Origin of the sequence: Lacibacter sp. (assembly GCF_035299325.1) — a bacterium.
Classification (GTDB): domain Bacteria; phylum Bacteroidota; class Bacteroidia; order Chitinophagales; family Chitinophagaceae; genus Lacibacter.
Genome location: NZ_DATGWT010000010.1, coordinates 1 through 54,879, shown reverse-complemented (window position 1 = coordinate 54,879; position 54,879 = coordinate 1). Strand labels below are relative to the sequence as shown.

Annotated in this window: 52 protein-coding genes and 2 rRNA genes; 22 read left to right on the top strand and 32 right to left on the bottom strand. The window is 40.1% G+C overall.

The features are described from left to right. Positions 1 to 680, bottom strand: a 680-nt coding sequence (locus VK159_RS07365; RefSeq protein WP_324229485.1) for a PKD domain-containing protein, incomplete at its 3' end; no start/stop codon positions are given. 170 nt (positions 681 to 850) lie between these two features. Here VK159_RS07365 and VK159_RS07360 point away from each other — a divergent pair. Together VK159_RS07360 and VK159_RS07355 are read left to right on the top strand one after the other, a co-directional pair. Then, positions 851 to 1,297 (top strand): DUF1569 domain-containing protein, encoded by a 447-nt coding sequence (locus tag VK159_RS07360; RefSeq protein ID WP_324229484.1) that lies wholly within the window; start codon positions 851 to 853, stop codon positions 1,295 to 1,297. 23 nt (positions 1,298 to 1,320) lie between these two features. After that, entirely contained in the window at positions 1,321 to 1,860 is a 540-nt protein-coding gene (locus VK159_RS07355) for a GrpB family protein (RefSeq protein ID WP_324229483.1), read from the top strand. Between the two features lie 16 nt (positions 1,861 to 1,876). Here the strand turns inward: VK159_RS07355 and VK159_RS07350 are convergent, their stop codons facing one another. Next, positions 1,877 to 2,371: a DinB family protein gene (locus VK159_RS07350; RefSeq protein ID WP_324229482.1), complete on the bottom strand. Its 495-nt coding sequence runs from the start codon at positions 2,369 to 2,371 to the stop codon at positions 1,877 to 1,879. A 105-nt stretch (positions 2,372 to 2,476) separates the two neighbouring features. Between VK159_RS07350 and VK159_RS07345 the strand changes: the two genes are divergently transcribed. Genes VK159_RS07345 through VK159_RS07335 form a run of 3 tightly spaced genes read left to right on the top strand, consistent with a single transcriptional unit; the run spans position 2,477 to position 5,949 of the window. Then, complete coding sequence (locus tag VK159_RS07345) at positions 2,477 to 3,604, top strand: PLP-dependent aspartate aminotransferase family protein (protein ID WP_324229481.1); 1,128 nt, start codon at positions 2,477 to 2,479, stop codon at positions 3,602 to 3,604. 51 nt (positions 3,605 to 3,655) lie between these two features. Then, the gene (locus VK159_RS07340; RefSeq protein WP_324229480.1) at positions 3,656 to 5,458 is read left to right on the top strand and encodes a serine hydrolase; all 1,803 of its coding nucleotides are present in this window, start codon (positions 3,656 to 3,658) and stop codon (positions 5,456 to 5,458) included. A 47-nt stretch (positions 5,459 to 5,505) separates the two neighbouring features. After that, entirely contained in the window at positions 5,506 to 5,949 is a 444-nt protein-coding gene (locus tag VK159_RS07335; RefSeq protein WP_324229479.1) for a GNAT family N-acetyltransferase, read from the top strand. Positions 5,950 to 6,017: 68 nt separating this feature from the next. On the opposite strand, the gene fabD is transcribed toward VK159_RS07335, so the two are convergent. From fabD to VK159_RS07315, 4 genes are all read right to left on the bottom strand, one after another. After that, positions 6,018 to 6,908 (bottom strand): ACP S-malonyltransferase, encoded by an 891-nt coding sequence (gene fabD, locus VK159_RS07330; RefSeq protein WP_324229478.1) that lies wholly within the window; start codon positions 6,906 to 6,908, stop codon positions 6,018 to 6,020. Positions 6,909 to 6,986: 78 nt separating this feature from the next. Then, entirely contained in the window at positions 6,987 to 7,583 is a 597-nt protein-coding gene (gene folE, locus VK159_RS07325; protein WP_324229477.1) for a GTP cyclohydrolase I FolE, read from the bottom strand. An 84-nt stretch (positions 7,584 to 7,667) separates the two neighbouring features. Beyond that, positions 7,668 to 8,081: a 6-pyruvoyl trahydropterin synthase family protein gene (locus VK159_RS07320; RefSeq protein WP_324229476.1), complete on the bottom strand. Its 414-nt coding sequence runs from the start codon at positions 8,079 to 8,081 to the stop codon at positions 7,668 to 7,670. Positions 8,082 to 8,177: 96 nt separating this feature from the next. After that, entirely contained in the window at positions 8,178 to 8,588 is a 411-nt protein-coding gene (locus VK159_RS07315; protein ID WP_324229475.1) for a 6-pyruvoyl trahydropterin synthase family protein, read from the bottom strand. A 97-nt stretch (positions 8,589 to 8,685) separates the two neighbouring features. Between VK159_RS07315 and mqnB the strand changes: the two genes are divergently transcribed. Next, positions 8,686 to 9,342, top strand: coding sequence for a futalosine hydrolase (gene mqnB, locus VK159_RS07310; protein WP_324229474.1), 657 nt, complete (start codon positions 8,686 to 8,688; stop codon positions 9,340 to 9,342). A gap of 10 nt (positions 9,343 to 9,352) precedes the next feature. Continuing rightward, positions 9,353 to 10,171, top strand: a complete 819-nt coding sequence (locus VK159_RS07305; RefSeq protein ID WP_324229473.1) for a 1,4-dihydroxy-6-naphthoate synthase — start codon at positions 9,353 to 9,355, stop codon at positions 10,169 to 10,171. 1 nt (position 10,172) lies between these two features. Here VK159_RS07305 and VK159_RS07300 read toward each other — a convergent pair whose 3' ends face one another. The 4 genes from VK159_RS07300 to VK159_RS07285 form a co-directional block, all read right to left on the bottom strand. Further along, positions 10,173 to 11,483 carry a deoxyribodipyrimidine photo-lyase gene (locus tag VK159_RS07300; protein WP_324229472.1) on the bottom strand — a complete coding sequence of 437 codons (1,311 nt, stop codon included), beginning with the start codon at positions 11,481 to 11,483 and terminating at the stop codon, positions 10,173 to 10,175. Between the two features lie 30 nt (positions 11,484 to 11,513). Further along, complete coding sequence (locus VK159_RS07295; protein WP_324229471.1) at positions 11,514 to 12,359, bottom strand: aminotransferase class IV; 846 nt, start codon at positions 12,357 to 12,359, stop codon at positions 11,514 to 11,516. A 77-nt stretch (positions 12,360 to 12,436) separates the two neighbouring features. Further along, positions 12,437 to 13,120, bottom strand: a complete 684-nt coding sequence (locus VK159_RS07290; protein ID WP_182806566.1) for a response regulator transcription factor — start codon at positions 13,118 to 13,120, stop codon at positions 12,437 to 12,439. A gap of 121 nt (positions 13,121 to 13,241) precedes the next feature. Then, positions 13,242 to 13,901, bottom strand: coding sequence for a response regulator transcription factor (locus VK159_RS07285; RefSeq protein ID WP_324229470.1), 660 nt, complete (start codon positions 13,899 to 13,901; stop codon positions 13,242 to 13,244). 597 nt (positions 13,902 to 14,498) lie between these two features. On the opposite strand from VK159_RS07285, the gene VK159_RS07280 reads away from it, so the two are divergent. Genes VK159_RS07280 through VK159_RS07265 form a run of 4 tightly spaced genes read left to right on the top strand, consistent with a single transcriptional unit; the run spans position 14,499 to position 17,114 of the window. After that, positions 14,499 to 14,846 carry a hypothetical protein gene (locus tag VK159_RS07280; protein WP_324229469.1) on the top strand — a complete coding sequence of 116 codons (348 nt, stop codon included), beginning with the start codon at positions 14,499 to 14,501 and terminating at the stop codon, positions 14,844 to 14,846. A 59-nt stretch (positions 14,847 to 14,905) separates the two neighbouring features. Next, complete coding sequence (locus tag VK159_RS07275) at positions 14,906 to 15,571, top strand: hypothetical protein (protein ID WP_324229468.1); 666 nt, start codon at positions 14,906 to 14,908, stop codon at positions 15,569 to 15,571. A gap of 32 nt (positions 15,572 to 15,603) precedes the next feature. After that, entirely contained in the window at positions 15,604 to 16,428 is an 825-nt protein-coding gene (locus VK159_RS07270; RefSeq protein ID WP_324229467.1) for a sensor histidine kinase, read from the top strand. A gap of 35 nt (positions 16,429 to 16,463) precedes the next feature. Further along, positions 16,464 to 17,114, top strand: a complete 651-nt coding sequence (locus VK159_RS07265; protein WP_324229466.1) for a response regulator transcription factor — start codon at positions 16,464 to 16,466, stop codon at positions 17,112 to 17,114. Here VK159_RS07265 and VK159_RS07260 read toward each other — a convergent pair. From VK159_RS07260 to VK159_RS07230, 7 genes are all read right to left on the bottom strand, one after another. Further along, a complete protein-coding gene (locus VK159_RS07260; RefSeq protein WP_324229465.1) occupies positions 17,111 to 17,824 on the bottom strand; it encodes a hypothetical protein in 714 nt (237 codons plus the stop codon). The genes VK159_RS07265 and VK159_RS07260 overlap by 4 nt on opposite strands. After that, positions 17,811 to 18,221 carry a DUF4296 domain-containing protein gene (locus VK159_RS07255; protein WP_324229464.1) on the bottom strand — a complete coding sequence of 137 codons (411 nt, stop codon included), beginning with the start codon at positions 18,219 to 18,221 and terminating at the stop codon, positions 17,811 to 17,813. The genes VK159_RS07260 and VK159_RS07255 overlap by 14 nt, the downstream gene beginning before the upstream one ends. After that, positions 18,218 to 19,138: a DUF4835 family protein gene (locus VK159_RS07250; protein WP_324229463.1), complete on the bottom strand. Its 921-nt coding sequence runs from the start codon at positions 19,136 to 19,138 to the stop codon at positions 18,218 to 18,220. The genes VK159_RS07255 and VK159_RS07250 overlap by 4 nt, the downstream gene beginning before the upstream one ends. Then, the gene (coaBC, locus tag VK159_RS07245) at positions 19,131 to 20,384 is read right to left on the bottom strand and encodes a bifunctional phosphopantothenoylcysteine decarboxylase/phosphopantothenate--cysteine ligase CoaBC (protein ID WP_324229462.1); all 1,254 of its coding nucleotides are present in this window, start codon (positions 20,382 to 20,384) and stop codon (positions 19,131 to 19,133) included. The genes VK159_RS07250 and coaBC overlap by 8 nt, the downstream gene beginning before the upstream one ends. A gap of 38 nt (positions 20,385 to 20,422) precedes the next feature. Further along, complete coding sequence (locus VK159_RS07240) at positions 20,423 to 20,764, bottom strand: DNA-directed RNA polymerase subunit omega (RefSeq protein ID WP_129130186.1); 342 nt, start codon at positions 20,762 to 20,764, stop codon at positions 20,423 to 20,425. Then, on the bottom strand, positions 20,739 to 21,569 hold the full coding sequence (locus VK159_RS07235) for an outer membrane protein assembly factor BamD (protein ID WP_324229461.1): 831 nt from the start codon (positions 21,567 to 21,569) through the stop codon (positions 20,739 to 20,741). Before VK159_RS07235 ends, VK159_RS07240 begins: the two co-directional genes overlap by 26 nt. Positions 21,570 to 21,706: 137 nt before the next feature. After that, positions 21,707 to 23,386: an OmpA family protein gene (locus tag VK159_RS07230; protein WP_324229460.1), complete on the bottom strand. Its 1,680-nt coding sequence runs from the start codon at positions 23,384 to 23,386 to the stop codon at positions 21,707 to 21,709. A 186-nt stretch (positions 23,387 to 23,572) separates the two neighbouring features. Here VK159_RS07230 and VK159_RS07225 point away from each other — a divergent pair, with 186 nt between their 5' ends. From VK159_RS07225 to VK159_RS07185, 9 genes are all read left to right on the top strand, one after another. Then, complete coding sequence (locus VK159_RS07225) at positions 23,573 to 24,544, top strand: polyprenyl synthetase family protein (protein ID WP_324229459.1); 972 nt, start codon at positions 23,573 to 23,575, stop codon at positions 24,542 to 24,544. Between the two features lie 2 nt (positions 24,545 to 24,546). Then, complete coding sequence (recJ, locus tag VK159_RS07220; RefSeq protein WP_324229458.1) at positions 24,547 to 26,250, top strand: single-stranded-DNA-specific exonuclease RecJ; 1,704 nt, start codon at positions 24,547 to 24,549, stop codon at positions 26,248 to 26,250. Next, a complete protein-coding gene (locus VK159_RS07215; protein ID WP_324229457.1) occupies positions 26,247 to 26,930 on the top strand; it encodes a class I SAM-dependent methyltransferase in 684 nt (227 codons plus the stop codon). Before recJ ends, VK159_RS07215 begins: the two co-directional genes overlap by 4 nt. A gap of 147 nt (positions 26,931 to 27,077) precedes the next feature. Beyond that, complete coding sequence (locus VK159_RS07210; RefSeq protein WP_324229456.1) at positions 27,078 to 31,730, top strand: choice-of-anchor J domain-containing protein; 4,653 nt, start codon at positions 27,078 to 27,080, stop codon at positions 31,728 to 31,730. A gap of 268 nt (positions 31,731 to 31,998) precedes the next feature. Continuing rightward, complete coding sequence (gene rpsF, locus VK159_RS07205; RefSeq protein ID WP_324229455.1) at positions 31,999 to 32,352, top strand: 30S ribosomal protein S6; 354 nt, start codon at positions 31,999 to 32,001, stop codon at positions 32,350 to 32,352. A gap of 3 nt (positions 32,353 to 32,355) precedes the next feature. Further along, the gene (gene rpsR / locus VK159_RS07200) at positions 32,356 to 32,619 is read left to right on the top strand and encodes a 30S ribosomal protein S18 (protein WP_182804347.1); all 264 of its coding nucleotides are present in this window, start codon (positions 32,356 to 32,358) and stop codon (positions 32,617 to 32,619) included. A gap of 91 nt (positions 32,620 to 32,710) precedes the next feature. Continuing rightward, complete coding sequence (rplI, locus tag VK159_RS07195) at positions 32,711 to 33,160, top strand: 50S ribosomal protein L9 (protein ID WP_324229454.1); 450 nt, start codon at positions 32,711 to 32,713, stop codon at positions 33,158 to 33,160. Positions 33,161 to 33,235: 75 nt separating this feature from the next. Next, positions 33,236 to 34,870: a L,D-transpeptidase family protein gene (locus VK159_RS07190; RefSeq protein ID WP_324229453.1), complete on the top strand. Its 1,635-nt coding sequence runs from the start codon at positions 33,236 to 33,238 to the stop codon at positions 34,868 to 34,870. Next, positions 34,867 to 35,745, top strand: a complete 879-nt coding sequence (locus VK159_RS07185; protein WP_324229452.1) for an aldo/keto reductase — start codon at positions 34,867 to 34,869, stop codon at positions 35,743 to 35,745. Before VK159_RS07190 ends, VK159_RS07185 begins: the two co-directional genes overlap by 4 nt. On the opposite strand, the gene VK159_RS07180 is transcribed toward VK159_RS07185, so the two are convergent. Continuing rightward, positions 35,746 to 36,471 (bottom strand): class I SAM-dependent methyltransferase, encoded by a 726-nt coding sequence (locus VK159_RS07180; protein WP_324229451.1) that lies wholly within the window; start codon positions 36,469 to 36,471, stop codon positions 35,746 to 35,748. A gap of 47 nt (positions 36,472 to 36,518) precedes the next feature. Between VK159_RS07180 and VK159_RS07175 the strand changes: the two genes are divergently transcribed. Then, a complete protein-coding gene (locus tag VK159_RS07175; RefSeq protein ID WP_324229450.1) occupies positions 36,519 to 38,174 on the top strand; it encodes a glycosyltransferase family 39 protein in 1,656 nt (551 codons plus the stop codon). Between the two features lie 2 nt (positions 38,175 to 38,176). Here the strand turns inward: VK159_RS07175 and VK159_RS07170 are convergent, their stop codons facing one another. Next, on the bottom strand, positions 38,177 to 38,899 hold the full coding sequence (locus VK159_RS07170; protein WP_324229449.1) for a glycosyltransferase family 2 protein: 723 nt from the start codon (positions 38,897 to 38,899) through the stop codon (positions 38,177 to 38,179). Positions 38,900 to 38,961: 62 nt separating this feature from the next. Next, entirely contained in the window at positions 38,962 to 40,380 is a 1,419-nt protein-coding gene (locus tag VK159_RS07165; protein ID WP_324229448.1) for an MFS transporter, read from the bottom strand. Positions 40,381 to 40,436: 56 nt separating this feature from the next. On the opposite strand from VK159_RS07165, the gene VK159_RS07160 reads away from it, so the two are divergent. Continuing rightward, positions 40,437 to 41,849: a Gfo/Idh/MocA family oxidoreductase gene (locus VK159_RS07160; RefSeq protein ID WP_324229447.1), complete on the top strand. Its 1,413-nt coding sequence runs from the start codon at positions 40,437 to 40,439 to the stop codon at positions 41,847 to 41,849. A 127-nt stretch (positions 41,850 to 41,976) separates the two neighbouring features. Here VK159_RS07160 and VK159_RS07155 read toward each other — a convergent pair whose 3' ends face one another. The 12 genes from VK159_RS07155 to VK159_RS07105 all read right to left on the bottom strand — a co-directional run. Continuing rightward, positions 41,977 to 43,347: a DUF1080 domain-containing protein gene (locus tag VK159_RS07155; protein ID WP_324229446.1), complete on the bottom strand. Its 1,371-nt coding sequence runs from the start codon at positions 43,345 to 43,347 to the stop codon at positions 41,977 to 41,979. 9 nt (positions 43,348 to 43,356) lie between these two features. Then, positions 43,357 to 44,565, bottom strand: coding sequence for a Gfo/Idh/MocA family oxidoreductase (locus VK159_RS07150; RefSeq protein WP_324229445.1), 1,209 nt, complete (start codon positions 44,563 to 44,565; stop codon positions 43,357 to 43,359). A 12-nt stretch (positions 44,566 to 44,577) separates the two neighbouring features. Beyond that, positions 44,578 to 45,576: an FAD:protein FMN transferase gene (locus tag VK159_RS07145; protein WP_324229444.1), complete on the bottom strand. Its 999-nt coding sequence runs from the start codon at positions 45,574 to 45,576 to the stop codon at positions 44,578 to 44,580. A gap of 195 nt (positions 45,577 to 45,771) precedes the next feature. Further along, positions 45,772 to 47,706, bottom strand: a complete 1,935-nt coding sequence (locus VK159_RS07140; protein ID WP_324229443.1) for an alpha/beta fold hydrolase — start codon at positions 47,704 to 47,706, stop codon at positions 45,772 to 45,774. Between the two features lie 47 nt (positions 47,707 to 47,753). Further along, on the bottom strand, positions 47,754 to 48,584 hold the full coding sequence (locus VK159_RS07135; protein WP_324229442.1) for a hypothetical protein: 831 nt from the start codon (positions 48,582 to 48,584) through the stop codon (positions 47,754 to 47,756). Between the two features lie 10 nt (positions 48,585 to 48,594). Then, on the bottom strand, positions 48,595 to 49,833 hold the full coding sequence (locus VK159_RS07130; RefSeq protein WP_324229441.1) for a DUF418 domain-containing protein: 1,239 nt from the start codon (positions 49,831 to 49,833) through the stop codon (positions 48,595 to 48,597). Beyond that, positions 49,830 to 49,931: a DUF418 domain-containing protein gene (locus tag VK159_RS23665; RefSeq protein ID WP_414672820.1), complete on the bottom strand. Its 102-nt coding sequence runs from the start codon at positions 49,929 to 49,931 to the stop codon at positions 49,830 to 49,832. The genes VK159_RS07130 and VK159_RS23665 overlap by 4 nt, the downstream gene beginning before the upstream one ends. A gap of 60 nt (positions 49,932 to 49,991) precedes the next feature. Beyond that, positions 49,992 to 51,716, bottom strand: a complete 1,725-nt coding sequence (locus tag VK159_RS07125; protein WP_324229440.1) for a serine hydrolase domain-containing protein — start codon at positions 51,714 to 51,716, stop codon at positions 49,992 to 49,994. A gap of 6 nt (positions 51,717 to 51,722) precedes the next feature. Then, positions 51,723 to 52,814 carry an alpha/beta hydrolase gene (locus VK159_RS07120; RefSeq protein WP_324229439.1) on the bottom strand — a complete coding sequence of 364 codons (1,092 nt, stop codon included), beginning with the start codon at positions 52,812 to 52,814 and terminating at the stop codon, positions 51,723 to 51,725. 131 nt (positions 52,815 to 52,945) lie between these two features. Next, entirely contained in the window at positions 52,946 to 53,611 is a 666-nt protein-coding gene (locus tag VK159_RS07115) for a DUF2306 domain-containing protein (protein WP_324229438.1), read from the bottom strand. Between the two features lie 179 nt (positions 53,612 to 53,790). Next, positions 53,791 to 53,902: ribosomal RNA gene (gene rrf / locus VK159_RS07110) — 5S ribosomal RNA — on the bottom strand. Positions 53,903 to 53,958: 56 nt separating this feature from the next. Continuing rightward, positions 53,959 to 54,879 (bottom strand): 23S ribosomal RNA (locus VK159_RS07105); the annotation flags it as partial.

Here is a 54,879-nt window from a genome sequence, read left to right as displayed (position 1 = left end):
GTGATATCGTTGCCTGCTTCTGAGATGGGAGATTTATTTGGTGAGATGTTTACCGTCACTTGAATCGTATCTGTAGAAAATAATCCGTCAGCATCAGTAACCGTTAACTCAAACTGGTAAACGCCATTGGTAAGATCTAATGCTTCTACTTTAATTGCAACAGGATCTGAAAAAACAGAATTCGGCGGGCCTGCAATTTTTCTCCAGGCGTAGCCAATTATATTATTGTCAGGATCGGTTGAACCACTTCCATCAAGCAATGTCTTATTTACCGGCAACGTAATGGTTTGATCTTGTCCTGCTCTTGCAACAGGAGGTCTGTTAGGTGCTGTCGCACTGTCAACAAGAATTTTCACAGTGTCTTTTGCAAACAGTCCTTCATTATCCACCACTTTCAATTCAAAACTATATACACCGGGAACTAATTTATTTACGAGGGTTTTACTTGCTGTTGTGTCTTTTATTGAAAACAAAGACGGGCCTGCAATTTTTTTCCATAACCATTCTGTTATTCTACCATCAGGATCAGTAGAAGCACTTCCATCGAGCAAGGTACTGTCGTTTGGCAATTTGATCGTTTTATCAGCGCCGGCTTTAGCGATTGGCGGCTGATTCTCTCCTTTGCAATTTTCGCAGGAATATTCCGGCTTGCAGGCAACCTGCAAAACTAAAACCCACATAATTACAATGATTGAGAAAAAGAACCCGCCCTTCATCGAATAAACATACAATTTTAAGAGCAAGGAAGCAAGTGCACACCCAGGCGGTCAAATCATTATCTTTCTTTAAAATTAAGTTTTAGATTAGCAACGCCTCAAAAGTTAGTAACAACCGACTAAAAACAATCGACATGAAAACAGTTTTTGATGCCGCAGTAAGAGATGAATTAGCAAGCAGGATCAATTCGCTAACCCTTCAAAACCATGCTCAATGGGGCAAAATGACTGTATCTCAAATGTTGAAGCATTGCATTTTGTGTGATGAGATGTTTTTTGGAAAGCTCGTGATAAAGCGTGTTTTTATTGGACGCCTGTTGGGACCAATGATGCTGAAGAAAGTACTGAAAGATGATCGTGGATTTGGAAGAAACTCACCAACAAGCCAATTGCTGAAAACCACCGGGCAAAATTGCGACATTGACCTGCATAAAAAAGAATGGATCAGTAATATTGAGCAATTTGCCGTTTACAATAATACCAACTTCATACATCCTTTCTTTGGCCCAATGACAAAAGACCAAGTAGGATTGTTTGCTTATAAACATGCCGATCATCATTTAAGGCAATTCGGCGCATAAGTAAAAACGAAGAAATACAGCCAATGCTCATAAGGGAATATGCAACAAACTGGGTTTTCGATTTTCAAACAATCAAAACAATATTGCAAGAAGTATTGCAGCACCTGCATGTAACAGTTGAACATGTTGGCAGCACCGCAATTCCCGGCTTATCAGCCAAGCCCATCATTGATATTGATATTGTATTTGAAAATAATGTAAGCTTCAGTGAAATCAAAAACAGGTTAGAAAGTATCGGCTATTATCACAACGGCAACCAGGGTATAACAGACAGAGATGTTTTTAAACGAAACAATGCATTAATCAAGCATCCTATATTAGATATCATTACCCACCACCTTTATGTTTGCCCTGCTCACAGCGAAGAGTTAAAACGGCATCTTCTATTCAGAGATTATTTGCGAACAAATGAAGAAGCAAGAATTGAATACCAGCAACTGAAGCTGAATCTTGCGGAAGAAGCTAATCACAACCAGAAAATTTATGCACAGTTGAAAGAAGAAAAAGCAAAACCTTTTATTGAACAGGTTCTTGTAACAGCTGCGTTGCAGCGTTTGGCCTAAGAGACTTCATAGTATATCACTCTCGTGTGCGATACCAATGAATGAAATCAGTTGCCGGAATTTCTGTAACTCCTAACTCCCGCATCATCGTCACTAACTGACCACGATGGTAAGTGCCATGATTAAACAAATGATGCGTAATCTGCCACACTGCTGAACGAAACGATTCGCCTTTCATGTTCTTATAATAAAACTCCCGTTGCAGATTTTCATCAGTGGTGGCGCTCACAAACCGCTCCCATTCTCCTGCCTGTTGCAGCAAGCCGTTTATTGCTTCTTTCATGGTTGGATTGAATTGTTTGCTGGGTATCACCATTTGCTGATGCCCTTCCATCCGTTGCCACCAAATACTTTCCGCATCCCATAAATGGAGAATAGTTGCGTACAAATTCGGGAAACTGCTTTTCACAATCTGCTGATGTAAATGCTCATCCATTTTAAGGATGGCATCTGTAAGCGTTTGATAGGCCCACCGATTATATGCAGCATAAGCTGAAAGTAATTCTTTCATATCAGTATGATTTTACAGCCCAAATTAATGAATATATCTTCTGCACGTCAAATCGCAAAGCACAGATTACGTACATTTATCCACGGATTACAAATAAAACGGCATATGGAATTTTCAACACGCATCATACACGAAGACAATATTAAAGATGGAAGCGGAGCGGTAATGTCACCCATTATTTTATCAACCACATTCGAACGTGGTGAAGATGGCATCAGTTACCCGGGAGGTTTCTTTTATTCAAGATACGATAACCCTAACCGTCATTCGCTTGAGCAAAAACTGGCGAAGATGGAAAACGGTGCAGGTTGTGTAAGTTTTGCATCAGGACTCGCCGCTGCAACCGTTGTATTTCAAAGTTTAAAAACCGGTGATCATATTATTTTGCCTGATGACACCTATTTCTCTATCCGTACTATTCTTGATACCATGTTCTCCGGTTTCGGTTTATCGTACACGTTAGTGGACATGACGGATCATGATGCGTTGCGAAAAGCAATTCAACCCAATACAAAATTGGTATGGACCGAAACACCGTCCAATCCGTTGATCAAAGTAACCGACCTTGCTGCTGTTGTAGCTATTGCAAAAGAACACAACTGTTTTACAGTTGCTGATAATACCTGGGCTACACCGTTCTATACGAGACCGACTGAACTTGGCGTTGATATTGTTTTGCATTCAACTACAAAATATCTGGGTGGACACAGCGATATTCTTGGCGGCGCTTTGATCTTTAAAGAGAAAGATCAACGTTACGATTTTATAAAGGCTTGTCAGAAATTAGGAGGTGCTGTTCCTTCGCCTTATGATTGCTGGTTGTTGTGCAGAAGCTTAACTACGTTTGTTGCACGGATGCCAATTCATTCGAACAATGCCATGCAATTAGCAACATATCTTGAAGCACATCCAAAAATTGAACGTGTGTTGTATCCTGGTCTTGCATCGCATCCGCAACATAAAGTGGCGGCACGCCAAATGACAAACGGATTTGGCGGCATGCTTTCCATTCTTGTAAAAGGCGATCGTGCAGCTGTATTAAGATTAGCAGATAAGCTGCAGTTGTTTACGCATGCAACAAGCCTTGGTGGTGTAGAGAGCTTAATTGAACACCGTAAATCAATTGAAGGCGATCTTTCACCAACACCTGATAATTTGCTACGCATTTCAGTTGGCATTGAAGATGTGAAAGATCTGATCAATGATTTTGAACAGGCATTAAAGTCTTTATAATATTCGTCTGACGGTTTATCACCGACGAAACATAAAACCAAAACATCACGCATGAAAAAAATCTTCTTTCTCTGCCTTGCAGTATTACTGCTGCAATCAGCAACTGCACAAACAACAGACAAGCGTCTAGCCGGTCTTGACACATTCATCAACCGCATTTTAAAAGAATGGAGTGCAGCAGGTGTAACGGTCGCTGTTGTTGAAAAAAACAAAGTGATCTTAGCAAAAGGGTTTGGTTATAAAGATTACGAAAATAAAGTACCGGTTACTGAAAATACATTATTCGCTATTGGCAGTTGCACCAAAGCATTCACATCTTCCTTGCTTGCTTTCCCGATGAAAGAAGGCAAGCTTGATTTAGATAAACCCGTTACACAATATTTACCGGAGCTTCGTTTTGTTGATGACGAATTGAACAACAACGTAACTGCAAGAGATATGATGAGCCACCGTACGGGCTTACCACGTCATGATCTGGCTTGGTATGGTGCGCCGACAAAAAGAGACAGTTTAATTTACATTATCCGGTATTTTGAAAAAACTGCACCGCTGCGCAGACTATGGCAATACAACAACTTTATGTTTCTTACACAAGGAGTGCTGGCAGAAAAATTAAGCGGCAAGAGCTGGGAAACATTAGTGAAAGAGCAACTGTTTACGCCCTTGAATATGACATCTTCTAATACTTCTATGAACGATCATGTAAAAGCGGCTGATTATTCATTTGGATATACCGAGAACAATGGCAAAGTAATGAAAATGAAATTCAAGAATATTGATGCCATTGGTCCTGCAGGCTCTATCAATTCCAATGCAAAAGATATGGCCAATTGGGTAATGATGTGGGTAAACGGCGGCAAGTTCAACGGCAAAGAAATTTTACCTGCTTCCTATTACAATCAGGCTATCAGTTCACAAATGGTTACGGGTGCTCTTTTGCCTACAAAAGAAATCCCGGATGTATTCTTCAGCAATTATGGTTTTGCCTGGTTTCTTGCTAACTATCGTGGACATTACCGTGTAGAGCATGGTGGTAATATCGATGGATTCAGCAGCAATACATCGTTCTATCCAACTGATAGTATTGGTATTTTTGTTTCAGTCAATCAAAATGGCTCACCTATTCCCGGCATTATACGTAACACAATTATTGACCGCTTGCTTGGATTAAAATACAGAGACTGGCAACGCACTCAAAAAAACGCAGTTGACAAAGCAAAAGCTGCGGCAAAAGAAAAACTGAAAGCCGACAGTACACAACGTAAGCTGGGAACAAGACCCACACATACAATTACTGAATATACCGGAACTTTTACCAACGAAGGTTATGGCACTTTAAAAATTGACTTGCAAAAAGATTCATTGATTGGCAAATACAATGGGCTCAACTTTAAGATCAAACATTATCATTTCAATTACTTCAACTTTATTCCGTACGATGAAGAATTGGGTACTGCCGAAGAAGATGATGCGATGAAAGGACAATTCAATATTAATCTCAAAGGCGAAATTGAATCATTGTCGTTGCCATTGCAGCCTGGCGTAAAAGATATTGTATTCACAAAAAAAGTAGAAACAATTGATGTTAGTAAAGCCGATCTTGAAAAATATGTTGGCGAGTATGAACTGCCGGGGCCAACGCTTGTAAAAGTTTATATCAAAGGAGAGAACACATTGATTGCATTTGTAACCGGCCAGACAGATTATGAATTAGTACCTGTAAAGCCCGATCTGTTCAATTTAAAAATTGCAGCCGGTTACAGTGTTCGTTTTGAGAAAAATGATGCAGGTGAAATCATTGCGTTATCATTTTTACAACCAAACGGAACGTTTAAAGCAACAAGAAAAAAATAAACTTCGTCGGTACGGCTGAAAGCCGTCAGACGTAAATCAATAGAAGTATGATTATCAGAAGAGCAGTAAAAGAAGATTGCCCCCGCTTACTGGAGCTTATAAAAGAACTGGCGCTTTATGAAAAAGCTCCGGAAGAGGTAACAGTTACACTGGAACATTTTGTTGACAGTGGTTTTGGAACAAATCCTGTTTGGTGGGCATTTGTTGCCGAAGAGAATGATCTTGTGCTGGGATTTGCATTGTATTATATCCGCTATTCAACATGGAAAGGACAGCGTATGTATTTGGAAGATATTCTTGTAACCGAACAGGCAAGAGGAAAAGGCATCGGTAAATTATTATTCGATCAACTCATTGTTGAAGCAAAAGAAAAAAATATGAGCGGTATTGTGTGGCAGGTATTGGAGTGGAATGAACCTGCGATTAATTTTTATAAAAAGTATAATGCGAATTTTGATCCCGAGTGGATCAACTGCAGCATCAATGTATAGCTGTTAGCTTTCAGCCATTAGCTGCGAGCAAAGGGCTTGCAGCTAATGGCTAACGGCTCAAGGATTTCTTAATTCACTCCTTCAACAACCATTTCTTTATTGATCTTTTGTACCAACCCTTGCAATACTTTTCCAGGACCCACTTCTGTAAACTTACTTGCTCCGTCAGCAATCATCGATTGTACACTCTGTGTCCAACGTACAGCACCAGTCAACTGATCGATTAAATTTTGTTTGATCTCATCTTTATCCAACACCGCTTTTGCAGCCACGTTTTGATAAATAGCACATTGGGGAGTATAGAAATTTGTGCTTTCAATTTTTGCTTTCAATTCTTCACGTGCAGGTTCCATCAGCGGACTATGAAACGCACCACCAACAGGTAATACCAATGCACGCTTTGCACCGGCGGCTTTCATTCGTTCGCAAGCGATGTCAATTCCTTTTAATGAACCGCTGATTACTAATTGTCCGGGGCAGTTGTAATTCGCAGGAACAACAACTTCACCTGTTTCTTCCTGCACTTGTTTGCACACTTCTTCCACTTTCTCATCTGCCAATGCAAGTACTGCTGCCATGGTTGAAGGATTGAGTTCACAAGCTTTTTGCATAGCTATTGCACGTACGCTTACTAACTGCAATGCATCTTCAAAACTCAATACTCCATTCGCTACTAATGCGCTGAACTCGCCTAATGAATGTCCGGCAACCATATCCGGCTTTGCCGATTCAATGGTTTTATAAGCAATCGCTGAATGTAAAAACACCGCCGGCTGTGTTACGTTCGTTTGCTTCAGATCCTCATCTGTTCCATTGAACATGATATCAGAAATACGGAAACCTAAAATTTCATTGGCCAATTCAAACAATCGTTGGGCCGAAACTCCTGCATCATACAAATTCTTTCCCATTCCACTAAACTGAGAACCCTGGCCCGGAAATACAAACGCATGCTTCATAATGAATATTTAATGGCCAAAAATAAAGAAGTCTGTTGCAATAATTACAACAGACTTGCACTATCAAAAAAAGAAAATTTAATTGAACTTACCAGAGATCAGTTTCAGAAACTCACTACGGGTGGCCTCTTTCTGAAATTCGCCGGAAAAAGCGGATGTAGTGGTGACTGAATTTTGTTTTTGCACACCACGCATCATCATACATAAATGTTGCGCTTCCACTACTACAGCCACACCCATTGGGTTCAAAGACTCCTTGATTGCTTCAAGGATCTGCGTAGTTAATCGCTCCTGTACCTGTAAACGGCGGCTATATACATCCACCACTCTCGCCAGTTTACTCAACCCGGTGATCCATCCATTTGGAATGTAAGCAATATGCGCCTTACCGAAGAACGGCAACATATGATGTTCGCACATGCTGTACAACTCAATATCTTTTACAATCACCATTTCACTTACTTCTTCGTGAAACTTTGCACTTTCCAGAATCGCTTTTGCATCCATCTGGTAGCCTTGCGTCATATACTGCATCGCTTTTGCAACACGCTCAGGTGTTTTCAGTAAGCCCTCCCTTTCAGGATCTTCGCCTAATAAATCTAAAGCACTCCTGTAACTTTCAATCAATCCTGAAGTAACCTTCTCTTCGTATTGTTCTGTTTTTTTATAAGCCATGGTCTAATTTGAAAATTTGTGAATTTGAAAATCAGAAGCCGCATACTCTCCCACATTTTCAACTATCAATTATTAAAATTTTATTTATGCCGGATACTCTACAAAATTTCTTGGTGTTTCATACAAACGTATCTGCAGTTCTTTTCCTGCATCGATATGCGGACGTAACAGATCATGAATCACAATGGCAATATGCTCTGCAGTTGGGTTCAGATGTTTGAACTCAACCGTATCAAGATTCAGATTCTTATGATCGAAACGTTCCAGAATTTCACTCTTTATTAAATCACTCAATACTTTAAGATCCATCACATAGCCGGTGTCTTTATCAGGCACACCGGTGATCTTTACCACCAGTTCATAATTATGACCATGAAACGATGGGTTGTTGCATTTGCCAAATACCGCATCGTTCCGCTCATTGGTCCATTCCGGATTGTATAAACGATGGGCAGCGTTAAAATGTTCGTGACGAAAGACGGATACTTTTTTTTCCATGACAGAAAACCTGATTACATTTTACCTGCCATGAACTTTCCTTAAAGCACCTTGCAGGGCGAGTGAAGAACTATAACAAGGTACGCCGCAAAAGGTTTATTCTCCAAAATATTCAACGTAAATGCGGGGCGTTTCGTAGAGTTTTATGCAGTGAAGCAGCACTTCAGAAGGCAGATGTGGTTGTAATTGTTGCCAGATGGCTTTTGCCAGATTTTCAGTAGAACACATTTTTCCCTGCATGAAATCAACATCCATATTCAGGTTCTTGTGATCGAGTTTTTCCAGCACATGAATTTTGATGAGCTCACTCAGTTTCTTTACATCAAACAAAAAACCGGTGTCTTCATTCACTTGTCCTTTAATGGTAACGAACAGATCATAATTATGCCCATGCCAGTTTTCGTTGGCACATTTGCCGAACATCGCTTCATTCTTCTCCAGGCTCCAGTCAGGATTGTAGAGTTTGTGCGCAGCATTAAAATGTTCTAATCGTGTTAAGTAAACCATTGCCTAACCCATCAAATTGTTGGGCCGCAAAGGTAATAAGAATGCTGCATTTTGATGTTATTCCTCGATTTGTTTTATTCTTCCCGAAATTTGCCCCATGAATTGTTTAGTTGTTTCAGCCACCGTATTGGAAATCAAACCCTTTATTCAACATTGCCGCACCACTAATAAGCTGGATTATATTGATTTACAGCTCGATTTCCTGGTTACAGGCGTTGGTTCTATCAATACCACCTATGCGTTGATGAAGCATTTACAGGTAAAAAAGCCAGATATCGTTATCATGGCTGGTATTGCAGGAGCGTTTGACCGATCATTGAGTTTGGGTGATGTGGTTGTAGTAAAACAGGAATCTTTAGCTGATTTAGGAGTGCATGAAAAAGATGGTTATAAAGATGTGTTTGATTTAAAACTGTTATCCGCCAATGAATTTCCTTTCAAACAAAAAAAGCTGGTGAATCCGTTTACCGTGTTGATGGAACGTACAAAATTGCCATTGGTGGGAAGTGTTACAGTGAATCAGATTACATCTGCCAAAAAAACAGCCAAACTTTATCAAACAAAATACAAAGCGAAGATCGAGAATATGGAAGGTGCTGCATTGCATCTCGTTTGTATGAAAGAAAATATTCCGTTTGTGCAGATCAGAAGTATTTCAAATTATGTGGGCGAACGTAACAAACAAAAATGGAAGTTGAAAGAAGCCGTGCAGAACCTGAATAAAGAATTGATTCGTTTGGTTGAAGGTTTATAAATAGTAATTCATGACAACTTACACACTTGGCTTTTCGCCTTGTCCCAACGACACGTTTATTTTTGATGCGTTGGTGAATGGCAAAATTGATACGGAAGGTTTATTGTTTGATGTGCAGTTGGAAGATGTGCAAACTTTGAATGAATGGGCAAAGCAGGGCAAACTTGATTTTTCAAAGATCAGCTACGGTGTTTATCCGCTCATTCGTCATCAATATAATTTATTAAAGAGCGGCGGTGCATTGGGCAAAGGTGTGGGACCCCTATTAATTACGAAGAACAATGCAGGGAGTACGAAGGTTGAAGAACTTCAGCAATTGGTGAATGATTCAATCATTGCAATACCCGGCACAAATACTACAGCTCATTTTTTGTTTTCACAAGCATTTCCCAACGCAAAACAAAAACAGTTCATGGTCTTTCATGAAATTGAAGAAGCTGTATTGAGTGGTAAAGTTGACATGGGTGTGATCATTCATGAAAACCGTTTCACTTATCAGCAGAAAGGATTGCATAAGCTGATGGACCTGGGTGAATATTGGGAAACAACAACCGGCTATCCGATTCCGTTAGGTGGTATTGTTGCACATCAACGAATTGATGTTGTGCTGCAGCAGAAGGTTAATCGATTGATCCGTAAAAGCCTGGAGTATGCATTCAGCAATTATCCGCTCATAGCAGATTATGTAAAACAACATTCACAGGAGATGAGTGAAGAGGTGATGCTCCAGCACATTGATCTGTATGTAAATAATTACTCGCTTGATTTAGGTGAAGATGGTATGCAGGCAGTAGAACAAATGCTGCAAGCAGCCACACAACATTCCTGATCTATTTCTTCAATGCTTTGCTGTACACCTCGAGACAACGTTTACGAGCAAATTCATGTTGCACGATCGGTTTTACATAATCAAAACCTTCAAACTCCGGAACCCACTTTCGTATATATTCCAGTTTGGGATCAAATTTCTGCGTTTGCAAATAAGGATTAAAGATGCGGAAATAAGGCGCTGCATCACAACCGCTACCTGCCGCCCATTGCCAGCCACCGTTGTTGGCAGCCAAATCAAAGTCCAACAATTTTTTAGCAAAGTATGCTTCACCCCATCGCCAATCTAGTAGTAAATGTTTGGTGAGAAATGATGCAACGATCATGCGTACTCGATTGTGCATAAAGCCCGTTGCGTTGAGTTCACGCATTCCGGCATCAACAATAGGATAACCTGTTTGTCCATCGCACCATTTTTGAAAATCATTTTCATCGTGCCGCCATTCAATAAAGTCATATTCTTTCTTGAATGCTTTTCCCTCTCCTACCTGTGGGAAATGCCAAAGGATCATATGATAGAAATCACGCCAGATCAGTTCATTCAAAAATCCTTCACTTAATCCTTGTGCTTCTCTTGCAAGGTCACGAATACTGATTGTGCCAAAACGTAAATGCACACTCAATCTGCTTGTTCCATCTATCGCAGGAAAATCCCTTTGCTCTTTATACTTTTTGATAATTTCTTTCCTTGTTTCAGCAGATGGAAATGGCAATCCAACAGCTTCAAAACCCATTTCCTTTAATGAAGGGATCGCTGCCGGTGATTGTTTGAAAAAATTCGTTGCGTACTCCTCCACCGGATAACTCTTCAAATAAAAATCATTGATTTTGGCTTTCCATTTGCGGCTGTAAGGAGTAAAGACCGTATAAGGTTTCCCATCATCTTTGAGCACTTCATCTTTTTCAAAAATAACCTGGTCTTTAAAAGTATGAAACGAAACACCTGCATCATTTAGTTGATGCTGAATGGCTGCATCTCTTATTTGGGCATACGGCTCATAATCATGATTGGTGAATACTTTATTGATTGAATATTTTTCAAGCAGCTTTGCAAACACATCGAGCGGAAAACCATAAGACACTTCCATGCTGCTGCCCATACTTTGCAGTTGCTCTTGTATATCTGTAATGGCATGATGAATAAATTCAACACGGCGGTCAGTTTTATCTTCCAGTTTATCCAGGATTGCTTTATCAAAAACAAAAATGGGCACAACAGGCAAACCATCTTTCAATGCATGATATAAAGCTGCGTTATCATGTAACCGGAGATCCCTCCTGAACCAGCAGATATTTACTTTCTGTTTTGCCATGTGCTTATAACGATCCTGCCAGCAGAATGTTTACGGAAATAAGGGAGAAATGAAGCGATTGAAAATAGTGGAGGCCTGCTGAAACTGATAAGTTCTGTCGCCCCATAGTTTTACCCATCGCAAACCATACATGGCATTGCTTAAGAAAATCTCATCGGCTGCAGCAATTTCATCGGGCAAATAAGCCCCTTCTTTTAGCTGGAATCCTGCATTACGAAGTTGTTCAAGGAGGAAACTACGCATCACCCCATTGACGCATCCTTCTTTAAGACCTGGAGTATGAATCATCCCATCCTTACTGAAAAACACATTGGCAATGGTGGCATCGCATATACGACCATGCTGGTTGAGCACCAAACATTCATTTAGTTTTTCAGCTTTTGCATATTGTGCTGCCAAAGCATACAGCAGATAATTATTGGTTTTAAGATTGGAGAAACTGTCGCATGATTTTCTTCCGGCTTCAAACAAGCCAATGTCCAACCCGTTTTCATTCATGCTGAATTCCTTTTTCTCCAATGGCCAGCATTGCACTAAGCAATGGAACGAAGAACTTGGCCTTTCCCAAATGCCACCTTCTCCTTTAAAAAAGGTAATCCGCACTCTTGCAGCATCCACACAATGATTTCGCTTTGCCACACGCAGAATCTCTTCCTTCAATTCTGCTTCGTTAAAATGCAGAGGTAATTCAAAATACAATTTGGACAACGATTCGCTCAGGCGTTTCCAATGCAAGCTCCATAACGGAATCTTTCCTTTATTTAAACGGATGGTTTCAAACAATCCTTCACCGTAACGAAAGGAACGGTTGTCAGGGTGAATACGCAGTTCATCTTCTGCAAAAATCTTCTGATCAAGGCTATAGTAAAGTGACATGCAAAGCGAAAGTAAAACAAAAAAAGAGGCGACACTTTTCAGTATCGCCTGTGCGGTTGGTTTTGGTTGAAAGTATCTTATCCTTCGATGATATTATGTTTTACAGCGTAGAGAATTAATCCGGCTGTAGATCTGGCCCCAATTTTCGATTTGAGTTTATCACGAATGGCTTCAACTGTACGTGGACTCAGATCAACGATATCAGCAATCTCTTTCGTACTCTTTTCCTCACACATCAAACGGAGGATATTGATTTCTTTATCGTTCAATTTCACGTCATGCCCCATCATTGCGTCGCCCTGACGTTTCATTTTCAGACCGTCAATCAATGCTTTGTTGGTAAGTGTGTTGAAGAAATATTCCTGTTCATGGCAGGTTTTGATCGCTTCATAGATCACTTCACTATCTGAATTCTTGGTTAAGTATGAATTTGCACCAAGCTCCATTAAACGGGTGATCATGGTATGCTCATCATGCATGGTAAGCATGATGATCTTAATATCTGGATAAAGCTTCTTTACTTCGGGGAGTGTGGCAATGCCATCCATAATGGGCATTTGTACATCAAGCAAGATAACATCGGGCTGAATTGACTTGAGCATGTTCAACAGATGCATGCCGTTATCGGCTTCAAAGATCACCTGAATATCCTTTTTCATGCCCAATGCTGTTTTAACACCGGCACGATACAGCACGTGATCGTCTGTGATAGCTACTTTGATTAAGTCAGTTGTCGAGTCGGCTGGTTTTACGGTTTTCATTGTGTACATAGGATATGTATGTTAAAGACAGAATACTATTTATCTGAGTGCAAGTTGTTAAATTTTTTGGTCATTTTCACAGGTAGTAGTACCTGACTTTAAAATTGTGGTTTTTACGGTCTTATTCGATTAACCGGTTTCGCATTCCGTACACAATAAGCCCGGCAATTGTTTTAGCGCCAACCCGGTTTTTCATGTTCTGCCGAATCGTTTCAATAGTACGTGGGCTAAGGAAAACGATCTTTGATATCTCCTCCGTAGTTTTGTCTTCCGAGAGTAATTTTAGAATCTGTAATTCCTTTTCTGAGAATTTTGTAGAGTTAGGATAAAACTGTTTTACCGTTTTTTTGTAATTCAGTTTCAGCAATACGGCCTGGTTTACCAGCTCGTTAAAATAAAAATCCTCGTTCATACATGTGAGGATTGCATCGTAAATTTCATTGGGGTCTGTGGTTTTTGTGAGGTATGCGTTTGCCCCCATCTCCATCATTTTACTCACCATTTGCTGATCATCATACATACTGAGTACAACAATTTTCACTTCTTCATATTCTTTCCTGATTAGCTGAAGAGCATTTATTCCATCTAGCTCGGGCATGCGGATATCCATTAAAAGGATGTCGGGCTTTTTGATGGTGAGCTTATGCATCAAATCTTTACCATCTTCAGCTTCCCAAATTAATTTTAGGTGAGGTCTGCCGCCGAGTGCCATTTTAATGCCATCACGAAAGATTTTATGATCGTCGGCTATGGCGAACTTAATGTTAGAATCAACAGACATGGGATATTGTGGTTTTTGAGGTTTCTGCAAAATACTCCAGAGTTTTCATACTTCAAAGAATACTAGATTCAAAAATGGGTTTAAACTTCGAAATTTTCAAGTAAGGTATGCAAAAGAAGGTAGGGGATTTGCCATTCCAATGGTATTCTCCACTAAAATAAGAACGGTTACTTGTACGCTTGCACACTTACTTAAGAGAATGTACATTTGTTTCAGGTATAGGATCTACACTGCAAAAAATTATTGAACGTAGTTCACACCATACCGCAAACCAAAGCACCGTTTTTCAGAATCTGCAAAACGTACGGTTACTAAGTGTTTTCACTTATGCACATTTTTTTCACACCGTACTACTACTTGCGCTTTATCCTTCGTTTATTCACGTTAATTTCCCATTTTTCAAATAGTAATTTTACGCAAAAACTATCGTAATATTGCTTTAGTCTAATTACTTATTTTCTGAATTATCAGATATAAAGTATTGGTTCAATGCAATTTATGACACTTTCTACTACTTATTCACATCGAAGGCTCTTGCATAGGCGCTCAAATTTTGAAAATTTACATTCTTAAACTTCACTTCTTAAACCTACAACTATGCAAAAAGAATTACTTCAAAAACCACAAGTCGAAACCATTGGTAAGCACATTGGCTTTGAAGCTGGTGAGGAAATGGCAAAACGCTTTTTCGACAAACACCCTGAGCAGCACTATGCTAATACAATGGGAAGAGAAATGATTGAAAAGATCCTTGCTCAACCTGGTTGTGCAGGTATCACAATTGTTCCCGGCTATAACGAGCAAGGCATCCGTCAGGCAATCTTGGTTGGTGTTGACAGCAACATGAACCCAATCTTAAACTACAATGTTGTAAAAGTTACTGGCGAATTGGAAACCGAAGAAGGTTTGGTAAGCGATCAGACATTTAAAACAGCTGGCTGGTAATTTATCGTGAGTTTAAACAAGTCTTTAAACTTCATTATATTTGACTCCAAAACTAATATTTGGAGTTTTTAGAAACAATAGCAAGACTTTCATTATTACTACCCTGTTTTCTCTTTTTTCTTCGTAAAAGAAGCCAAAGTAGAGAAAACTGGGTAGTTTTTTTATTTGTACTATTTTCGATTTTACAGCAGGCTGCATTTATCATTGGTGCTAAAACCGAGCACCCCGAAGTCGTTAAATTAATTAGCTTTTTTAACCCATTAACCTATCTGATTTTTATTTATTTCTTTTTTCAGCAAGTATTAGTTGGACCGATAAATAAAAAAGTAACTTTAGTTTGTACGATTACTTACGCCATCCTTCAATTTATTCCCTTTCTTTTTGAAACAACATCTACGATTACTTCAATTTTCACAACAGTTAATACAGTTTTCATCCTACTTTTTTGTTTGTTGTATTTTTTTGAACAAATACGTTTCCCAAAAACAATGTTCATTTATACCCAAAGTTCTTTTTGGGCAATTGTAGGTTTTCTGGTATTTACAGCAGGTACATTTTTCATATTTTGGTATAACAACATCATTAAACAATCGGAGGTTTTTGAAAATCAGTATATCATTATACATGCTTTGATTTTTATCATCAGGAATTTGCTATTTTCAATTGCCTTTGTCATAAAACCGGATAAGCAACCTTTAACAGACAGCCATTTATCCCTAACCTAAACGAACACTAACCAAAACCACTGCCACTACAAATGTTTTTTTTACAAGCCACAAATTCAACCAACGTAACCTATGTTGTGTACTTCGGCACATTCGGGATGTTGTTGCTGGCTATCGGCTTAATTGTGTTTATTGTTTTTCATCAGCGTAAGGTGATTTATTTCCAACTACGCATGAAAAAAATGCAGGAAGAACAGCAACAGATGATGCTGCAAGCTTCTATTCAAAGTCAGGAGGAAGAACGACAACGCATTGCTGCAGATCTGCACGACGATGCCGGCCCGCTTCTGGCAACTGTTCGCTTATACCTGAATGAAAACCTCATTCACCAGGATCAAGGCACACAATTGCAAAGCATTTATAATGCCAAACAAATTATTGATGACACCATTCAGTTGATAAGGAATATGTCTCACAGCCTCATTCCCCCCACATTGAAGAACTTCGGCCTGGAGAGTGCTGTAAATGATATGTTTCAAAAGATCAATGGCAGCGGATCGATCAGTGCAAGTGCAAGATTTCATGATTATAAGCGCCGGTTAAAGCTGGAGTATGAATTATCCATCTTCAGGGTATTACAGGAATTGGTAAACAATACGATCAAGCATAGCCACTCAAGCTTTATTCATTTAACTCAAAACAAAACAGATCAGTATATTTATATCCGTATGCATCATGATGGTGAAGGATTAACACAAACCGAATATGAAAAACTGCGGGATACTCCACAAGGCATGGGGTTGAAAAACATCTATAGCAGGGTAAAAATATTGAACTCGAAAATTCTGTTTGAAAAGGATCCTTCTAACACGTATTATAAAGTAACGATCGAGATCCCTATTGAAGCGATGTTATAACAACGGAAAACATTAACTTTACAATCCTTGATCTTATGAACCAGATTAAAGTTGCAATAGCAGATGACCACCAGATTTTCCGGAAAGGAGTGATTCTTTCTCTGAGGTCGTATACTAACATCAGATTTGTTCTTGAAGCAGAAAACGGAGAAGAATTATTAGCAGGTTTGGCCGAAGCCCAACCCGATGTAATTCTGATGGATTTACGTATGCCCGGCAAAGATGGAATTGAAACAACAAAGGCCGTGAATAAGCTTTATCCCAACATGCATGTGCTGGTTCTTACAATGTATGAAGATGAACGCTTTGTAACCCATTTGATGGAAAATGGGGCAAACGGGTATCTCTTAAAAAGCTCCGATCCTTCTGAAATAAAAAAAGCTATCTTTGAAGTATTTACAAAGGGATATTACCTCAATAATTTTGTAAACAGAATACTTCTCAAAAAATCGCACAATAAGGTTAAATCTATTCCTACTCTTAATAGCGAAATTCAGATCTCAGACAAGGAAAAACAGGTGATACGCCTTTTGTGTATGGAATACACTGCGCAGGAAATTGCCAAAGAAATGGAGATCAGCGCAAGAACTGTGGAAGCAATTAAAGACCGTTTAATGGAACGTTTTGGAGTTAAGAATTCTGTTGGGCTTGTTTTCTTTGCAATGAAAAATTCACTGATTGATTAAGCAACGAGCATTGATCGTATATGTTCCTGCAAAAGTGATTTCTGAAAAAACTCTTCAATATACTTCGACAGTTTAGGGTTCACTTTACCAAGTATTTCTAAATCTTTCATACCGAAGTCATAAGCTTTTTTTACAGCCTCACCGTTGTCTCCAAGCTCAATGATCATATTCTCATCGCCATTTTTTCGATCATCTTCGAGATCCTTGAAATCATCGAGTAATAAAACAGGCCTTGCTAAAGAATACCAGGTTGGCAAAAAAGACCTTACCCATTCATCAGAAACATCAAGATCAACTAATGTAAAAAGAAAGCTGTCTGACCGTGCAAGTGCTTTATGTTTCGTCTCAAACTCAAAATAAGAGGTTTCCTTTCCTGAAAATAAAGCAAAAAGATCTGCCGCCAAATGTTGCTGTTTTACTTTCCCATTCAACAAAACTTTGCACTCTGTAAGAAATTCTGAAAATGAAATTTCATTGCTTTCGTATCGGCCCACTTTATCAAAACCTTTCTCCATTAATGTTACGTGGTCATCTTGCAGCAAAACATCAGTTGAGATACCACATTTATGTACAAGGTCAAACATGAATGGAATTGCCTGAAAGCCAAAACCAAATGAAATATAGATACGTTTATTTTTCCAATAAGCATTTTCAGCTGGCACTTTCCGTTCGTTGGCAAAATAGTGAGCGATCTCACTATTTATTCCCATCTCTGATTCTAATTTTCGGGCTGTTATTACCATTTGGCTTAGGTTTAACGGTATCGGTCGTTAATTTAAGATTTTCTCTGTTAAGTACTGCGGAAACTGAATCGGAAATAACCCGAAGAAGATCGGGGCGACTCAGATAAAAATTATAGCTCCGCATAAACTCATTCTTAGTAACTCCGTGTATTTCGAACACTTTTAAAAAATACGCAGCATTTGCATCTTTAATTTTCAATGATGTGTCTTTAAATGACCTTTCAGTAGACAATGCATCTGCCAGCATTACATCAGTTAGTATGTTTTGAAATTTCTCAGGTCCAAGAACATTTGCCGGTGGCTTTTTGGTTTCGGAGCAGGCAACTACAGCAAATACACAAAGCATTAACAGCATTACTCTCATCGAAGTTCCTGTTTATATTTATTCGAATTGGTGACATCAAGCCGGCTTAATATCTCAATCACTTTTGCTTTTTCCTGCGGTGGCGCTTTTTTAAAGAGATTGATCAGTTCATCAGCCTTGCCTAACATAAAAAATTGCACGATCATTAAGTTAGGCGTTTCCCTGTTCAGGTTATCGAGGTATGCCAACGAGTTCATTACTTCCGTTCTTGCACCTGCTTCGTTTTCATACAAATAATCCATTCCCTTTCTGTAGTAATTATAATAGACATCATGGATTACAGTATAACGGTTATTGATCAGGTTTTCAGTAAGCCAATACCTGTTTCGATTATTATTTTCAAACGATTTCCATCCTGATATTTTACTGGCATCAGGAGCATTGTTAACGATATTGAGCGCTTTTTGAAAATATGGATTACCACCACGCAAAGAGAACGATTCATAATCAAATCCAACAATGATGTAAGCATAATATGCCATAACAGCTGTTAGATTTGAAACCAACGGATCTGAGCCTGATATACGATTCTCATTAAACTCCATCGGCTGCGATTCTATGTATTTAAAATCGAAGTTGGGATCTTTAAAGTTGATGATTGGCGATACATATGAGGTTGAATAAACCGGACGTGCAGCCTGGATGGTTATACTTGCCGAAAAAACATTTGGCTCACCCATACCTTCAAGATTAATAAGGATCTGGCAGTTGATCTTTTCGTTCTGTTTGAAATTATCTGCAGACCATCGACGGTTGTTTAGAAAAGTGGTGAGAGAAGCTTCAAGCGTACGAAATATTTTTCTGTCGATCGTTGTTGGGATTTGATTATCTACCACACGAACTCTTGCATTCAGCTCCTGCGCATTACTGAACCATGATAAAAAGCAAAATAGTAAAAGGAATAAGCCTTTATGCATGCATCAATTTTTTTATGGTGTCCACAATATCCTTTGCAACTTCTTTCTTCGTCTTTACTGTAAACGAATATTCCTGTTTGTTCTTGTCGAATATGGTGATTTTATTTGTATCACCACCAAACCCGGCACCTGCATCGTTCAGTGAATTCAGCACGATCATATCTGCATTCTTTGAGCTTAGCTTACCCAAAGCATATTCCTTTTCATTGGTTGTTTCAAGAGCAAAGCCTACCAAATACTGATCAGGCTTTTTCATATCGCCCAAAGATGCAAGTATGTCCTTTGTCTTTTTCAATTCAATTTGCATATTGCCCTCGTTCTTCTTTATCTTTTCAGCTGCAGTTTGTACAGGAGTATAATCAGCAACTGCCGCAGACATGATTGCCAGTTGAGAATCGGGGAAATGCTCTATACTTTTTTGATACATCTCTTCCGCACTCATTACCCGTATTAACTTGATAGAACTACGTGTTATTTGTTGAGATGATGGACCCAAAACCAAAACCACATTTGCGCCACGCATAGCCAGTTCCTCTGCTATCGCAATACCCATTTTACCACTTGAATGATTGCCAATAAATCTTACCGGATCAATTGCTTCGTAAGTTGGGCCAGCTGTTACCAAAACTTTATGGTCTTTAAATTCAGAGCCGGTCAAAAAAAAACCTTCTACTGTGTGCATGATACTTTCAGGCTCGGCCATTCGCCCCTCGCCAACAAGCCCACTTGCAAGCTCTCCTGCTTCAACAGGGATGAGATGATTGCCATAAGACTGAAGTGTGGTGATATTCCTCTTTGTTGCCGGGTGTTTCCACATGTCCTCATCCATTGCCGGAGCAATCATCACCGGACATGTTGCTGATAGATAAACAGCCAATAAAAGATTATCGCACATTCCATTTGCCATTTTAGCCAAGGTGTTGCAGCTTAATGGAGCAATTAACATCAGATCGGCCCAGCGTCCAAGTTCAACATGGTTTGCCCAGCTGTTCTCATCAAACAGATCGACAAGTACATTGTTCTTTGATAGTGTTGATAGCACAAGTGGGGATACAAAATCTTTTGCAGAAGGAGTGAGTATTACTTTTACGTCAGCACCTTCCTTAACCAGCAAACGCACCAGCAAAATGGATTTATAGGCAGCAATACTGCCCGTAATTCCTAAAACAATTTTCTTTCCCTGTAACTTCATCTGAAAATGAAAATAGAGTAAAATATTCAATAAAAAAACAGGAATGGCGGTCATACATTGACCGCCATTTAAATCATTTATTCAAGTATGAATTAAGAGAACAGATCATTCTCAGCTCTGCGATGATATACTTTATCATCTACAAATTCCTGCGTTGCAAGCAAAGCAGGGTTCGGCATTCTTTCGTAAGCCTTTGAGATTTCAATCTGTTCTTTATTCTCGTGAATTTCTTCGAGACTATCGGTATGACTTGCAAACTCTTCCAGTTTATTATGCAATTCTTCCTTTAAGGAAATATTGATCTGGTTGGCACGTTTAGCAATCACAGCAATTGATTCATATAAATTACCTGTTTTCGCCTTCAAGTCAGCCACATTTTTTGTTTCAACAACATTGCTGGTGTTGGCGCTAACTTTTCGTATCAGTCTGCTCATTTTTATTTGGTTTTAAATTATTTGAAGAAAGATTAAAATATTTTTCTGCGTCTTTTAAAAGCTTGCTCTCAGGGAAACGATCAACAAAATCATAGTACTCTTCTACCACCTTTTGAAAACGTTCTTTCTGCTTTTCCTCAATACTCATTTGAGCGTACTGATAATAAGATTTAATGATCATCAGCTTATACTCGTCTGCTCTTTTCGACTCAGGATAGCTATTCAGTAAGTTTGTGAAGGTAATTGCTGCTGCTCTGTGTGAACCTACGTTATAATAGAGTTCGGCACTTTTATATTCCTTCTCTTCAAGCTTTGCATAACATTCGTCAATAATTTTCCTGGCATCTTCGGCTTTTGAAGACTCTGGATAGTTATTAAGATGAGCCTGCATTGAACCTATTGCTTTCTGGGTAGTTGTTTGATCCAGATCTACACCGGGCGATTGTTTATAATAACAATACGCTCTCATATAATCAACCTCAGCTGCTTTTTGGCTTTTGGGAAATACTTCCAGGAAACCTTTAAAAAGATTTTCTGCACTCAGGTAGTCCTTCTGATAGAAGCCACAGTAAGCGTACTTATAATAAAGATCTTCAAAGCGTGGATCGTTCCTTAATAAGGGGAACAGATCTTCGTAAAGAATCTGTGCCTTACTGTATTTCTTGTTGGCATAGTATTGCTCTGCCATACCAAGCTTATACTCCACGTCTTTACTCTTGAGGATATTTGTAATAGTCTTTTTATTACACCCTGCGAGTGAGCCGATAACAACCACGAAAAATACAAGACGGATAATCAAATTCATAAAAGCCAGCAAAGTTAAGATTTTCAGGCAAATTAGGCCTATCCTTTTTCTGAAAGGGAAAGTCCCGGTTAATCTTTTCCTAAAGAAAAGCCCCCCGGATGACCGGAGGGCTTTATAAGCAATTAGTCTATATCAACTTATTTCTTTTCTGCACGGAGTTCAACTACTGAAGGATCACCTTCATGACAGTCGTACTGAGCAACCACACGGTCAGCGCTGATACCTTGTACTTCTACCAGGTATTTAACGATAGCGTCAACACGCTTCTGACCTAATGCCTGACCTGATTTGCTCTTAGCAGCGCTACCGCAAACGATCAATTTACATTCTGGATTACCACGGAGTGAAGTAGCTACGCTACCAACCAGTGCTTTACCTTCTGCGCTCAATGAGCTGGAGTTGCCACCGAAATTGATGCTTGGAAGATCAACCAGGTTACAAGCAGGAGGAGCAGCTACAATATTTTTGCAACACTCAGGATCTGGACACTTACCAACACCGTCAGCATCTACTGGCTGACACTGAGTTGGAGTGATCAATTCCTTATCCTTACAATCAGGAACACCGTCACCATCAGTATCACGGGCAACACCATGAGTATCAACCGGGCAACCAGCTGGAGTGTTTGGTTCGTTATCGAACTGATCAGTTACACCATCACCATCAGCATCATCCAAAACTGGTTTTGGAAGCTTCATGTGACGTGGAGCATTCAATTCGTTGTAAGCATAATCCAATGGATTTAACCACCAGAGAGGCTCAACTGATTTAGCACCAAGGCTATAATTGAAATTAATATTTGTATAATGCCAGTTGTCAAAATCACGAGTTAAAGAAGCATCACCGAAAGAATGCTCTTGCCAGCGTTGTCCATCGAGAAGATCGTCTTTAACGATAGTCAATACTTCTTCAACACCAATGCTGAAACGCTTACCTACTTTGAAAGCTAAACCAGCACCAACTTGTACCATTGGGCGGAAAGTCATGTCAAATAACTTGGGACGACGTAATTGATGACCGTCGGCAACACTTTCGTATTTTTTATCCATTGCTGCTTTTAAATCACGACGGATATCACCCCTGTTCTTATTAGCAACCTCGTATTTTGCATAGATAGCTGCAAAGTCTGCTGCATATGTTCCACCATTTGCATTTTCAGCATCAATTTTTGTTTCGTAAACCATACCGCCAATACCACCAAGACCATAGATGATAAAGCTGGTTTTTGACTTGTGGAAACGAATATTGTTCAAGGTGATGATACCTTGCAAAGCCAATTGGTGAGATACAGTTCTGAAATTGTAGTAAACAGGATCTCCTTGTTCAGGTCCAAAAGGATACGCCTGAGTAGGGTCAACGCTGCTAACTTGATATAACTGACCTGGAATTTGACCCGGAATTGGTGCGTTAGGCCACTGTGTATTTACAGGAGCAACATAGCTTGAAGCCCAAGCCGGATTCTTTGCATAGTTAAATGCAGGAGTCCAGTTTAAACCTTTTGCGATACCACCTGCATATTGCAGTCTTGCAGAAAAAATATAACCGAAAGCTTTACGTACATGTGCGCCCCAACCAATTTGAGGAATAACAGGTGTAACGTCTCCGGCTACCAGAACATTACCAACGCTTAAGCCAATTTCCCACTGATTACGAGGTTTTGCCGGAAAAGGTTGTTGGTTCTGTAAAAATTCGTTGTGTTGAGCTTGAGACTTTTTAGGAATCAGAGAGGAGTCTTTCCAATCGTAGCTCTGAGCGGTAAGATTTGTTAAAATAAAACATAGGGCCCCTATAAGAAGGGTGTACTTTTTGCTTGCCATAGTTGTTGTAATTAAGTTTCGAAAATTCCTGATGATTAATGCAAAAATAGAGATCACAGTTTAAAAAGCAAATTTTTTGCAATTTATTTACAATCAGATAGTCATATAAGACCTATTTCGCACAAATATAGCTGCATTCTATCCAAATTATGTGAAAGATGTTCAATTAATGTAATTTGCCGACCCATGAGTGCTTCCTCCTCCATTCAATTATTGGTCAAAGACGAATTACAGGCTTTTGAAGAAAAATTCCGCCAAGCTGTTAAAAGTAGGGTGTCCCTGCTCGATCGGATCATGCAGTATATTATCAAGCGGAAAGGGAAGCAGGTAAGACCCATGTTTGTGTTTCTGAGTGCAAAATTGTTTGGCCCTATTACAGAAAGTACTCACCGTGCAGCCGCCCTTGTCGAATTATTACATACCGCCACCCTTGTCCATGACGACGTGGTTGATGAATCGATGGAGCGAAGGGGGTTTTTCTCCATTAATGCGCTGTGGAAAAATAAGATCGCCGTTTTAGTCGGTGATTATTTGTTATCGAAAGGCTTGTTACTTTCCCTGAAAAACGACGATTTCACCACGTTAAAGATATTATCGGAAGCAGTTGAAAAAATGAGCGAAGGTGAATTGCTTCAAATAGAAAAGACCAGAAAACTGAATCTTAGTGAAGAAGTTTACTTTGAGATCATCAAAAATAAAACAGCTTCGCTCCTGTCATCTGCGTGTGCTGCAGGCACATGGTCTACTACAATGGATGCTGAAAAAACGGAACAGATGAAATTGTTTGGCGAAAAAGCGGGTATTGCTTTCCAGATCAAAGATGATCTGTTTGATTATGGCAGTGCTTCAATTGGCAAACCAACCGGGAACGACATCAAAGAAAAAAAACTGACACTTCCTCTCATTTATACGTTGAACAATGCAGATGCTGCCAAGAAAAAAGAATTAATCTATCTTCTCAAAAACGAAAACAGGCAGAAGAAAAATGTACAATATATCATTGATGAAGTAATTAAAGCCGGTGGTATTACCTATGCTGCTGAAACCATGAATCGCTATCGTGATGAAGCGATCAGCATTCTTCATCAATTTCCACAAAATGAAATAAGAGACGGACTTGAAGCATTGGTAAGATATACCACCGATAGAAAATATTAAGCATGCAGAAACGATGGACCTTTTTAAAAAGAGATACTCAACGGATTGATGCACTTGCACAAGAGCTCAAGATCCATGCCGTACTCTGCAGTATTCTTGTGCAAAGGGGCTTTGATACATTTGAAAAAGCGAAACAATACTTCCGGCCGCAATTGAGCGAACTTCATGATCCCTGGTTAATGAAAGACATGCAGAAAGCAGTTGACAGACTACTGCATGCATTTAACAAAAACGAAAAAATTCTTGTATTTGGAGATTATGATGTTGATGGTACAACCAGTGTTGCCTGCATGTATCAATTTCTCTGTTCAGTATATGATCCAGCGTTTTTAGATTTTTATATACCTCACCGTTACCGTGAAGGCTATGGGGTTTCGAAACAAGGAATTGATTTCGCAAAAGCAAATGGATTTAGCTTAATAGTTTCGCTCGACTGTGGTATTAAATCAGTTGAGTTAATTGCTTATGCAAAAGAGTTGGGCGTTGATTTTATTGTGTGTGATCATCACTTGCCCGATGCTGAAGTACCAGCTGCCATTGCCATCCTTAATCCAAAACAAAAAGATTGTGCTTACCCCTACAAAGAATTATGTGGTTGTGGTGTAGGATTTAAACTTATTACTGCACTGGCACAAACACTGAACCTTGATGATGAACATGTGTATCGCTACCTTGATCTTGTTGCAACAGCTATAGCAGCAGACATTGTTCCAATGACAGGTGAAAACAGGATACTTGCTTTTCACGGTTTGAAGTGTGTGAATGAACAACCATCAAATGGTATAAAGGCATTGATGTTTTTGAGTGGTGTAAAAACAACTATGCATATCACCAACTTAGTGTTTTTGATTGCTCCAAGAGTAAATGCTGCCGGACGAATGGACGATGCACGCAAAGCTGTGCAAATGTTTATTGCATCAACTTATGAAGAAGCATTAACCTTTGCGGAAATGCTGCATGCCGATAATGATGAACGTAAAGAGGCTGACATGTCCATCACTGAAGAAGCCCTTGCGATCATTAACGGTAACGAACAACTGAAAACAAAAAAATCAACTGTACTATATCAATCGCATTGGCATAAAGGCGTTGTCGGCATTGTTGCGTCAAGATTAACAGAGCACTATTATCGTCCAACAATTGTACTCACGCAAAGTGGCGACTATGCGGCTGGTAGTGCAAGAAGTGTAAATGGATTTAATTTATATGAAGCTATTCACGCATGCCGTGAACATTTACTGGGATATGGTGGCCACTTTGCAGCAGCAGGTCTTACATTAATGCCCGAGAATATCGATGCATTTGCAGCAGCATTTGAAAAAGAAGTAAGCCGTACAATCAAAGACGAGCAACTTATTCCTGAAATTATTATTGACGAAGAGTTGCAACTGGCAGATATCAAACCCGGGCTTTATAATATTATCAAACAAATGGAGCCATTTGGGCCGGATAACATGCGGCCCGTTTTTGTTTCCAAAAAAGTGCGTGATAACGGTTACAGCAAAATTGTAAAAGATCAACACCTTCGCTTGGTGGTTAAACAAAACGATACGGTTTTAACAGGTATTTTCTTTCGTGCAGCTCATTTATTTCCGGTGGTACAACAAGGTGCATTTGATGTTGTTTATACCATTGATGAAAATGAATGGAACGGAGCTGTAAGCCTGCAATTAAAAGTCATTGACATCAGACCATCTACTGATTGAAACTACTTCAACACATAAAGTACTTCTTATACATCGCTTCAAACTGGGGCATCAGGATTGGCTTCTTTACTTTGAGACAGGAAATAAAAGGCGAAAAAAAATACGGCATCAACAGTACTTCAGCCAACGATCTTGCAGAATTTCAGATCAAAGGAAATCAATTGTCACATGCCACTGAATACATGCCTGTGAATTATTTCACCATTGAACATGTGCTTGATCATCTTCCTGAAAATGCCAGACAAGGCACCTTTTTAGATATTGGTTGCGGCAAAGGAAGAGCATTGTGTGTAGCTGCTGCTTATGGATTTACAAAATTGTATGGAATTGATTTTGCAAAACAATTGATAGAAAAGGCGGAAAAAAATCTTTCTCTTACAAAAAAACGTTTTCCTTCCATTCACTATGAATTATCATGGAGTGACATCAGCACGCTGGAGATCAGTAAAGATGTAAGCACTTTGTTTTTATTTAATCCGTTTGACGATGTGTTGATGAAAAACATCATCCGGAAAATCAACAGCTCCCTGCAACAATATCCACGTGAGTTTTATGTGCTTTATTGCAGCCCCCGGCATGAAGAGTTGTTTTTTGCAGATGGTTACGATGTTTTGTACCGCATCAAAAAATATAATTTCCTGGAAGGAACTATTCTTTCGAAAAAGAAGCCACAGGGCTGAGCATGATCTATTGTTAATAAATATTTCATCCGGTTTTTTAGCGCAAACCCGTTGATAGGCCTTACATTTAATCTTCCAAATCCTGCCGATTAATCCGATCCTTTTCCTGTAATCTTCCACATTTTTTAAGTAACGTAAACTAAAGCAATGAGAAAACTTCAACTGGTTTTGTTGTTAGGCATTCTATGTTTCAACAAAACATTTTCACAAACTCCTGTGCCCATGGCTTCGCAACCGGGCCAGTCTTACACCGAAAACTTTGCTGATATCGCCAATTGGACAAATGCATTTGCATCTGGCATTGGAGCAAACAGATTTGGCTCTGTGGCTGTGAATGCAACAGGAACAATTCCTGATGGCGTGCGCATCACAACTTCAACTGCAACATTTGTTACGGGTTCTTCAGGTGGTGTACAAAAAGGGACAGGTACGTTAAACCTGTTATCTACAGGAACAACAGATAATACAACCTCTGCAGCTGTTGATTTTTTTATGGACTTCACCGGTGTTGATGCAGGCACGTTAAGTTTCGATTGGGCATCTGTTAATAATGGAACAGGCGACAGGAAAGGATCTTTACGTGTTTATTACAGCACGAACGGAACTTCATTCTCTGAGTTAACAACGGCACAAGTTCTCAACTTTACCAATAACACTCTTACGTCAGGAAGCATTACATTAGTTAATCTGCCAGATGCATTTAATAACAATGCAAATGCAAGACTTCGCTTCTACTATCATAACGGAAGTGGTGGAACAACAGGATCAAGACCAAAGATCAGCATTGATAACCTTACTGTAACAGCGGGCGCAAGCACACCTGGCACAACGGTTTCTGTTGCTGCTGGTTTAAATGCTGCCGAGCCGGCAACCAGCGGCACGTTTACAATCAGCTCCAGCTCTCCCGCTCCTGCAGGTGGCATTACTGTCAACTATACGCTGGCGGGAACTGCAACGGTAGATGCTGATTATTCTAATACACAAGCAGGCACTGTTATTATTGCTGCCGGTACTTCATCTGCAACTGTAACATTGCCGGTTTTGAACGATAATGAAGTAGAACCAACAGAAACAATTCAACTGACGATAACAAACGTTTCGGGCTCTGCAACAATTAATACCGCAGTTGCAGCGATCAATTTAATTGACGATGATGTTGCCCCCGGCATTCTTCTCTCTTCAACTTATTCGCAAAACTTCAACTCACTTGCAAATACCGGCACAGGTTTAACATGGACCAATAACACAACTATTGAAGGTTGGTATTCTTCACGTTCAACCTACAATTCCGGCACGGGTGTCTCGAATAGCGGAGCACTTTATAGCTTTGGTGAAGCGTCGAACACAGACAGAGCATTGGGTTCTGTTGGATCTGGCAGCACCGGCACTGTTTACTACGGTGCACGTTTTAAAAATAACACCGGTACAACAATTACCAAATTGAAAATTATTTACACCGGTGAGCAATGGCGCAATGGAGGTAACACAAGTACAAACAAAGTGAATTTTGCTTACCAAACAAGTAACTCAGCCATTACTTCATTAACGGCAGGTTCATGGATTGCTGTACCGTCACTTGATTTTACAAGTCCGGTTACCGGAAGTACAGCAACAGCATTAATTGGAAATGCCGATGCAAATTCTGCAGATATTGTTTATACGATTCGTGATCTGAACATTCCTTCTAATGCAGAATTCATGATACGTTGGGAAGACATTGATCACATTGGTTCTGATCATGGTCTTGCTATCGACGATTTCACTATTGAAGCAAACCCTGTTGATCTTATTCCTCCAACAGTAACAACATTGGTTCCTGCAAACGGAACAACAAACACACCAGTTAATCTTTCTGCATCTGTTACATTCAATGAAGATGTGGTGAAAGGAACCGGAACGATTGTGTTAAAGAAAACAAGTGATAACAGCATTGTACAAACGATCAATGTAGCAGATGCAATACTTGCAGCACGCACGTTAAGTGTTACACTTAATAATCTCCAGGTGAACACGCAATATTACCTTGAAATTTCTGCAGGTGCTATTGCTGATCTTGAAGGCAATCCTTTTGCTGGTATCACCGGCAACAGTACCTGGGCATTTACAACAGGTATCAATATTTATGTTGCAAATCTCCAGAACTGCACAGCGGGCCTGAGTGATGGCTTTACACAATACAGCCAGATTGGAAGTATTGTATGGGCATGTACAACTTTTGGTCGTGATCCAAATGCTCCGGCAGGCACAACTGCTTTCCCAAGCGGCGTACAGATCAATGGTTTTTCCGGAGGTACAAATGTGTTGAATACAGATTGGTTGATCTCGCCTTCATTTAATTTAACAGCAACGAACTATCCTTTGCTTTCATTCTGGAGTCGCACTGCGTTCAATGGTCAACCGCTACAATTAAAAGTTTCAACTGACTATGTAAGTGGCGATCCTTCTTTGGCAACATGGACTGATATTAATGGCAAGTTCCCATCACAAACTTCAAACGTTTGGACCTTGTCAGAAAATATCAATCTCTCTGCATTCAAAGGAAGCAATGTACATTTTGCCTTTGTTTATTATTCTGATGAAGATGAAGGTGCCCGTTGGACATTGGATGATATCAGCCTTGGCAATTCACCTGTGCCACCGCCGCCAAGTTTAACTGTAAGTACAACTGATGTTCAGTTTGCATTTGCTGCAAGCGGAACAACTGCAACTAAAACATTCAACTTTATCGGAAATGATCTAACGAATGATATCACATTAACATCAACCGGAGCATTTGCATTATCAAAAGATGGCATTAGTTTCAGCTCGTCCATTACATATACCGTAGCAGAAGCAAACAATATCTCGAAAACAGTTTATGTTCGTTTTGCACCAACGCAAAACAACCAGGATTTTATAGGCAATATTTCAATTTCAACCGGAGATATTTCTCAAACAGTTAACCTCGGAGGAACAAGTATTGATCCTGTTACCACACTTGAAGTAGTGAACTGGAACATTGAATGGTTTGGCAGCACAGGTAATGGCCCAACTAATGATGCGCAACAGGAACAGAATGTAAAAACCATTCTTAGTAATCTTAATGCAGATGTGTATGCTGTTACAGAAATAGTAAGTGAAGAAAGATTGAAAGCGGTGGTAGATCAAATGCCCGGTTATACTTATGTGATCAGCAACTACGGATCACATACTAATACAAGTATAAACCCTCCTTCAGCATTGGCAACTGCACAAAAGCTGGCATTCATTTATAAAACATCGGTGTTGAGTAATGTAACTACAACTGCATTGTTATCTGCAGGTATTAACTCTGCAGCGGATATTACAAACCCTGCTTACGATTATTGGGCAAGCGGACGTTTTCCATTTATGATGAGTGCAGATGTTACGCTCAATTGTGTAACCAAGCCTGTGAAATTTGTATTGGTTCATGCAAAAGCAAACACAGCACCCACTGCAACATCCTACAACAGGAGAAAACGTGGTGCCGATACATTGCATTACACGTTACAACAGAACAATGCAAATGACAACATCATTATGCTTGGCGATTATAACGATGATCTGGATGAATCAATCACTGATGGATTTACAATCACATCATATTCCATCTTCACTAACGATACAGAAAACTTCACACCTGTAACATTGCCGTTAAGTTTAGCGGGTAAGAAATCAACGGTGAGCTATGACGATGTGATCGATCACGTAACCATTTCAAATGAGTTGGTTACCAACTATCTTCCATCAAGTGCAAAAATTCTCACTGATGTTACATCGCTTGTGAGCAATTACGGTTCTACAACATCAGATCACTATCCTGTATTCAGCCGTTACCGTTTCAACAACACAACAGCACCTGCGGTAACCACCTGCACTGCTGAAGTAAAATTCTGCGCTGCAACTTCAAACAGTTATTCTGTTCCTGTTTTTGTTGCAACGGATGATTGTGGAGATGCACTCACTTATGCATACACAATTACCGGATCAACTGAACGTAACGGTACAGGTAATGATGCAAGCGGCACATTCAACATCGGTACAAGTGTTATTGTATGGACAGCAACTGACAGCTGGGGTAACCAGGCAACTTGCAGCACTACGGTAGTCATCAATACCAATCCAACTGTTACTATTCCCGATGCATATGCATTACCAACAGGCACATTGGCTAATACAGTTTACATTGGTTATACACCTGCTTCATCGCTTACATTGACAGCAAATGCAAGTGGCGGTTCACCAGCTTACAGTTATAGCTGGTCAAGTGGCGCAACCACATCAACAGCTACAGTAAGTCCAACAACAGAAACAACTTACACGGTTACTGTAACCGATGCAAATGGTTGCCAGGCAAATGCTGAAAAATCAATTGAAGTATTGGATATCAGAAGTGGTAAAAAACTCGATAAGGTTACGATCTGTCATAAAAATCAGCAGTCGATCAGCATTAGTCAGGCAGATGTAGTTGATCATTTAGCACATGGCGACATGTTAGGTGGTTGTACTGTAACAGCTCCAACGGCTTCGGCAAGATTGACGGGTGCAGCAGTTAGCAAGCTGTCTATACAGGTATTACCAAACCCCTCAGCGGTTGAGTTTACCTTGCTCATTAAGGCTGAACAAACCGGAACCATCAATTTACGGGTGCTGGACATTCAGGGTCGTGTGCTGGAACAGCGCAACAACATCAGCCCAACCCAAAGACTCACCATCGGTGAAGGATTCCATTCCGGGATCTATTTTGCCGAGATCACCCAGGGAACTGATCGAAAAGTGATCAAACTCCTGAAGCTCTGATCTTTCTATTCATAACTTGTAAAGCGTCCCGACTCTATCGGGACGCTTATTTTGTTACAGATTACCGGAAAACACATTCAAAACCAATTCTTTCAGCCGATCTTTGCCAGCAAAGGATTTCAGGCTAAAATAATCGGCTTCTCCTGCGCCATCTTTGGCCTCTTTCCCCTACCTTTGCAGCCCCAAATCTGTATTGGCAGATTCTCTGGCTTTAACGGTCGGAGTCCAATGGGCAAACCCAATTATTAATTTTAAATCACAAACAGTAATGAACAATTACGAAATGATGGTGATTTTTACCCCGGTTCTGTCTGAAGATGAATTTAAGGCAGCACAAAAACGCTACACCGATTTACTCGCAGCTAATGGCGGCGAAGTGGTGCACAGCAATCCCTGGGGTTTAAAATCTCTCGCCTATCCAATCGAGAAAAAAACAACCGGTATTTACTGGGTAATTGAGTACAAAGCAGCTTCAGATTTCAATGCTAAGCTGAATGTACAACTCCACCGTGATGAGCAGGTGCTCCGTCACATGTACACTGCACTCGACAAATACGCCGTTGAGTACAATGACAAAAAGAAGAATGGCGTTCCTACTGGCAACTTAAAAGCGGAGGCATAAGTCATGGCAAAAAATGAAATTAAATACCTGACGGCGATTAAGACCGAGAAGCCACGCAAAAAATATTGCCGCTTCAAAAAGTATGGTATCCGTTACATCGATTACAAAGATGTTGAGTTCCTGAAAAAGTTTTTGAACGAACAGGGTAAGATCCTTCCCCGTCGTTTAACTGGCAACTCTCTTAAGTACCAACGTAAATTATCAGATGCAATTAAGAAAGCACGTCAAATGGCATTGCTTCCTTATGTAACTGATCTTTTAAAATAAAAACAATTAGTGAACCTTTCCCTAACCTCTGCAAAAGCAGGGAGGACAGTCAGCCAAAGCCGACTGGGTTACGGAAACTAAAAACAAAACAATGGAAGTTATTTTAATTCAGGATGTAAACACACTCGGCGGCAAGAACGAGGTGGTTAAAGTTAAGAACGGTTACGCTCGTAACTTTTTGATCCCTCAGAAATTCGCTGTTGAAGCTTCTCCTTCAAATGTAAAGCAATTAGCTGAACGTTTAAAAGTGCAGAAGAAGAAAGAAGATGCAATGTTGGCTGAAATCAAGTCGGTAATTGCAAAACTTACTGAAGCTCCTGTTAAGCTTTCTGCTAAAACTGGTACAAGTGGTAAGATCTTCGGTAGCGTTACAACCGTTATGATCGCACGTGCAATCCGTGAACAAAAAGGTTACGAGATCGACCGTCGCAAGATCCACCTGTTGGAAGAAGTAAAAGAGCTCGGTACTCACAAAGCAAAAGTTGATTTTGCTAACGGTAACGAAGCTGAAATTGAAATTGAAGTTGTAGCTGAAGCTTAATTTCTTTTTGATCGAAATAATGAGTCCTGCTTTTTAAGCAGGACTTTTTTATTTTCATGCTATCAATCTCATCGAATGCTCCTCAAAACACTTTGCAAGGCATCTTTACTCCTGACTATTGTAATAGCTGGTTTTACACGTTGTAAATCATCTAACGGAAAAGACAAAGCCGTTAAAACAGATACAATCCCTAAAATCCAGCCCGATATTACATTACCCGGCAACTTCAGCTCGCAAACAATATTAAAGTTCGACAGCAGCGCAATTCCTGCTTTCTTCAGCAAATACCCGAAGCTAAAGCCGTATGAAAAAGACCTGTTGAAATTTTACAGCCATCGGAAATTTGCTTACGCCTGGTTTGATGCCAATGGAATGATTGAACAGGCAAGTAACCTGTTTAATAAGATCGAAAATATTTCAGATGAAGGTGTGCCTGTACAGATATTGTATGAAGAAGATTTTCATAAACTGATGGACAATGACTCAACTGTTAGCTTTACAGAAAAAGCCAACAGTACCGCCGAGCTGATGCTCACTGCACAATACTTCTTTTATGCAAAGAAAATATGGAGCGGGCTTGATGCAAAAGCCATGCGTGCTGCAAGTTGGGATCTGCCTCGTAAAAAATTGTCTTATGAAGCTTTTCTCGACTCTCTGCTGGAGGTGCCGTCATCGGCATTCATGCAAACAGAACCGGTCTACCGTCAGTACGGTTTACTAAAATCATTTTTGAAGCATTACAGAACACTTGCAGAAAGTGGCAAATGGAAGCCCATTAAAGCGGATAAAAAATCGTACCGACTGAACGACAGCAGCAAGATCATTCCAGAGATAAGAGAACATCTTTATCTATTGGGTGATCTTAAAAGCAACAATCAATCACCGCTATTTGATCTTGAATTAGAAAATGCAGTGAAGAATTTTCAGCAACGGTATGGTATTAAAGACGATGGTATTGTGGGCACAAGCATGCTTGCAGAACTGAACTACCCCATTGCAAAACGTGTTGAACAGATCATTGTAAACATGGAACGTTGCCGATGGTTACCTGTTGTATTAAACACCGATTATATTGTTGTAAATATACCGGAGTATAAATTTCATGCGTATGAACATGATTCGCTGGTGTGGAGCATGAACGTTGTTGTTGGCACGGCATTAAACAAAACAGCCATTTTCAATGGCATGATGAATAATGTGGTGTTCAGTCCTTACTGGAATGTACCGCCGGGCATTATGAAAAAAGAAATTCTTCCTGCCATACGCAGAAACAGAAATTACCTTGAACGTAATCATATGGAATGGAATGGCAATGCAGTTCGGCAAAAACCAGGCCCATGGAATGCATTGGGGAAAGTGAAATTTTTATTCCCAAACAGTCATAGCATTTACCTGCACGATACACCATCAAAATCATTATTCAGCCAGGATAAGCGTGCTTTCAGTCATGGATGTATTCGTGTGGAAGATCCGAGACGTTTGGCCAACTATGTATTACGTCATCAACCTGAATGGACCGAAACCCGTATTGATTCAGCCATGAATGCAGAAAAAGAAATGTATGTAAAGATCAAAAAACCGATTCCTGTTTATATTGCTTACTTCACATCATGGGTTGATCGTGACGGAAGATTAAATCTCCGTAATGATATTTACAAACGTGATGGCCGCTTAGCAGAAATGATCATCGAAAACTCGAAATTGAAATGATTTATTCAAAGATAATTGCCGGCACCATGAAATGGGGTGCATGGGGATCAAAGTTTAATACTTCCGCATTTGAGCAAATGATCAAAGATTGTATTGCTGCTGGTGTAACCACGTTTGACCATGCTGATATTTATGGCGACTATACAACTGAGGAAGATTTTGGAAGAGTATTGAAAGAGCAACCCTCCTTGCGTCAGCAGATTCAGCTAATTACCAAATGTGGTATTCAAATGCTGTCGGTCAATCGTCCTCATCACAAAATAAAATCGTACGATACATCGTATGAACATATCATTGAATCGGTTGAACGATCGCTTTCAAACTTAGCTACTGATTATATTGATTGTTTGCTTATTCATCGTCCCGATCCTTTGTTCCATGCAGATGAAGTGGCCAAAGCATTTGAGCAATTGAAACAGCAAGGAAAAGTGTTACAGTTTGGCGTTTCTAATTTCAGAAAATGGCAGGTTGATTTGCTCAGAAGCCGCTTTCCTGTTTCTCTTAATCAGGTTGAATGTTCCTTGCTGCATCTTGAACCATTTGGGGATGGCACATTGGATCAATGTCAGCAACACGGTATGATCCCAATGGCATGGAGCCCGATGGGCGGTGGTAATTTGTTTATTGAGGACGATGAAGACGAACGTAACAAGCGCATCATTGCTGTTGCCAATATACTTGCTGAAAAATATGCTACAGGTGCTGATGTGATTTTGTTAAGCTGGTTAATGACGCATCCTTCAGGCATTCTTCCGGTATTAGGCACTTCAAAAATTGAACGTGTACATGCAGCAGTAGCAGCAAGCCTTTTGAAACTTGAACGTGAAGAATGGTTTATGTTGTGGAGGGCAAGTACAGGAAGAGAAGTTGCCTGATTATTTTTTTCTGCAACAAACAACAAGGTACCTGTTCGTAAATCCGTAACGTATAGTTGATACGATTCGTTTGATTAATGCAGATGGGTGGGACAAATAATAACCTGACAGATTCTTTCTTAAACTCTCCGCACGTTTTTCTTTCTTGTTTAGTACCTGAACGGGTGAGAAAGGTTGCACCTGTATCATTTTTTCTTCAATGAAAAAGCCTGCTGCAACCAATAATTTCAAAAATTGTTTCTCTGTAAAATCATGCATATGATAAGGGTTTGCATCAACAGATGGCGTAACCGGCACAGAACAAATCAACAAGCCATTGCTGCTGAGCAATTGAAAGAGCTGCGCCAAAAAAAGTTTCGTATGCGGCAAGTGTTCAATTGTTTCCAATGACACTATACTATCAAACTTACGGCCATCATCAAAAGTGGTAGCATCTGCCTGTAAAAAACTGATCAATGGATGATTATACCGCCCCCGGGCATACGCTATACAATCTGCATCAATATCAACTGCGGTAATTGATTTTACAGTACCAATGGCTGTACCGGCAAGCAGATGTGCGCCATAACCTGCACCACAGGCCATGTCTAATACCGTTTCCCCTTTAACATGCGATGCTGCAAACCGGTAACGCTCCAGGTGAAGCTCCAGGGTTTCTGCCGACCATTGAACAGAACCGTTCACTTCGTCGGGAACAATTCGCTCAAGTGAATGAATATCCTTCATGTGTTATGCGTTAAAAATAAGACTCAACGCCTAACTTTACGTTCTACATGGAAAGAAAAAATATTCTGGCGGTTTTTGCACTTGTCTGTGCCGTTTATTTTATTGGAATCGGCGTTGATACCATGGATGTAGATGCGTCGCAATACGCAGCTATCAGCCGTGAGATGAAAGAGAGTGGCAGCTATCTGCAGGTATATGAACATGGGAAAGAATACCTGGACAAACCTCCTTTCCTATTTTGGATATCGGCATTCTCCATGAAAGTATTTGGCGAAAATAATCTTGGTTATAAATTCCCATCCATCCTCTTTGCCATCTTTGCTGTGTTTGCAACGTTTCGTTTTGCAAAACTATTTTACGACAGAACAATTGCCTTATTGTCTGCTGCAGTGTTAGCAACATGTCAGGCAGTATTCCTGATCACCAGTGATATACGTACCGATACAATTTTAATGAGCTGGGTAATTATTGCCATGTGGCAATTGGCAGAATGGTATCGATCAAAAAAAGCGCTGCATTTTATTTTAGGTGCTGCTGCCATTGGTGCAGGCATGATCACAAAAGGGCCCATTGCTTTGTTTGTTCCCATTTTTGCATTCGGCAGTCATTTTATATTAAAGCGTGAGTGGAAACAAATTTTGCAACCGGTTTACCTGTTAGGTATTTTGGTGATTGCGCTTGTATTGCTGCCTATGAGTATTGGATTGTACCAACAGTTCGATCTGCATCCCGAAAAAACAGTGAATGGATTAAAAAATGTATCGGGTTTAAAATTCTTTTACTGGACACAAAGCTTTGGCCGCATTACCGGTGAAAACGTATGGAATAATAATGCTCCCTTCAGTTTCTTATTTGAAAATTTATTGTGGGGCATGTTGCCATGGACCTTGTTTTTTGTTGCAGGACTTGTGTATGAGATCATCAGAATTATACGCAACCGTTTCTTTGTTGGCAGGAACGAAGAGTTCTTGACAACAGGTGGTTTTATTCTAAGCTACTGTTCATTGGGTATTTCAAAATATCAATTACCACATTATATCTATGTGGTACTGCCATTCATTGCCATCATTACGGCAAAAATGATGTACCGGTTATTTTGGGAGAACAAACTTCCTTTGCTGCGTACTATTCTTACGCCTGTTCAATGGATCGTTTGTGCAGCTTTAGTAATTGCTCCTGCAATGATTCTTCTGTACAGTTTTCCAACAACATCTGTGTGGCCATGGATCATTCCGGTTATCAGTCTTATTGCAGCAATTCTATTACTGTTAAACAAACAGGTGAGTAAAAAACTCATCAGCGTATCACTTGCATTGATCATTGGATTAAATATTTTTCTCAGCTCCTGGTTTTACCCACAGTTGCTGCAATATCAATCAGGCAATGTAGTGGGACGATATATTGTTGAGCAGAAGATTCCTGCGGATAAATTTTTCTTTTATAAGTTCAGGGGTAGCGGTAAAGCCGTCCACTTTTATGCAAAGCATAATATTGGTACCATTGATTCACTTGATGCGGCAACAACAGGCACTTACCTGTATACATCAGACGAAGGGTTGAAAGAAATTCAACAAAGCGGCAAGCTTCATGTGATTGAAAAAGAAGGACCCGATTATCATGTAACTGCATTAACAGGAAAATTCCTGAACAAGAATACGAGAGAAGAACAGTGCGGAAAATATTATGTGGTGAAGATGCTGTAAGGTTATCGGAACAAATTATACTTCAGAATACACCAGATAGCACGGAACCCATCCTTCCAGTTGATCTTCTTTCCCTCAGCATAAGTGCGGCCGTAATAAGAAATACCAACTTCATAAATGCGTATATCGGGTTGACGTGAAATTTTTGCCGTCACCTCCGGTTCAAAACCAAAACGGGTTTCTTTCAGATCAATTTTCTGAATGATCTCCCGGCGGAACAATTTATAACAGGTTTCCATATCTGTTAAGTTCAGGTTGGTAAACATGTTTGATAATGTGGTAAGTACTTTATTACCGATGCTGTGCCAGAAGAATAAAATACGGTGCGGGTTACCACCCATAAAACGTGAACCATACACCACATCAGCAAAGCCATCCAACACCGGTTTCAGCAATACATTAAATTCCTGGGGATCGTATTCAAGATCGGCATCCTGTATCACCACCAATTCACCCGTGGCCTGTTTAATACCAGTATGCAAAGCGGCACCTTTGCCTTTATTCACTTCATGATTATACAACACGATCGGCAACGTTGATTGCTGCATATACCGTTCAATAGCGCCTTTGGTATCATCGCTGCTGCAATCATTTACAATGATCACTTCCTTTTCAATATTATTGAGCAATTGCACTGCATTGATCTTATCAAGAATCATATGGATGGTTCTTGCTTCGTTATAAGCAGGGATTACAATCGAAAGTTTTTGAAGGTTTGCTGTCATGTAGTTGGCTGTTCCAATTAAGCTGCAAGATTACAGAATTCCTTGGCTGATAAAAGAAAAATCTACACTTCCTGTAAAGGCATTTCCATTTGAGAAACAGGCTGGGTCTGCATCTTGCGAAATAATCGCCTCGCCAAAAAGAAACAAATAACCAGGATAACAATGCTCAGGTATCCCAACCATTCGTAACGCAATATCTTTCCGCCTTGCCCTTGTACCACAATAATTCCTGAAATAAAAGATGCAGATGCGGTTCCCAGTTGTTGCACACTGCTGTTGAAGCTCATAAAGCTTCCCCGATGTTGCGGACTCACCACATTACTGATCATCGCCTGTGCCGCCACACCCCTGCCGGTTGCCAACACAAACCATATTCCGAAAAGTGCAAGCATCAACGCCACATGAACAGGAGGAAGATTTGTAATGATCCAGATAAAAGCAAGAGAAGATAAAACCGATACTGAAAACACCTGCAGTTTACCATACTTATCGGACAGCTTACCCAGGATATTTGCAGCAAAAAAAGAAGAGATGCCGCCAACGAGATAGATCATTGGTGTAACAACTTTTGAATAGCCGTTATTAAACTCCATATACGGGTTGATGAACGGAATAATGAGGAAGTGACCCATCATCATTAAAAAAGAAAATAACAAGGCAAGACGTTGTGTTGGATTTTGTACCACCACGTGTAAGGCTTCAAATTTATTTCGGTCTTCATCACGTTCCCTGATATGTCCACTCATGGCAGGGATATATTTCCAAACAAAAGGAACAACAACAAAACCTAAAACTCCCACCAGTATAAATGGCGCATGCCAGCTGATAATGTTAGCGAGGTATAAGGAAAATGGAACACCAAATGTTGAAGCCACTGCAAAAGCACTCATAATAGCGCCCATTGCTGCACCTCTTCTTTCATAAGGAATAATGTCTGCTACAATTGACAAAACCTGTGCGGCGATCAATCCGCCAAACAAACCGGCCAGTATGCGTGCTGCAAGCAGCAGTTCATACTTAGGAGCTATACCGCAGGCAATGGTGCCCAGCAGAAAACCGATGTAGCCAAATAATAATACTTTTTTTCGGTCGAATTGATTTACAAAAAATGCAGCTGTGAAACCGGATATACCTGCTGTTAATGTATAAGCCCCCACAAGAAATGTAAATTGCTGTGGTGTTATTTTGAAATAAGGCATCAGGTAATTTCCCAATGGCATCATGATCATAAAATCAAGGATGTGGGTGAAATTGATGGACGCCAGCAAAACAATGATCAGCCGTTCATTTTTACTCATACTTGTTCCAACTTTTATTTCCGTTTTGCAGCAGGGGAAGGTGTTCACCGGAGCAGGTTCAGAGCAGATTTTTCCCGGAGAAGCAGCAAATTTACAGAAAGACGAATCAATTACGGTTTCACCTTTCCACGAACGGGAAATACCGTAGGCAAACGATTGAGCGTTCGCATTTCTCCATTTCATAATTACCTATCTTTAAGCCTAACATTTCCTGTCAATAAAAACAAATCGATTGAACCATGTCCGGTAATAATTATTCAAGAAGAAAATTTTTAAGAGATGCTCTGTTAGCCTCGGCTGCCGCCGCCACACCCGGTTTATTAATGGGCAGGGGCTTTGGAAGTGCAGATAAAGTAAACCTCGCCTGCATTGGTATTGGTAACCGTGGAGCAGAAATCATTAAAGAACTGTATAAAACCGGTTTGGCAAACATCGTTGCACTCTGCGATGTAGATATGGAAGCGCCGCACACGCTGGATATCTTAAAACAGTTTCCGAATGTGCCACGCTTTAAAGACTTCCGCCAGATGTTCGATAAAATGGGCAACCAGATCGAAGCTGTTTCCATTGGCACTCCTGATTTTGCACACTTCCCTATGACGATGATGGCGATTGGTTTAGGTAAGCATGTGTATGTGGAGAAGCCGATGGCCAGAACTTTCCAGGAAGTAGAACTGATGATGAAGGCCGCTGCGAAACATCCGAAGGTTGTAACACAGATGGGTAACCAGGGACATTCAGAAGCAAATTATTTTCAATTCAAAACATGGAAAGAAGCAGGCATCATTAAAGATGTAACAGCCATCACTGCACATATGAACTCTGCCAGACGCTGGCATAGTTGGAATCCAAAGATCACTTCGTTTCCTGCAGCAGAACCCGTTCCATCAACACTAGATTGGGATGTTTGGCAAATGCACACGCAAGGGCATTCGTATAACAAAGATTTTGTAAATGGTCAATGGCGTTGCTGGTTCGATTTTGGTATGGGGGCGTTGGGCGATTGGGGTGCACATATTCTTGATACCGCACATGAGTTTCTTGATCTTGGTTTACCGTACGAAGTTGATCCGCTGAAATTAGACGGACATAATAACTTCTTCTACCCAATGTCAACAACACTTTCATTTAAATTTCCAAAGCGTGGTACAATGCCGCCGGTTGAAATAAAATGGTATGATGGTATCGACAATCTTCCTCCAATACCGGCTGGTTATGGTGTGCAGGGACTTGATCCAAGTATTCCGCCACCGAGCACAGGTGCAATGCAACCTGCAAAACTGAATCCCGGTAAAATTATTTACAGCAAGGATCTTACGTTCAAAGGTGGATCACATGCAAGTACTTTATCAATTATTCCGGAAGAGAAAGCAAAAGAAATGGCTTCGAAGCTGCCAACTGTTCCAACAACTCCTTCGAATCACTTCGCAAACTTCTTGAAAGCATGTAAGGGCGAAGAAAAAACACGTTCATCGTTTTCCATTGCAGGTCCGTTAAGCCAGGTATTCTGTTTGGGTGTGTTGGCGCAATGGACGGGTGAAAAAATTGTATTCGACAGAAGCAAGAAAATAATCACAAGCAGTAAACGTGCAAATGAATTATTGATTGGTCCACCGCCACGGAAAGGTTGGGAGCAATATTATAAAGTATAAGTTTCGTCAAACGATCAAAAGCAATTCGTTAGTAGCTATAAAAAGAAGAAGCCAACTGTAATCAGTTGGCTTCTTCTTTTATGATATGATTCAACGGACGAGTTACTCATCATTCATCACTCATCACTCATTTTTTCAACTCTCTTATCTTAATGCTCTTAAACCAAACTTCATTGCCATGATCCTGCAAAAGGATATGTCCTTTCGGTGCTTCACCAAAATCTTTCCATACTTTGTATTTGCTGATGGCAACAAGATCACGAAACGCTTGTGAACCCCGATCATATTCCAACACTTTCACACCATTGAGATAATGCTCAACATGATTGTTCGGATAAACAATAATTCGTGCCGTGTTCCATTTGCCGGGTTGACGAACAAAGCGGCTTGTCTTTTGTGCTTTAATGAGATCATACAACGAAGCCAATGTGCGGTTTCCTTCTCGTCCTGCCCTTGCATCAGGATGCAGTGTATCATCCAGCAACTGATACTCTAATCCAATGGCAGAACCCTGCGTTTGTTCATTGAGGGTAACAAAATATTTCAACCCGCTGTTTGCGCCGGGTGTGAGTTTAAATTCGAAAGAAAGATCGAACGCACTGTACTGTTCTGTTGTAACAATATCACCACCATTGGTTGATTCACCGCCATTGGAAGCTAATACTTTTAAAATGCCCTCTTTCACTTCCCATCCTTTTTCAGGAAATGTTGGTTTGCCTGCCCCTTTCCAACCTTTTGTGCTTACACCATCAAACAATAATTTCCAACCACTCTGTTCCTCGTAGGGAGTGAGTTTATTTGGGACTAAATTTGAAACATACAAACCTTTCGGGAAAGGCATTGCTTTGATATTCTTTGTTTGAATACGGATATTTTTCCAAAACATTTTAATGCCGGCAAGTTCAGGTTTGCCGATAGAATGCACCTGCAGCCCGATGATTCCTTCGTTCTCTGTTAATGTATCAACAAGGTAAGAAACAGGTACACCATCCAACCATGTTTTGGTTGTATTACCAATACATTCGATCCTTATTTTGTGATATACATTCGGCGAAAAGAAGATCTGCCCTTTGGGATTATTTGAAACAGTATACAACCACTCTCTTCTTCCTTCATCATAAATACCACCACTCCACTTGCGTGATGATGGATCAAAATCGTATTGATAACCATACACACGGCCTTTACCATTGTTTGCCTTTGGATCAAAATTACTTTTGAACTGAACACCTGAGTTAGTGGTTGTATCAGTCATCATCGCTTCCAGTTCCAATACAAAATCGCCGGTAAAGCGTAGATCACTTACTAAAAAAGAATTGGGTGAGCCGGGTATTGTGGTTCCAACAATTTGTCCGTTCTCAACTGCATAAGGTGCGGAGCCTGTCATTTGTTTCCAGCCGTTGAGCGTCTTCCCATCAAACAATGATTGCCAGTTATTGCTTTGTGCAAAACTGCCGGCTGTGAGCAACAAAAATGTAACAACAAATACTTTTTTCATTTTGATTGTTTATACGAGGTTAAATTCCGGTTTCCATGTTTCAATGGAATGTTTATAAATCGATTGATTCATCAGGTGCACACAAAAAGCTGTGGTAGCACCGGTGATCACATTTGATACTGGTTTTAAATTTTCTGTAACTGTTTTATGAAATTCTTTCAATGCATACCAACTGCCGTCTTTTGATTTTTCTTTCAGAATGGGAATGCCACCGTCTTTATTCCATTCAATTTTTGTGGCACCCGTAACGCCATCAACAGTTTCCAGTTCACTCTTTGTTTGTTTCTCAGGAAAGAAAATGCCATCGTTCATCAATAACTGGATGGTTCCTTTTGTTCCTTTCAGCTTAAAGAGATAGCCATCTTTTTCATTGCCGCAAGTAGCACCAAAGTTGCCGATCATTCCATCTTTGTTATAACGCAGAATGGTTTGCACATTATCAAACGTTTCCCTTCCGTCTTTGTAATAATCAATACCTCCTGTTCCAAGCACTTCGTCGGGATGTGTATTGAAAGCCCAGTTAATAAAATCAACCTGGTGCGACAATAACTCCGCAGGCAATCCTCCGGAATATTCTTTGTACATGCGCCAGTTCACTTGTCTGTCGGTATAACCTTGCGGCACTGCTCTGCGCCAGTTCCAGTTACGATCCCAACGGCAATCTATCTGTGTTACTTTGCCGAGATAACCTTTATCGATCAGTTCCTTTACTTTAAAATAAAGCGGTGTGTAACGGTATTGATGACCAACCTGCAATACCTGTTTAGGATATTGCTGTGTTAATTTTACCAATGCCAATGATTGATCCGCATCATAGGTCATTGTTTTTTCGAGATACACATGCTTGCCTGCTTTGATCGCAGCTGCAGCAATTTCATAATGATTGTGCAGTGGTGTAGCAATGATCACCGCATCAATCGTTTTATCATCGAGAATTTTTCTGTAATCTTTTTCGTACCCAAGATTATTTTGTTTGTCGAGTTTTTTTGCCTGGTCGAGACGAAATGATAACACATCGCAAACAGCTTTTAATTGAAACTGTTCGGGCATATTGTTGATTACACTTCCAAGGCCAACACCCCTGTCGCCACAACCAATTATTCCTATTGAAATTGTTTTAGCAACAGCAGTTGAACCATATGCCTGCAGCATTTGCTGATGCACTAAAAAACCGGCAGTAAGCAATCCCGATTGACGAATGAAATTTCTACGTTGCATGAGTGGACTAAGTTACGGATTCATGAGTTTTAAAAATGCAGAACTTGCTGTATCTGCTATGCTTCCATTGGCATTCTTATAAACAAAATATGCAGCAAGGTCTTTTCGGCGCTCAACAAATGCTAACGCTTGTTTTAAACCCATCAGCATAAGTGCGTTATCATATGCATCGGCTGTGATTGCATCTTTGGCATAAACAGTTACGCTGATGAGTTCATTTTTATGCGGATAACCTGTTTTGGGATTGATGAGATGCGTGATCTTTTGTCCCTTACTTTCATAATATTGCCGGTAGCTGCCCGATGTGGTAATGGCCCCTGCATCCAGCTCAATGATCTTTTGCAACGGATGATTTTCAAACGCATCTTCATTTGGCGATTCGATCCCGATCTTCATTTTTTCACCTGAAGGTTGTTTTCTTCCTTTCACGCTGATTTCACCACCTAACTCAACAATGTAATTTTTTATACCATGCTTTTCCAGCAATGCAGCCAATACATCTACAGAATAGCCTTGTGCAATTCCGTTGAGATCAATTTTTACACAAGGCTTTGCTTTAATCAACCTGTTTCGTTTCAACCGCAACAATTTTGTATTTACACAAGAGAGTATATTTTTAATGGCGGTTGCATCAGGAACAGTGTTTGTTTTTGTAACACCAAAACCCCATGCCCGCACCAATGGCTGCACGGTGATATCAAACAACCCGTTTGTGGCTTTGCAGGTAGCAATTGATTTTTTTACAACTTCCCGTAAATGGTTGTCAATGGCTATCCCCTTTGCAGAATTGTTGAATTGATTGATGCGTGAATAGGGTTTGTATAGAGAAAGTGAACTATCGAGACTCATAAGCACACTGTCAATTACTGATTTTGTAACCGCACTGTCTTCTGCATAATAACTAATAGAATAAGTTGTACCCTGCGCTGTACCTGTAATAGTATAACGTTTCCATTCAACAGAACGATGTGCACCCAATACCACAAGAATCAAAAGAAGAAACAATCGCATAGATCAAATGTACCAAAGAGCTTGTTTGGTAATTGTGAAAAGATAGGAAGAATTTGTATGGCAGCTATCAAAGTATGCTGCGCAAACGATTACACAGTTTTATAGTTCTTTCCTATTCATTGGGTAATAGTATCTGAGATGTAACTTCCTTGCACGAAAGACAGGGAAATGTTGCCAGCATTTTTGCATATAATCTTATTTCATGATTGCCGGATAAACAAAATCAGTATAGATATCAAATGAACTTTTTCTTAGATCCCAGCGATTATAATTTCCTGCTGTAACTATCAGTAACAGATTATGCTTTTTATCATGAATGATCAACTGCCCCCCATTTCCCTGGCATTGTGCATAAGTAATAGTGTCTGCTTTATTAACCTCTGTAATGATCCAAAACTGGTTGCTATACCCAATTTGCGGAACCCCCGGGTAAGTGTCGGGTGTTGTAATTTGGCTTTTTAATGTTTGTGTTACAATTGAAGATGAAACAATCTGTTTGCCATTCCATTTTCCATCATTCATATACATCAATCCATACTTTGCCATATCTCTTGATCGCAATCGAAGCCCTGAAGCTGCGGAAGGTTTTCCATCAGCTATTTTAAACCATGTGTATTTTTCAATCCCCAATGGCTTAAAAAGATATGACGCAAGAAATTTGTCGACCGGCATACCTGTTGCTCTTTCAGCAATTGCTGCCAGCACCTGCGAACATCCTCCACTATAATTAAATTTTTTTCCTGGCTCATCTATCATTGTCTGACTTAGCACAAAATCAATTGCATCGGTAGAGTTATTCATAACTATTTCACTGTTCTTTGGATCTGTGTAAGGAATATTTTCATTCCATTCCAACCCTGCCGACATATTCAACAGATGTTGAATCGTGATCTGCTTTTTCATTCCCGTATCATACTTTGCATATTCCGGAAACAGATCAAAAACCCTTTGCTCCAGCGATTTAATTTTTCCTTGGTTCAATGCGATCATGATAGCCGTACCTACAAAACTTTTACTAACACTTCTTTGATCATGAAGCGAATCCCGATGCTGATCTGTAAAGCCAACAAAACCTTTTCCCCTCACAACATCGTACCCCGGCCAGTATTGTTCAAAAACAAGTTTGTTATTTCTTAAAATCAGAACACTATGTATCCTTGGGTAATTACCATTAGCAATAGAATCAACCATTGTCTGTAATATCTTTTCATTCAAACCTGCTTCTTTTAATGTTGCTGTTTGAATGCCGTCATTCAGCTGATCCAGTTTTTTATATGACGTAGCAGATTGTTTTAATGCCTTTGATTGGTATTGATCAATGTGATAACGTATCGCATTGACAACTATATCCGGCTGAAATCTCGCAATATGATGGCCGCTGTTGCTAATAATCTCGTATTTCATATTCGGTCTTTTCTTTCCCCACTTAATTAATTCCTCTACCCAAATACGATTCAGAGGATCTGTTGTATCCCGATCCTGACCGCCATCCGCTTTTCCTGCGGCAATTAATAAAGTTGTTGGAGTAGCATGCCATGCATCCGATCTCCTTCCTTGGTTCATACTTGAATCAAATGCAAGCCACTCTCCTTTCTGGCCTACCCTGTTACTACTCATTAGCCTGTCGTGATGTGCTTTCTTGTCTGCCAGATAGGTTGGATCTTTTTCATACAAAGGGTATGAATTTTCAGGTGCCGGATCTACCAGAACTAATCCTGATACATCCTGAGGATATAATCCGGCAAACACTCTTACGAAACTGCCTCCAAGTGACCAACCGGCTAAAATGTATGGAGGTTTTATACCCGATTTTGTCAATGCCTCTTTTAACTCCTTAGCTACTGTAACTGCATCCCTGGTACTATTGCATTTTTCAGAATTCAGGTAACCAGGCCTGTCGTATGAAACTACTTTAGTAAATGAAGCCAATTGAGCCTCAACTTTTTCCCAGGTTTCTTTATGGCTTGAACCACCACCTGCTTCCAATATCACTGTAGGCTTACCATTTCCTGATGAGTAAAGGGTCATGACATGATCGTGTACTTTTACTTTGATGGTATCAACTTGTTGCGCATTTGAAAAAAAGGCAAGCAATATGCTTATCAAAAACAAAGATTTCGACCCACTCATACTCAAGCTTTAAAATGAAAAAATAAATTTCTTTCAAAGGAGACGGTTTATCGTTCAACCAATTCAATCTGCAATCCATCCATCGCTTCAGAAAATATAAAAATACTGTTCGCATGTACATTACCTAAAAGCTTTTTTGATTCGAGAAATACTTTAGCATTCTTAATAGACTCTACTACGATCACAATTTTCGGAATTCGGTTTTTCGCCTCTTGTTGTAATCTCAAATCAGGGCCATCACGAAATGAGAACAGCCCGCTTTGCTGTTTTGTTACACCAGGCAGCTTCGGAAACTGCTCATCATATTTTTTGAAGTCAGAAGTGCTTACTACAATTTCTTTTAAATAAAGAACTCCTAATTTGCCACCATTGATTTCTTTTAATTTATCTGCTGCTTTCTTACGGCCATCGGCTATATGCTGCCTTTTCTTATAATCACATACAAACAAATTGGCTTCATTCGGCAACAAATCCTTAGGTGTAAACAACGACCAGCCATTTAAAGCACCGGTTGAATCTTTTGACACATTGCTGTTATCAATTGTATCATGTGCAATGCCGAGCTGATCAAGTTCCTTTTCAAATTCTTCCATTGAATGCAATGGTTCCAATGCAATGCCGTTGAAAGAAGTTGTGTCTGCACCTTGAAACGTTACCAGTTCAAAAACAACATTACCAAGCGTAACTCCGCCACTTGCAAAATCGCCCCATGATTTATAAGGCCATACAATCGGCAACTCTAACTCTTTTGAAAAAAATCGAAACAGTTGCTCTGCCTTGGGCGAGCTCGCAAAAAAGTGTTCGATCTTATTTACTTGGGCTTTCGCTTTAGCAGATATGCTGATAAGCGCAACCGTCAATGCAAAAAGGAATTTCATAACCAGTGATTTATTTTTTTAATGCTAACCGTTTCCCATAAGTCAACTGCCGCCATATCCATTCCAGCGGACCGTATTGAAAATATTTGAACCACCAATTGCTGTATATTATCTGAGTGATATAAACTATAATTCCGATAGGTATAAAAAGCGAAGGACCGATATCTCCACCCAACCCTAACCCTATGCCATAATAAATAAAAATGCCAAGTACAGTTTGCATAATGTAATTAGTAAGTGCCATGCGCCCCAGCGGTGCTAAAAACTTTAAAACTGTATTTCCTTCTTTTTTTATCCAGTATAAACAAACAATAGAGGTGTAAGCTAAACAGATAGGAACGACGCTCGTTGTATAAAATAATGTTTGAAGCAATCCCGCCGGATTCGGTATTTCTTTTTGCGTAATTTGAAAATAGTAAGAAGCGATGCCTGCGGGGATGCCAATAACAAGTCCCCAGAAGCGCAACTTTCTAAGCAAGGAAATATGTTCAGTAAGTCGTGCGAACATCATCTTTCTTCCTGCATAAAATCCAAGCAGGAACATTCCAAGTACTTTCGGAATCCGATTACTGTTAAGGATATAGCTATAGCGGTATGCCCAGCCTGAAGTTTGCCAGTTACGCCATTCTTTCCATCCACTTTCATCAGTAAAAAGATAACGGGAATAACTCTTTTTGTCTAAAGGCAACCCTGTTTTCATGTCAATAGACACAGCAACTGCTTCTAATTTGTCACCAAACTTTATTTGTAAAAGAACTGCTAAGGAATCCAGGAGTATAGGAGACAGTATAAGAATTCCTGCCAGAATTAATAAGGCTCTGTCACTGCATTTTCTGAATAGCGGCAAGCTTAAACCAATGATTGCATATAATAACAGAATGTCTCCTTCCCATAAAAATAAAATATGAAAGATGCCGAACAGCGTCAGTATGAATAATCGCTTATAAAAAATACGGAATGGGTTTAGTCCTTTTTGTTCATTCCGAATCAGGATGATTGAAAATCCAATTCCAAATAATAGTGAAAATATGCTGTAGAATTTCCCGCTAACGAATATATTTTCTACAGCTGCAATAACTCCATCTGTTGGCCATGTTGATAATGACTTCCGGTGCTCATCAGTGAAATATGTCCAACCAGTGAATCCAAATAGGTTGTCAATCATTACGCCCAGCAATGCGAAGCCTCTTAAAACATCCAGAATATCAATTCGTTCTTTTTGCAGAACAGGTGAAATGCTTATGCTCATGATTCATTTTTTAAGATGGGTAATCGTTTCTCATAAGTCAACTGACGCCACACCCACTCAAATGGACCGTAATTGAAATAAAAGTTTGATTTGCTCATAAGTTAAGTGACACAAAAGCATATCACTTTTGGCGCTTCTTTATTGCTTCATCATTCACTTCAATGAGCAACTTTATCAAACCTGTGATGCATCATTCGAACATGCTGCATATTGATCCCGTCTATTTCTCCTTTCTTGTTTTTGGTGGATTCAGCCACTACATACCACCTGTCTCCGCCGGCTTCCATTTCAAATAGAAATTTATTTTCGCCATCGGGTACCAATACTTTATCAGAAATCGTTGGCCGCCTGATGACCAGTTGATTGTTTTCATTCAGAACGATCCTGCAATAAAAATCAAGATGCCTGCTGTGATATTCGCCTGCAAATTGCTGGAGATATTCCGTTGAAGCATTGTTTGCTTTATTGGATCTTACAAAACTCATTGTAGTGCCATCAACAGCCCATGCCTGCATTTTCTTAGCTGAGTCAACATGCGTTTGTGTGATTTGCATGATAGTGCCAAAATCCGGATCCTTAAATAAATTTTCACCAACTGGGATCATTGTAAAAAATTCATTGGACGTATAATAAAAATGAAGGCTATCCCCTTCGAGTTTAATATCATAAAACCGGATATTGGGCAAATGACTGCTATGGCCAACGGGTATTTGTTCAAAATAACGACCGGCATGTTTTACCAATTCGTTTTTCGTTACTACCACATTACTTGTTTGTGCTGGCGGGGCTGCTTTTGTTGAAATGCTTTTTTTATTCAACAGCACATCTGAAAGGCTCATGGCCAACGTCATGTTATGAAATGAATTTCCTAAACCAATAATCGTAATTTTTTTTGATGGTATGCGGGTCATGTAATAATCCTGGTTAACACCGCCATGTTTGATGATATCTGTATTCCCGATCTTGTGCCATTCTTGTCCAAACACATAATGAACTTCAGGAGAGAGTACAGGAATGGGTCGTGCATTTTTATACAATCTGCGGATTGCCTTTGCAGCAATGGAGCTGGAATCTTCTAATGCTGTTGCCCATTTTTCAAGATCGGCTGCAGTTGTAACAATCCTGTAATTACCACCGGGAGAAGTTTTTACTCCAACCTGTTTAAAATACTTTTCACTGCCATAATATTTATCTGCCAAGCCCGGGATGATCTGATCGAGATAATCATTCATAAAGGTTGCGTTCATTCCTGACGGTGCAAACAGTTTCAGTTGCAAATAATCAGGTAAACTTTTCCCGGATGCTTTTTCCATGATCATCCGCAGCAATGCAAAATCAGAATTGGAATACATGTAACCTTTCCCCGGCTCTACCTGTGGCCTGGGTTGATTATACAACAGTGTGAGCAATTGTTCTTTATCAACCCGGTTATCCATGTGTGCCTGCATCAACAACATCGTTGCCCATTCATCATCAAAACCACTACTGTGATTTAATAGATCCTGTATGGTTACATCAGCACTCCATGCCGGTAGCTTTGGAAAATATTTTTTCACCTGATCATCAAAACGCAAAAGTTCATCGGCTTCCATCATTGCTAACCCTGCACACATAAATTCTCTTGCACCAGAGTATCCAAGCCTTACTGGTGTCTGATGTGTAAACGCTACCTTGTGCTCAAGATTTGCCATGCCAAAATCTTTACTGGCTATTATTTTACTATCATGAATAACGGTAACGGCAATGCCGGGAGATTTGTCGTTATTGATTCGTTGAAATAAGGAATCTATTTTTTGTTCCAGCGTTCGCTTATCCGGTAATGATTGTGCCTGTACTTGTGTTGAAAAAAACACAATGGCTGATAACAGAAATATTCGATTCATAACAGATTATTTATTTATCTGACTTTGACCACCAGAAAGATACTTCTCAAAAAACGGCAACAACTCATTAAAGATCCGTCCATCAAAACCACCAAGCATGTTCCCATGATCACCAATATATTCTTCAGCAAAATGTTTGATGCGGTATGCTTCCAGTTTCTTACTGAATTGTAAGCTTGTAAAAGGGATATGGGAAAAATCTTCATTACGTCCCCAGTCTAATTTCAAAGCAGTAAGACTACGTAACTGCGGCAGATAATGATCGACCATGTGAAATGGAAATTGCTTTTCCCATTCATTGATCACTTCCGGATGATAAACAGCACTGTCGCCAACATACGTGACAGGAAAATCGGCAAGCAGCTCTTTGTTTGAAATATTGGGCGAATACACTCTTGCCATAGCTGTAAGCACTGCAGCATAAAACGCATCGAAATCACCCGTCTTATCCGATTCGTCCAACGCTTTCACAATTGCTTCTTCATTATTCAATTTGCTGATGCGTTTGAACCCACGACTTGAAAGAGAAAAATCACCATGCCAATCAAGCACTGCCGGACTAAGTGCATACACCGCACTGAATATATCTGCAAATTGCATCCCTAACTTTAATGCACCGTTACCTCCCATTGAATGTCCGCATAGTCCACGGCTTTTCCGGTCGGGTATTGTTCTGAAATTTTTATCCATGTATTGCACCACATCTTTTGCAATATAATCGGCCCAGTTACCTGTAACCGAGGAGTTGGTATAAAAACTTCCCTGCAATTTTGTATTACTGTTTGGTGCCACTACTATCATGGAACGCATCTTTCCCGTTTTAATCGCTTCATCAAGTAGCTTTTTAAAATTGATCCATACGCTCATCATTACACTATCGGTTCCTCCATAGCCATGCAACACATAAATAACAGGGTAGCGTTGTGTTCCCTGTTCATAATCGGGAGGCAGATATACCGTTAACTGACGTAAAGGATCTTCGTCTGCTTTATTATTTTGCAAAGAAGCAGCGATGAACTCACGCCTCAACAATTTCCCCTGGGCAATACTGGTTGTTGATATAATCAGCAACAGCAAGCCAACTAAAATTTTTCTCATGTTGATACTTTTTATTGATGGTGAAAATAAGATCAGGAACGCTTTCATATTTCCAATTTTAAGTATCCGATTGGATTACTTATCAACCGCATTTTTTTATGTTATCTGCGATACTAAATCAGTTGATTTATTCATGTATGGTTTGCCTTGGAATGTTCCTCTTTGCTTTTAAATGTATAGGCTACCGATGGCCACCATATCATGATGATCTCAGCCACAATCAATGGCACAAACGAAAAGAAGTATTCATTCACTACTCTTCTGAAACCGGGATCAGTTATTTCGCCAAATAAGAAGTTGAGAGAGAACACATCATCAATTCTCACTGCAACAAAAGCGATCACACATACATAACTACGCACCATCATCTGGCGATGAGTTTTCATATTCCTTGCTTTTATTGCCCGCCATGCAAACCAGGTGCTGAGTACAGCAAAAACAGTGAGTAGAAAAAGTGAGATGCGGCAAGGCACACAACTGCTGATCAATGACAGTCTTCCTGCTGAAATACCAATCAAAGCAATTCCAACCATATAGATTTTGCCAGACAATCGATGAAAAGAAACAAATCGTCTGCGGATAAATGGCCAGAACTGCATAGGGCCTAATAGCAACGCCATACTGCCGCCAGCCATATGCATCATCACCCAAAGCTGATTGTGAAATAAAGTTTCGCCAAACATCCGGCTACGGTAACCGTAGAAATAAGCGATCACATTATCAAAGAAGAAATAAAGAGAAAGAAAAACAATAAATAACCATAACGCAACTAGTGTAATTGATCGAAACGTAAACATAAGCGGTTGGTTGGTCTTTTGAATATACAGCAGTTTTTCTGCAAGTACAAAACTCCGCCAATTACGCCAATCATAAAATCACCAATATGGGCGATACAAACCATGCTCCAGGAATGAAACAGGTTATGAACTTCCGGAAAACAAAAAAGCCCTTCAGTAAACTGAAGGGCTTAGAATAAATATGGCAGCTACCTACTCTCCCGCATTGTAGTGCAGTACCATCGGCCATGAGGGGCTTAACTTCTCTGTTCGGTATGGGAAGAGGTGAACACCCTCGGCAAAACCACCATAAACTCTTAAATAATATAACATATTGGGAAGTTGTAATTGCTAGAAGCAATTTAAAAAAAATTAAAGCTTACGGGTAATTAGTACTACTCGACTTTACTGTTACCAGTTTTACATCTGTAGCCTATCAACGTCATCGTCTTTGACGGCCCTTAAAAGTAAACTCATCTTAAGGAAGGTTTCACGCTTAGATGCTTTCAGCGTTTATCCTGGCCACACGTAGCTACTCTGCGCTGCACCTGGCGGCACAACAGATACACCAGCGGTGTGTACGACCCGGTCCTCTCGTACTAAGGTCATGTCCTTTCAATTTACTAACGCCCACCACAGATAGGGACCGAACTGTCTTGCGACGTTCTGAACCCAGTTCACGTGCCACTTTAATCGGCGAACAGCCGAACCCTTGGGACCTTCTTCAGCCCCAGGATGTGACGAGCCGACATCGAGGTGCCAAACCACTCCGTCGATATGAGCTCTTGGGAGTGATCAGCCTGTTATCCCCGGAGTACCTTTTATCCTTTGAGCGATGGCCCTTCCATTCGGAACCACCGGATCACTATATCCTAGTTTCCTACCTGTTCGACTTGTCTGTCTCACAGTCAAGCACCCTTGTGCTATTGCACTCTGCGCATGGTTACCAAGCATGCTGAGGGTACCTTTGAAAGCCTCCGTTACGCTTTTGGAGGCGACCACCCCAGTCAAACTACCCACCATACACTGTCTCCCGACTTCGTCGGGATTAGGCGCCAGATAAACAAAGGCTGGTATTTCAAGGTTGACTCCACGACTCCTAGCGAAGCCGCTTCACAGTCTCCCAGCTATCCTACACATTGTTTATCCAGAGTCAATGTAAAGTTATAGTGAAGGTTCACGGGGTCTTTCCGTCCCGTGGCGGGTAACCGGCATCTTCACCGATACTACAATTTCACCGGGCTCGTGGAGGAGACAGCGTTCAACTCATTAGACCATTCGTGCAGGTC

Coding starts and splice junctions, on each gene's coding strand:
- VK159_RS07255 (WP_324229464.1), bottom strand. CDS start 18,221: ATGAGAGTAATGCTGTTAATGCTTTGTGTATTTGCTGTAGTTGCCTGC.
- VK159_RS07190 (WP_324229453.1), top strand. CDS start 33,236: ATGCTCCTCAAAACACTTTGCAAGGCATCTTTACTCCTGACTATTGTA.
- VK159_RS07225 (WP_324229459.1), top strand. CDS start 23,573: ATGAGTGCTTCCTCCTCCATTCAATTATTGGTCAAAGACGAATTACAG.
- VK159_RS07315 (WP_324229475.1), bottom strand. CDS start 8,588: ATGGTTTACTTAACACGATTAGAACATTTTAATGCTGCGCACAAACTC.
- VK159_RS07115 (WP_324229438.1), bottom strand. CDS start 53,611: ATGTTTACGTTTCGATCAATTACACTAGTTGCGTTATGGTTATTTATT.
- VK159_RS07305 (WP_324229473.1), top strand. CDS start 9,353: ATGACAACTTACACACTTGGCTTTTCGCCTTGTCCCAACGACACGTTT.
- VK159_RS07210 (WP_324229456.1), top strand. CDS start 27,078: ATGAGAAAACTTCAACTGGTTTTGTTGTTAGGCATTCTATGTTTCAAC.
- VK159_RS07135 (WP_324229442.1), bottom strand. CDS start 48,584: ATGAAATTCCTTTTTGCATTGACGGTTGCGCTTATCAGCATATCTGCT.
- VK159_RS07155 (WP_324229446.1), bottom strand. CDS start 43,347: ATGAAAAAAGTATTTGTTGTTACATTTTTGTTGCTCACAGCCGGCAGT.
- VK159_RS07350 (WP_324229482.1), bottom strand. CDS start 2,371: ATGAAAGAATTACTTTCAGCTTATGCTGCATATAATCGGTGGGCCTAT.
- VK159_RS07250 (WP_324229463.1), bottom strand. CDS start 19,138: ATGCATAAAGGCTTATTCCTTTTACTATTTTGCTTTTTATCATGGTTC.
- folE (WP_324229477.1), bottom strand. CDS start 7,583: ATGGCTTATAAAAAAACAGAACAATACGAAGAGAAGGTTACTTCAGGA.
- VK159_RS07300 (WP_324229472.1), bottom strand. CDS start 11,483: ATGGCAAAACAGAAAGTAAATATCTGCTGGTTCAGGAGGGATCTCCGG.
- VK159_RS07260 (WP_324229465.1), bottom strand. CDS start 17,824: ATGGGAATAAATAGTGAGATCGCTCACTATTTTGCCAACGAACGGAAA.
- VK159_RS07265 (WP_324229466.1), top strand. CDS start 16,464: ATGAACCAGATTAAAGTTGCAATAGCAGATGACCACCAGATTTTCCGG.
- VK159_RS07280 (WP_324229469.1), top strand. CDS start 14,499: ATGCAAAAAGAATTACTTCAAAAACCACAAGTCGAAACCATTGGTAAG.
- VK159_RS07165 (WP_324229448.1), bottom strand. CDS start 40,380: ATGAAATGGAGAAATGCGAACGCTCAATCGTTTGCCTACGGTATTTCC.
- VK159_RS07150 (WP_324229445.1), bottom strand. CDS start 44,565: ATGCAACGTAGAAATTTCATTCGTCAATCGGGATTGCTTACTGCCGGT.
- VK159_RS07285 (WP_324229470.1), bottom strand. CDS start 13,901: ATGTCTGTTGATTCTAACATTAAGTTCGCCATAGCCGACGATCATAAA.
- VK159_RS07290 (WP_182806566.1), bottom strand. CDS start 13,120: ATGAAAACCGTAAAACCAGCCGACTCGACAACTGACTTAATCAAAGTA.
- fabD (WP_324229478.1), bottom strand. CDS start 6,908: ATGAAGCATGCGTTTGTATTTCCGGGCCAGGGTTCTCAGTTTAGTGGA.
- VK159_RS07360 (WP_324229484.1), top strand. CDS start 851: ATGAAAACAGTTTTTGATGCCGCAGTAAGAGATGAATTAGCAAGCAGG.
- VK159_RS07335 (WP_324229479.1), top strand. CDS start 5,506: ATGATTATCAGAAGAGCAGTAAAAGAAGATTGCCCCCGCTTACTGGAG.
- VK159_RS07120 (WP_324229439.1), bottom strand. CDS start 52,814: ATGAGAAAAATTTTAGTTGGCTTGCTGTTGCTGATTATATCAACAACC.
- rpsF (WP_324229455.1), top strand. CDS start 31,999: ATGAACAATTACGAAATGATGGTGATTTTTACCCCGGTTCTGTCTGAA.
- VK159_RS07140 (WP_324229443.1), bottom strand. CDS start 47,706: ATGAGTGGGTCGAAATCTTTGTTTTTGATAAGCATATTGCTTGCCTTT.
- VK159_RS07170 (WP_324229449.1), bottom strand. CDS start 38,899: ATGACAGCAAACCTTCAAAAACTTTCGATTGTAATCCCTGCTTATAAC.
- VK159_RS07270 (WP_324229467.1), top strand. CDS start 15,604: ATGTTTTTTTTACAAGCCACAAATTCAACCAACGTAACCTATGTTGTG.
- VK159_RS07180 (WP_324229451.1), bottom strand. CDS start 36,471: ATGAAGGATATTCATTCACTTGAGCGAATTGTTCCCGACGAAGTGAAC.
- VK159_RS07145 (WP_324229444.1), bottom strand. CDS start 45,576: ATGCGATTGTTTCTTCTTTTGATTCTTGTGGTATTGGGTGCACATCGT.
- VK159_RS07295 (WP_324229471.1), bottom strand. CDS start 12,359: ATGTCACTTTACTATAGCCTTGATCAGAAGATTTTTGCAGAAGATGAA.
- VK159_RS07160 (WP_324229447.1), top strand. CDS start 40,437: ATGTCCGGTAATAATTATTCAAGAAGAAAATTTTTAAGAGATGCTCTG.
- VK159_RS07355 (WP_324229483.1), top strand. CDS start 1,321: ATGCTCATAAGGGAATATGCAACAAACTGGGTTTTCGATTTTCAAACA.
- VK159_RS07230 (WP_324229460.1), bottom strand. CDS start 23,386: ATGGCAAGCAAAAAGTACACCCTTCTTATAGGGGCCCTATGTTTTATT.
- VK159_RS07125 (WP_324229440.1), bottom strand. CDS start 51,716: ATGAATCGAATATTTCTGTTATCAGCCATTGTGTTTTTTTCAACACAA.
- VK159_RS07340 (WP_324229480.1), top strand. CDS start 3,656: ATGAAAAAAATCTTCTTTCTCTGCCTTGCAGTATTACTGCTGCAATCA.
- mqnB (WP_324229474.1), top strand. CDS start 8,686: ATGAATTGTTTAGTTGTTTCAGCCACCGTATTGGAAATCAAACCCTTT.
- VK159_RS07320 (WP_324229476.1), bottom strand. CDS start 8,081: ATGGAAAAAAAAGTATCCGTCTTTCGTCACGAACATTTTAACGCTGCC.
- VK159_RS23665 (WP_414672820.1), bottom strand. CDS start 49,931: ATGAGCAAATCAAACTTTTATTTCAATTACGGTCCATTTGAGTGGGTG.
- VK159_RS07185 (WP_324229452.1), top strand. CDS start 34,867: ATGATTTATTCAAAGATAATTGCCGGCACCATGAAATGGGGTGCATGG.
- recJ (WP_324229458.1), top strand. CDS start 24,547: ATGCAGAAACGATGGACCTTTTTAAAAAGAGATACTCAACGGATTGAT.
- VK159_RS07345 (WP_324229481.1), top strand. CDS start 2,477: ATGGAATTTTCAACACGCATCATACACGAAGACAATATTAAAGATGGA.
- rplI (WP_324229454.1), top strand. CDS start 32,711: ATGGAAGTTATTTTAATTCAGGATGTAAACACACTCGGCGGCAAGAAC.
- VK159_RS07175 (WP_324229450.1), top strand. CDS start 36,519: ATGGAAAGAAAAAATATTCTGGCGGTTTTTGCACTTGTCTGTGCCGTT.
- coaBC (WP_324229462.1), bottom strand. CDS start 20,384: ATGACCGCCATTCCTGTTTTTTTATTGAATATTTTACTCTATTTTCAT.
- rpsR (WP_182804347.1), top strand. CDS start 32,356: ATGGCAAAAAATGAAATTAAATACCTGACGGCGATTAAGACCGAGAAG.
- VK159_RS07130 (WP_324229441.1), bottom strand. CDS start 49,833: ATGAGCATAAGCATTTCACCTGTTCTGCAAAAAGAACGAATTGATATT.
- VK159_RS07240 (WP_129130186.1), bottom strand. CDS start 20,764: ATGAGCAGACTGATACGAAAAGTTAGCGCCAACACCAGCAATGTTGTT.
- VK159_RS07235 (WP_324229461.1), bottom strand. CDS start 21,569: ATGAATTTGATTATCCGTCTTGTATTTTTCGTGGTTGTTATCGGCTCA.